Source organism: Prauserella muralis, assembly GCF_003202285.1.
Lineage (GTDB): Bacteria > Actinomycetota > Actinomycetes > Mycobacteriales > Pseudonocardiaceae > Prauserella_B > Prauserella_B muralis.
Window position 1 is genome coordinate 838,594 of the sequence record NZ_MASW01000005.1, and the last position, 56,146, is coordinate 894,739.

53 protein-coding genes (2 of these 53 running past the window's edge) are annotated in these 56,146 nt (G+C 73.0%); 25 read left to right on the top strand and 28 right to left on the bottom strand.

What is annotated here, in order from left to right:
* On the bottom strand, positions 1-428 hold the 5' portion of the coding sequence (locus tag BAY60_RS24770; protein ID WP_112283407.1) for a haloacid dehalogenase type II. Its footprint begins 283 nt before the window's first position; 428 of the gene's 711 nt are visible here — the first part of the coding sequence; it begins with the start codon at positions 426-428; its stop codon lies beyond the left edge, outside the window.
* 112 nt (positions 429-540) lie between these two features.
* Here BAY60_RS24770 and BAY60_RS24775 point away from each other — a divergent pair, with 112 nt between their 5' ends.
* The 4 genes from BAY60_RS24775 (at position 541) to BAY60_RS24790 (ending at position 3,436) form a co-directional block, all read left to right on the top strand.
* The gene (locus tag BAY60_RS24775; RefSeq protein WP_112283408.1) at positions 541-1,134 is read left to right on the top strand and encodes a CGNR zinc finger domain-containing protein; all 594 of its coding nucleotides are present in this window, start codon (positions 541-543) and stop codon (positions 1,132-1,134) included.
* A gap of 149 nt (positions 1,135-1,283) precedes the next feature.
* The gene (locus tag BAY60_RS24780; protein WP_245992785.1) at positions 1,284-2,069 is read left to right on the top strand and encodes a hypothetical protein; all 786 of its coding nucleotides are present in this window, start codon (positions 1,284-1,286) and stop codon (positions 2,067-2,069) included.
* Between the two features lie 303 nt (positions 2,070-2,372).
* Entirely contained in the window at positions 2,373-2,921 is a 549-nt protein-coding gene (locus BAY60_RS24785; protein ID WP_245992786.1) for a DUF5994 family protein, read from the top strand.
* Complete coding sequence (locus BAY60_RS24790) at positions 2,918-3,436, top strand: DUF5994 family protein (RefSeq protein ID WP_281272761.1); 519 nt, start codon at positions 2,918-2,920, stop codon at positions 3,434-3,436. Before BAY60_RS24785 ends, BAY60_RS24790 begins: the two co-directional genes overlap by 4 nt.
* A 20-nt stretch (positions 3,437-3,456) precedes the next feature.
* On the opposite strand, the gene BAY60_RS24795 is transcribed toward BAY60_RS24790, so the two are convergent.
* Entirely contained in the window at positions 3,457-4,719 is a 1,263-nt protein-coding gene (locus BAY60_RS24795) for an SGNH/GDSL hydrolase family protein (protein WP_112283410.1), read from the bottom strand.
* A 68-nt stretch (positions 4,720-4,787) separates the two neighbouring features.
* On the opposite strand from BAY60_RS24795, the gene BAY60_RS24800 reads away from it, so the two are divergent.
* Entirely contained in the window at positions 4,788-5,000 is a 213-nt protein-coding gene (locus BAY60_RS24800) for a hypothetical protein (protein ID WP_112283411.1), read from the top strand.
* Positions 5,001-5,141: 141 nt separating this feature from the next.
* On the opposite strand, the gene BAY60_RS24805 is transcribed toward BAY60_RS24800, so the two are convergent.
* Entirely contained in the window at positions 5,142-6,731 is a 1,590-nt protein-coding gene (locus BAY60_RS24805; RefSeq protein WP_245992787.1) for a hypothetical protein, read from the bottom strand.
* A gap of 295 nt (positions 6,732-7,026) precedes the next feature.
* On the opposite strand from BAY60_RS24805, the gene BAY60_RS24810 reads away from it, so the two are divergent.
* Positions 7,027-8,412: an MFS transporter gene (locus tag BAY60_RS24810; RefSeq protein WP_112283413.1), complete on the top strand. Its 1,386-nt coding sequence runs from the start codon at positions 7,027-7,029 to the stop codon at positions 8,410-8,412.
* Between the two features lie 19 nt (positions 8,413-8,431).
* On the opposite strand, the gene BAY60_RS24815 is transcribed toward BAY60_RS24810, so the two are convergent.
* Entirely contained in the window at positions 8,432-10,093 is a 1,662-nt protein-coding gene (locus BAY60_RS24815) for a PucR family transcriptional regulator (RefSeq protein WP_146771072.1), read from the bottom strand.
* A gap of 150 nt (positions 10,094-10,243) precedes the next feature.
* Here BAY60_RS24815 and BAY60_RS24820 point away from each other — a divergent pair, with 150 nt between their 5' ends.
* On the top strand, positions 10,244-10,696 hold the full coding sequence (locus tag BAY60_RS24820; protein ID WP_112283415.1) for a GlcG/HbpS family heme-binding protein: 453 nt from the start codon (positions 10,244-10,246) through the stop codon (positions 10,694-10,696).
* A 37-nt stretch (positions 10,697-10,733) separates the two neighbouring features.
* Here BAY60_RS24820 and BAY60_RS24825 read toward each other — a convergent pair whose 3' ends face one another.
* The 7 genes from BAY60_RS24825 to BAY60_RS24855 form a co-directional block, all read right to left on the bottom strand.
* Complete coding sequence (locus BAY60_RS24825; RefSeq protein WP_112283416.1) at positions 10,734-11,183, bottom strand: RidA family protein; 450 nt, start codon at positions 11,181-11,183, stop codon at positions 10,734-10,736.
* Positions 11,176-12,789, bottom strand: coding sequence for a gamma-glutamyltransferase family protein (locus BAY60_RS24830; RefSeq protein ID WP_245992788.1), 1,614 nt, complete (start codon positions 12,787-12,789; stop codon positions 11,176-11,178). The genes BAY60_RS24825 and BAY60_RS24830 overlap by 8 nt, the downstream gene beginning before the upstream one ends.
* A 6-nt stretch (positions 12,790-12,795) precedes the next feature.
* Positions 12,796-13,152 (bottom strand): Rieske (2Fe-2S) protein, encoded by a 357-nt coding sequence (locus tag BAY60_RS24835; RefSeq protein ID WP_112283417.1) that lies wholly within the window; start codon positions 13,150-13,152, stop codon positions 12,796-12,798.
* 16 nt (positions 13,153-13,168) lie between these two features.
* A complete protein-coding gene (locus tag BAY60_RS24840) occupies positions 13,169-14,605 on the bottom strand; it encodes an aldehyde dehydrogenase family protein (RefSeq protein ID WP_112283418.1) in 1,437 nt (478 codons plus the stop codon).
* Positions 14,602-15,819: an NAD(P)/FAD-dependent oxidoreductase gene (locus BAY60_RS24845; protein WP_112283419.1), complete on the bottom strand. Its 1,218-nt coding sequence runs from the start codon at positions 15,817-15,819 to the stop codon at positions 14,602-14,604. The genes BAY60_RS24840 and BAY60_RS24845 overlap by 4 nt, the downstream gene beginning before the upstream one ends.
* A 2-nt stretch (positions 15,820-15,821) precedes the next feature.
* Entirely contained in the window at positions 15,822-16,172 is a 351-nt protein-coding gene (locus BAY60_RS24850; RefSeq protein WP_112283420.1) for a Rieske (2Fe-2S) protein, read from the bottom strand.
* 65 nt (positions 16,173-16,237) lie between these two features.
* Positions 16,238-16,954, bottom strand: coding sequence for an iron-containing redox enzyme family protein (locus tag BAY60_RS24855; RefSeq protein ID WP_112283421.1), 717 nt, complete (start codon positions 16,952-16,954; stop codon positions 16,238-16,240).
* A 201-nt stretch (positions 16,955-17,155) separates the two neighbouring features.
* On the opposite strand from BAY60_RS24855, the gene BAY60_RS24860 reads away from it, so the two are divergent.
* Complete coding sequence (locus BAY60_RS24860; RefSeq protein ID WP_211330439.1) at positions 17,156-18,049, top strand: F510_1955 family glycosylhydrolase; 894 nt, start codon at positions 17,156-17,158, stop codon at positions 18,047-18,049.
* Here the strand turns inward: BAY60_RS24860 and BAY60_RS24865 are convergent.
* From BAY60_RS24865 to BAY60_RS24875, 3 genes are read right to left on the bottom strand one after another with little or no spacing between them, the layout of a single operon-like run.
* Entirely contained in the window at positions 18,042-20,252 is a 2,211-nt protein-coding gene (locus tag BAY60_RS24865; protein ID WP_112283422.1) for a xanthine dehydrogenase family protein molybdopterin-binding subunit, read from the bottom strand. The two genes, BAY60_RS24860 and BAY60_RS24865, sit on opposite strands and share 8 nt — an antisense overlap.
* Positions 20,249-21,244 carry an FAD binding domain-containing protein gene (locus tag BAY60_RS24870; RefSeq protein ID WP_112283423.1) on the bottom strand — a complete coding sequence of 332 codons (996 nt, stop codon included), beginning with the start codon at positions 21,242-21,244 and terminating at the stop codon, positions 20,249-20,251. Before BAY60_RS24870 ends, BAY60_RS24865 begins: the two co-directional genes overlap by 4 nt.
* Positions 21,241-21,729: a 2Fe-2S iron-sulfur cluster-binding protein gene (locus tag BAY60_RS24875; RefSeq protein ID WP_112283424.1), complete on the bottom strand. Its 489-nt coding sequence runs from the start codon at positions 21,727-21,729 to the stop codon at positions 21,241-21,243. Before BAY60_RS24875 ends, BAY60_RS24870 begins: the two co-directional genes overlap by 4 nt.
* A 99-nt stretch (positions 21,730-21,828) precedes the next feature.
* On the opposite strand from BAY60_RS24875, the gene BAY60_RS24880 reads away from it, so the two are divergent.
* Both BAY60_RS24880 and BAY60_RS24885 read left to right on the top strand, forming a co-directional pair.
* On the top strand, positions 21,829-22,470 hold the full coding sequence (locus BAY60_RS24880) for a TetR/AcrR family transcriptional regulator (protein WP_112283425.1): 642 nt from the start codon (positions 21,829-21,831) through the stop codon (positions 22,468-22,470).
* 107 nt (positions 22,471-22,577) lie between these two features.
* On the top strand, positions 22,578-22,895 hold the full coding sequence (locus BAY60_RS24885) for a hypothetical protein (protein ID WP_112283426.1): 318 nt from the start codon (positions 22,578-22,580) through the stop codon (positions 22,893-22,895).
* Here the strand turns inward: BAY60_RS24885 and BAY60_RS24890 are convergent.
* A complete protein-coding gene (locus BAY60_RS24890) occupies positions 22,879-23,307 on the bottom strand; it encodes a hypothetical protein (RefSeq protein ID WP_112283427.1) in 429 nt (142 codons plus the stop codon). The two genes, BAY60_RS24885 and BAY60_RS24890, sit on opposite strands and share 17 nt — an antisense overlap.
* A 106-nt stretch (positions 23,308-23,413) precedes the next feature.
* Here BAY60_RS24890 and BAY60_RS24895 point away from each other — a divergent pair, with 106 nt between their 5' ends.
* Positions 23,414-24,094 carry a response regulator transcription factor gene (locus BAY60_RS24895; RefSeq protein WP_112283428.1) on the top strand — a complete coding sequence of 227 codons (681 nt, stop codon included), beginning with the start codon at positions 23,414-23,416 and terminating at the stop codon, positions 24,092-24,094.
* On the opposite strand, the gene BAY60_RS24900 is transcribed toward BAY60_RS24895, so the two are convergent.
* From BAY60_RS24900 to BAY60_RS24915, 4 genes are read right to left on the bottom strand one after another with little or no spacing between them, the layout of a single operon-like run.
* The gene (locus tag BAY60_RS24900; RefSeq protein ID WP_112283429.1) at positions 24,082-25,764 is read right to left on the bottom strand and encodes a right-handed parallel beta-helix repeat-containing protein; all 1,683 of its coding nucleotides are present in this window, start codon (positions 25,762-25,764) and stop codon (positions 24,082-24,084) included. The genes BAY60_RS24895 and BAY60_RS24900 overlap by 13 nt on opposite strands.
* Positions 25,757-26,485 carry a helix-turn-helix transcriptional regulator gene (locus tag BAY60_RS24905; RefSeq protein ID WP_245992789.1) on the bottom strand — a complete coding sequence of 243 codons (729 nt, stop codon included), beginning with the start codon at positions 26,483-26,485 and terminating at the stop codon, positions 25,757-25,759. The genes BAY60_RS24900 and BAY60_RS24905 overlap by 8 nt, the downstream gene beginning before the upstream one ends.
* Positions 26,485-27,783 (bottom strand): hypothetical protein, encoded by a 1,299-nt coding sequence (locus BAY60_RS24910; protein WP_245992790.1) that lies wholly within the window; start codon positions 27,781-27,783, stop codon positions 26,485-26,487. Before BAY60_RS24910 ends, BAY60_RS24905 begins: the two co-directional genes overlap by 1 nt.
* Before the next feature lie 12 nt (positions 27,784-27,795).
* Entirely contained in the window at positions 27,796-28,575 is a 780-nt protein-coding gene (locus tag BAY60_RS24915; protein WP_112283431.1) for an AfsR/SARP family transcriptional regulator, read from the bottom strand.
* Between the two features lie 35 nt (positions 28,576-28,610).
* On the opposite strand from BAY60_RS24915, the gene BAY60_RS24920 reads away from it, so the two are divergent.
* From BAY60_RS24920 to BAY60_RS24945, 6 genes are all read left to right on the top strand, one after another.
* A complete protein-coding gene (locus tag BAY60_RS24920) occupies positions 28,611-29,297 on the top strand; it encodes a response regulator transcription factor (RefSeq protein ID WP_112283432.1) in 687 nt (228 codons plus the stop codon).
* Positions 29,294-30,547 carry a sensor histidine kinase gene (locus BAY60_RS24925; protein ID WP_112283433.1) on the top strand — a complete coding sequence of 418 codons (1,254 nt, stop codon included), beginning with the start codon at positions 29,294-29,296 and terminating at the stop codon, positions 30,545-30,547. Before BAY60_RS24920 ends, BAY60_RS24925 begins: the two co-directional genes overlap by 4 nt.
* Before the next feature lie 168 nt (positions 30,548-30,715).
* Complete coding sequence (locus BAY60_RS24930) at positions 30,716-32,626, top strand: fibronectin type III domain-containing protein (protein WP_245992791.1); 1,911 nt, start codon at positions 30,716-30,718, stop codon at positions 32,624-32,626.
* Positions 32,623-33,579, top strand: a complete 957-nt coding sequence (locus tag BAY60_RS24935) for an AAA family ATPase (RefSeq protein ID WP_112283435.1) — start codon at positions 32,623-32,625, stop codon at positions 33,577-33,579. Before BAY60_RS24930 ends, BAY60_RS24935 begins: the two co-directional genes overlap by 4 nt.
* Positions 33,580-33,583: 4 nt before the next feature.
* The gene (locus BAY60_RS24940; protein ID WP_112283436.1) at positions 33,584-34,726 is read left to right on the top strand and encodes a DUF58 domain-containing protein; all 1,143 of its coding nucleotides are present in this window, start codon (positions 33,584-33,586) and stop codon (positions 34,724-34,726) included.
* Complete coding sequence (locus BAY60_RS24945) at positions 34,723-36,861, top strand: transglutaminase TgpA family protein (RefSeq protein WP_112283437.1); 2,139 nt, start codon at positions 34,723-34,725, stop codon at positions 36,859-36,861. Before BAY60_RS24940 ends, BAY60_RS24945 begins: the two co-directional genes overlap by 4 nt.
* Before the next feature lie 4 nt (positions 36,862-36,865).
* Here BAY60_RS24945 and BAY60_RS24950 read toward each other — a convergent pair whose 3' ends face one another.
* Positions 36,866-38,254 carry a serine/threonine protein kinase gene (locus tag BAY60_RS24950; protein ID WP_245992792.1) on the bottom strand — a complete coding sequence of 463 codons (1,389 nt, stop codon included), beginning with the start codon at positions 38,252-38,254 and terminating at the stop codon, positions 36,866-36,868.
* Positions 38,255-38,398: 144 nt separating this feature from the next.
* Between BAY60_RS24950 and eccD the strand changes: the two genes are divergently transcribed.
* Positions 38,399-39,778 carry a type VII secretion integral membrane protein EccD gene (gene eccD / locus BAY60_RS24955; RefSeq protein WP_112283438.1) on the top strand — a complete coding sequence of 460 codons (1,380 nt, stop codon included), beginning with the start codon at positions 38,399-38,401 and terminating at the stop codon, positions 39,776-39,778.
* Between the two features lie 4 nt (positions 39,779-39,782).
* Positions 39,783-41,195: a type VII secretion protein EccB gene (eccB, locus tag BAY60_RS24960; RefSeq protein WP_112283439.1), complete on the top strand. Its 1,413-nt coding sequence runs from the start codon at positions 39,783-39,785 to the stop codon at positions 41,193-41,195.
* 22 nt (positions 41,196-41,217) lie between these two features.
* On the opposite strand, the gene mycP is transcribed toward eccB, so the two are convergent.
* From mycP to BAY60_RS24995, 7 genes are all read right to left on the bottom strand, one after another.
* Positions 41,218-42,516 (bottom strand): type VII secretion-associated serine protease mycosin, encoded by a 1,299-nt coding sequence (gene mycP, locus BAY60_RS24965; protein ID WP_112283440.1) that lies wholly within the window; start codon positions 42,514-42,516, stop codon positions 41,218-41,220.
* Positions 42,517-42,520: 4 nt separating this feature from the next.
* A complete protein-coding gene (locus BAY60_RS24970; RefSeq protein ID WP_112283441.1) occupies positions 42,521-42,859 on the bottom strand; it encodes a hypothetical protein in 339 nt (112 codons plus the stop codon).
* On the bottom strand, positions 42,859-43,239 hold the full coding sequence (locus tag BAY60_RS24975; RefSeq protein ID WP_170160533.1) for a YbaB/EbfC family nucleoid-associated protein: 381 nt from the start codon (positions 43,237-43,239) through the stop codon (positions 42,859-42,861). The genes BAY60_RS24970 and BAY60_RS24975 overlap by 1 nt, the downstream gene beginning before the upstream one ends.
* Positions 43,178-43,750: a hypothetical protein gene (locus BAY60_RS24980; RefSeq protein WP_112283443.1), complete on the bottom strand. Its 573-nt coding sequence runs from the start codon at positions 43,748-43,750 to the stop codon at positions 43,178-43,180. The genes BAY60_RS24975 and BAY60_RS24980 overlap by 62 nt, the downstream gene beginning before the upstream one ends.
* Positions 43,751-43,763: 13 nt before the next feature.
* On the bottom strand, positions 43,764-45,374 hold the full coding sequence (locus BAY60_RS24985) for a WXG100-like domain-containing protein (RefSeq protein WP_112283444.1): 1,611 nt from the start codon (positions 45,372-45,374) through the stop codon (positions 43,764-43,766).
* A 170-nt stretch (positions 45,375-45,544) separates the two neighbouring features.
* A complete protein-coding gene (locus tag BAY60_RS24990) occupies positions 45,545-45,841 on the bottom strand; it encodes a hypothetical protein (protein WP_112283445.1) in 297 nt (98 codons plus the stop codon).
* 34 nt (positions 45,842-45,875) lie between these two features.
* On the bottom strand, positions 45,876-46,427 hold the full coding sequence (locus BAY60_RS24995; protein WP_112283446.1) for a WXG100 family type VII secretion target: 552 nt from the start codon (positions 46,425-46,427) through the stop codon (positions 45,876-45,878).
* 207 nt (positions 46,428-46,634) lie between these two features.
* On the opposite strand from BAY60_RS24995, the gene eccCa reads away from it, so the two are divergent.
* From eccCa to BAY60_RS25015, 4 genes are read left to right on the top strand one after another with little or no spacing between them, the layout of a single operon-like run.
* Positions 46,635-50,609: a type VII secretion protein EccCa gene (gene eccCa, locus BAY60_RS25000; RefSeq protein ID WP_112283447.1), complete on the top strand. Its 3,975-nt coding sequence runs from the start codon at positions 46,635-46,637 to the stop codon at positions 50,607-50,609.
* Positions 50,606-50,950, top strand: coding sequence for a hypothetical protein (locus BAY60_RS25005; protein WP_245992793.1), 345 nt, complete (start codon positions 50,606-50,608; stop codon positions 50,948-50,950). The genes eccCa and BAY60_RS25005 overlap by 4 nt, the downstream gene beginning before the upstream one ends.
* 1 nt (position 50,951) lies before the next feature.
* Entirely contained in the window at positions 50,952-52,277 is a 1,326-nt protein-coding gene (locus BAY60_RS25010) for a hypothetical protein (RefSeq protein WP_112283448.1), read from the top strand.
* 47 nt (positions 52,278-52,324) lie between these two features.
* Complete coding sequence (locus BAY60_RS25015; RefSeq protein ID WP_112283449.1) at positions 52,325-52,834, top strand: hypothetical protein; 510 nt, start codon at positions 52,325-52,327, stop codon at positions 52,832-52,834.
* A gap of 53 nt (positions 52,835-52,887) precedes the next feature.
* Here BAY60_RS25015 and BAY60_RS25020 read toward each other — a convergent pair whose 3' ends face one another.
* Positions 52,888-54,147, bottom strand: a complete 1,260-nt coding sequence (locus BAY60_RS25020; RefSeq protein ID WP_112283450.1) for a hypothetical protein — start codon at positions 54,145-54,147, stop codon at positions 52,888-52,890.
* 172 nt (positions 54,148-54,319) lie between these two features.
* Between BAY60_RS25020 and BAY60_RS25025 the strand changes: the two genes are divergently transcribed.
* Positions 54,320-55,081, top strand: a complete 762-nt coding sequence (locus BAY60_RS25025; RefSeq protein WP_112283451.1) for a CPBP family intramembrane glutamic endopeptidase — start codon at positions 54,320-54,322, stop codon at positions 55,079-55,081.
* Between the two features lie 841 nt (positions 55,082-55,922).
* Positions 55,923-56,146, top strand: the beginning of a protein-coding gene (locus BAY60_RS25030; protein WP_245992794.1) for an alpha/beta fold hydrolase. Its footprint extends 574 nt past the window's final position; the window shows 224 of its 798 coding nt (coding positions 1-224); the start codon lies at positions 55,923-55,925; the stop codon falls past the right edge of the window.

The following is a 56,146-nucleotide window of genomic DNA, read 5'->3' on the forward strand; positions in this document are numbered from 1 at the left end:
TGCCAGCGCAACCCGGCGTGCGCGTTGAGTCCCAGCAGCGCCGTCCGGCTCGCGTTGGAGAGCCCGATCAGCGGAAACCGTTGCGCGAGCAGGGCAAGACCCGCCACGGTGTCGGGCCACGGCGGGAGCCGCCGCCCGGCCAGCGCCAGTGCCGTCACCGCCGCCGGGTCGCCGGCCCCGGCGGCGTCCGCGACGAGCCGCGCCGCCTCGTGGTCGAGAGCATCGCTGGCGAGGTAGCGCCGGGTGCCGTCGAGAATGCGGCGCTGCTCGGTCTCGACGTGCCGCTGCCACAGCGACAGCAGCCGCTCGACCTCGGATTCGTCGAGCGACGGGTCGAATGCGCGGATGCCCGCGCGGATCCCCGCGGGCTCGTCGACGAGAGTTCCGAGCACGTCGAACACGAGGGCGTCGATCGCTGGCTGTGCCATGGGCGAGGTCTCCTGGACGGCGTCGGGCGTGAGGGGCGGCCACCCGTGCTCGCCCCGTGAGATGTAAGGGCTAAAGTGGCACTTAGCCACGTTAACGGGAGGTTCCTCGAGGATGCAAGTCGCGCTGGACGACTACGCCTGGGCGGCGGGCGTGGCGACCGAACTGGTCAACACCACCGCCGAGGTCTGGCGCGGCGACGACCGCCTTCCCGACGTCGCCGCCCTCGTGGCGTTCGCCGACCTGCACGGCGACCGCTCCGGCTCACTGCCGGACCTTGCCCGCCGTGCCGGCAGTGCCGACCTCGCCGCGGTCCACGAACTCCGCGCCACCGTGCGCGGGCTGATCGATCACCCGGACCGCGACGCCCTCGTCGCCGGAGCCACGACGCTGACCTCACCCGCACAGGGCGCCACCCTGGTCCCCGATCCCGCTCACCGGAACCGCGCGCGCTGGGCGGTGCCGCTGCGCGAAGGGGCCACCGTCGCCGACGCTCTCTCGGTGGTCTGCGGCATCGGGATTCTCGGTGTCGTCCACACCCTCGGCGAGCAGCGGTTCCGCCCGTGTGGCGCGCCCACCTGCCGGGGCGCGTTCATCGACACCACCCGGCCCGGCAGCCGCCGCTACTGCATGCCCGGCCTGTGCGGCAACCGGGTCAACGTCGCCAACCACCGCGCCCGCCGAGCCGAACGCACCGGCACCGACTAGCGCCGTCGCCCCTGCCGCCGAGCCCGAGGGCACCTTCGGTACCTGAGGCGTGCCCACGGTGCCCTTCGGCTCGGCGTAGGCACTCCGACGAACCTAGTCACTCCGCCGAGGGTCGCGCCAGTAGGTAGTCTCAGCCTGCGGAAGAGGCGATGCGCCTGAGCCCGAACCGCGGGCCGCCGGGCGTCGCCGCCGACGACTGGGGAGGCAGCGTGCTCGGCAGGTTCAGGCGCAAACACACCGGCGCACCCGAGACGGCAACACCGGACACGGCGGCGGCCGGAGTGCCGGTCTGGCCGCTGGAGGCCTGGCATGGCAACGGGCTGCGCGCCGACGACGCGCGCTACGTCGCGCTCTGCCTGACCCCGGCGTTCCCGGAGGAGCAGGAGACACGGGAACTCCGGGATGGAGACGCGTGGGACCGGATCCTCGGCGCTGCCAAGGCCCGTGGCTCTCGATCAGCGGCCATGGCGCGGACGGTCACCGAGTTGCTCGCCGATCCTCGCTACACGGCCTTCGACGTGCTGTACAGCTGGCTGGCGCCCGCCCACGAGGGCACGGACCGTCAACTGGAGGTGATCGACGAAGGTTTGCGCGCCTGCCCGCGCAAGTACTACCTGCTGGATCTCGCCGGAACCGCGATGCTGCGACGCGGTCGAGCCGCGGAGGCGCTCTACTACTGGGCGCATTCCGTCACGAACGCCGAGTCGGTCGGCGAGGGTGAGGACGCCAGGGCCTACGACTACCTGACGGTCGTGGCGGGCGTCGTCGGCCGACGCGACGCGGCGAAGGCCTTCCACGCCCGCGCGAACCTCGCGGACGCCCCCGAGATCGTCCTCGACGACGAATACACCCAGCTGGTCCACAAGGCGTTCCGCAAGCCGGCGCCGGCCATGAGACCCGTCATCGAGACGCTGGCGCAGCAGGTCCCCGCCTAACTCCGTAGGCCGGGCTCCGAAACACCGCGATGACGGACCGGGACCTCGATGGGCCGGTCGTGGCAGGTCGCCTCGGTCAGCCGTGTGGGCAGCCGGACCTCGGCGCTGTCGTCGGCCAGCACCGTCGGTCCTGGGCACGCTGCCCCACCCTCCCCTCCGCAGGCGGAGTCATCGTCACATCGAACGCCCAGGGGGCGTAGTATCGATGATATCGAGGACATCTCGCACGGGAGCAGCCAAGCTCGCGCCGTCCTCGACGCACGCTCATGCCGGCCCCGTAGCGGCCGAGGACGGAGCATCGGCATGATGTCGAGCCCGCACACCTCCACCAACCCCTCCGTCTCGACGGTCCTGGAGCCTTCTCGGCACCCGCTGCGGTTGCAGCTGAAGGCGGAGGCACCGACCACGGGTTATGTCGACGGCGCATGGTGGCCACGCTCCCGGGACCTGGGCGTCGAATTGCCCGGGCTCCTTGCGAAGCTGACAGTCCGGCCTGGCCGGATCGAGCGGGTGACCTACAACTCGACCAGCTGGGAGCCGGCCGGTCGGCGTCTCACGTTCGAGGGCCGCGCCATCCGGTTGGAGGGCTTTCGTTCCCAGCACCCTGACACGGTGACGGTGACCGGACAGGGCAGGCAGCGCCTGACCCTGCTCGTGATCCCGCCCGGCGCCCGAGTGGAAGCCGCACAGCACGCCCTGACGACGGCGTCGAAGCGAGCCAACGTCGACAGCACCGAAGTACTTCTCGCACACAACCGCGTCGCACAGGTCGCCCCACCGGAGGGCCCCGGTCCTGAGGGCATGGACGCCGCGACGCATCGCTGGGAAATCGAGGGCGGCCGAATCCAATGAACACGCACGAACACAGGACCCCCGCGATCGCGACATCCAGCTCCCCACGACAGCCCTTGCGGTTGGCGTTGAAGCCGAAGGCGGCCCTCATGGGGACGATCGACGGCGCCTGGTGGCCGCGGTCCCGGGACGCGCTCGCCGAGTTTCCCGCCATGATCGCCGGTCTCGAGTGGCGGCTGGGACAGCCCCACCGGGTCGCGTTCAACGCGGATGCCTGGATCGCGGCGCCCCACCGCATGATGGTTGACGGTCAGGCGATCAGCTTCGAAGGGTTCCATTCGCTGGACAAGCACACCGTGCTGGTTGCCGGGCACGGCTGGCACCGGCTGGCACTGCTGGTCGTCCCACCTGAGGCACCCGAGCACGCCGCCGTGGCCGCGCTTGCTCGGGCCGCTGATCCGGCCAACACCGAATCGGCCGCGCAGATCCTCGCTTGCAGTGACATCGGTTCCGGGGTTACCGAGGTGGCCGTCCCAGCCGCGCGCGGTGATTCTCAGCCCGCACGGCGGTCCTAGGACGTCAGCCAGAACTCGGATCAGCGGAGCGCGGACGCAACCGCCTCGGCCATCGCGCGGTACCCGGCGTCGTTGGGATGGAGGTTGTCTCCGCTGTCGTAGGCGGGGTTGAGCAGATCGGCGTCACCGGGTGCGGCCATGATCCGGTCGAGGTCCACGACCGCGTCGTACTCCCCCGACGTCCGGATCCACCGGTTGAGCGCGTCGCGCACCGCCTCGCCCTCGGGGGTGTAGTAGCCGGCTCCCTTGTAGGGCAGCAGTGTCAGCCCGATGGCCCTGATGCCGTGCCGGTGCGCCTGCCGGATCAGGTCGCGGTGCCCCGCGATGAGCTGTGCCGCGGTGACCTCCGGGCCGCCGCTGAAGCACGGATCCTCGCCGGGCGGCAGCGCCCCGAAACCGATGTCGTTGATGCCCTCCAGCACCAGCACCGTGCCGACCCTCGGCTCGTCGAGCACGTCCTCGTGGAACCGGCTGGTGGCCTTCTCCCCGAGACACGGCGAGTCGGTCAGCACCCGGTTGCCGCCGATTCCGGCGTTGAGCACGCCGCGCGGCTTGCCCTGCGCGACCAGCAGTTCGGCCAGCTCGTCGGGATAGCGGTTGTTGGCGTCGACCGTCGACAGCGCGCCGTCGGTGATCGAGTCCCCGAACGCGGCGATGGCGTCGCGGCGCGGTACGGCGCCCGTCACGTCGATGCCGGCGAGGTAGTACCAGGACTCGGTGGTCTCGGTGAACGCGCCCGCGCCGAGGTCGGCCCTGTGGTCGCCGTCGGCCCGGAAGCTCGTCGCGGACGCGAACAGGTGCTGCGTCGCGGGTCCGGTCGGCGCGGCCAGATAGAGGGTGACCGCCAGCGAGTCCAGTGGCCGCACGCCGAACACGGCCGGGTCGCTCGCGACCTCGTCGCCCGGCGGCACCACCACCGAGCGAGAGCCACGGAACGTCAGGTTCCGCAGGGTGCCCGGCCGCACCGCGGCGCCGTCGGCCGCGCGGCCGATGGTCGCCCCGGTGATGGTCAGCGGGCCGGTGCCGTAGGCGTTGGACAGCCGCACCCGCGCCAAGGCTCCGCCCGTGCTGACCCTGACCACCTGGCGGACCGTGTGGTCGGCGAAGCCCTCCTCCGACCAGTTCGGGCCGAACCCGGGACTCGGCGCCATCATGGAGGCGGCCCACGTCCCGGTCCAGTGCTTCCAGGTGCCGCCCGCCTCGGCCGTCACCGGCGCGGCGAGCGTGACCGCCGCCAGCGTGGCGGCAAGGACAGTACGCAGACGACGACGTGACGATCCCATGCGGTGACCTCCCAGGCGCGCCGTCCCATCGTAGAGCAGAACGGGCGTGTGGTGGGTACGGTCGAGGCATGACGACAGCTACCCGTGGACGTTCCCTGGTGATCGGGGCGGTCATCGCCGCGGTCGCCGCGATCGGCTCCGTCTCCGCGTGTGAGGACACCGGCGACGGCGGCGGCGACCAGCAGGAGCAGCGTCAGGAGGACAACGGCGGCGGCGAGGAGGGCAACGAGGAGCAGGGCGAGCAGCAGGACGGCGACGAGGGCGGCGGCGAGGAGGGCTGAGCGGCACCCTTCGCCACGATCGACAGGTGCCGTGCGCAGGACAAAGACCGTCCACATCGGACGTTTCGGCTTGGTCGGAGGATCCGCCTCCGCCCGGCCGCATGCCGGGCGGAGGCGGATCCCGCGGCCCAGCTCCTTCGTTCAGCCGAAGAACACCACAGCCACCAGTGTCGCCGCGACCAGACCGCAGATGACCGGAAGGAAGCAGCGCCGGGCCAGGTCGAGAACGGGCACGCGCGCGAACCCGGCGACCGCGATCAGCGACGACCACGCGACCAGCGTGCCGCCGCCAGACCAGATGTTGCCCATCTGGCCGACCGCGGCGAGCGTGGCGGGGTCGATGGAGGAACTCGTACCGAGACTGCCCGCCAGCGCTCCGGTCAGGGGCAGACCCGAGAAGCCCGACCCGTCGAGCCCAGCGACCAGGCCCACCAGCAGGATGCCGAAGGCCGCGACGAACGGGCTGTCCGGGATGTGCTGCTGCGCGACCGCCACCAGGTCGAAGAGCAGCCCGTCACCGGCATCGTCCGTGCCGAGGATCTCGGCGGCGAACTCACCGTTGCCGATGAAGAAGAAGCCCGCGATCGGCAGCACCACGCCCATGGCCTTGAAAGCGAACACCAGCCCGTTGACGACGTGCGTCGCCGACGACTCCAGGAATCCCGCCCTGTCGCCGACCAGGGCCGCGAGGAACACGATGATCGCCGCGACCCCGCCGACGAGTCCCGCGGCCTGCCCGGCCTCCAGGTCAGGCACCGGGTCCGAGACCTTCGCCACGACCATATAGGCGATGAGCGACAGGTAGGCCAGCGGCACGAGCAGGGCGAAGACCGTCGCCGCCCTCGGATGGGCGGTGGACGGCGCGTCCGCGTCCTCCTGGCCCTTCGGATCGTGTCCCTCGGGTTCGCCGGGAACCAGCGTTGCCGTGCCACCACCGGGGCGGGCGGTGCCGCCACCCGTCGACGCGGCCGCGCGAGCGCGGCCGGCCCGCACCCTGCCCCAGCGCCGTCCGGTGCCGGCACTCGCGGGCGCCTCGGCAGCGTCGGAGGTGCCGGCCGTTGCGGCAGTGTCGGCGGCCGTGGCCTGCACGGCTGCGCCGCTCGCGCTCGCCGTCGCGGCCCCGCCCTCCCACTCGGCCAGCAGCCGCGGTGACGGCGTACGGATCTTGCGAACCTCCAGCGCGTAGGCGGCCAGCAAGGCCACGCCACCGACCACGAGGGAGAGCACCATCGACGTGTCGGCGACCGCATTGGCGTCGAGTCCGCCCGCCTGCGCCGAGAGGCCCGGCGCCACCCGGATCACGTAGTCCGACGACAGTGCCATGCCCTGCCCGGCACACGCGACGACGACACCGACGGCCATCGGACGCAGACCTGCCCTGATCGCCACGGGAACCAGCACCGCCCCGATCAGCGGCACAGCAGGCGTGGGCCAGAAGAACAGCGACATGAAGTAGGTGACGATCGCAAGGCCCCAGAAGGCCAGGTGACCGTTTCGCATCACCCGCCGGAACGGTGCGACCATCTTGCGGTCGGCGCCCAGCGCCTGCAGGGAATGCAGCATCGCCGTGACGAGCGCGATGATGAGAAAGATGTTGAACAGGTTGGTCGCTGCGACGAGGCTGGCGTTGAACACCGAGGTGATGCCGGTGATCAGGCTGCCGGAGAAGACGAGCGCCGTCAGGAATGTGGCGACCACGGCCGGAACGACGATGTTCTTGCGCGCGATCATTGTTGCCAGAATGACGACGACGCCTAACAGATACACCCAGTGAGCTGCGGTCAATTGCATCGGGTTTCCCTTCGGGCGGCAGTCATGCGTTAACCGAAGAGGTTCCGCGCACAACCGGTATACCGTCTACCAGTCATGTGCACAGCGCAAGGGCACAACATTGTGCACGTTGCCCTAGCTTTCGCGATGTTCACCGGAGCAGTCTGATGTGGAGCCGGCTGTAGCGGAACCGTGACACCGCGGAAACAACGCCGGTCCCTTTCCCTTTCGGACGATCCCGGAGGTTCGCTGACCCGTGACGAAGGCGACCGCGCGGCCGGCCAAAAGCGCACGAGGCGAGCAGGCCGCCGGCGCGGAGCCCGGCATCCGGGTCCTGCTCACGCTGCTGGCGGTGACGTTACTCGGCACCGTGTGCAACAACGTCGTCAACGTCGCGCTCCGGGATCTCAGCGGTGACCTCGGCGTCCCCCTGTCCTCCGGTGTGCTCGCCGTGAGCGCGTTCGTGCTCGTGCTCGCGGCCACGATGCCGGTGATGGGCTGGGTGGGAGACCGGTTCGGCCGCAAGCGCACGCTGGTGGCCGCCCAGGTGCTCTTGCTGGCCGGCGTGGCCGGCGCGGCGCTGGCACCCTCACTGCCGGTCCTGGTGGTGTCCCGGGCACTGCAGGGCCTCGGCTGCGCCGCGGCACCGCCCTGCGTGATGGGCATGCTGGCGAGCCTGTACGGACCTGCCCGCCGCAACCGCACGATGGGCCTGTGGGCGGCGGCCAACGGCATCGGCCAGGCTCTCGGACCGCCGCTGGGCGGGCTCGTGGCGGGTTCCTGGGGCTGGCGCGGCATCTTCTGGGTGCTGGTCCCGGTGAGCGCGCTGCTGGTGATGGCGCTGGCCTGGCTGGTGCCTGGCGAGGCGCCGCGCCGCGCCGGACTGCACTGGCCCGGCGCGGTGGCGTTCACGACCGCCACGGCGTTGCTGATGACCGCGGTGGCGGTCGCACCGGTCGGCGCACTGCCGGGCTGGGCCCCGGCCACTCTCGCCGGTGCGGGAGCGGCCGGGCTCGCCGTCTTCGTGCTGGTCTCGCGCCGAACCGCGGACCCGTTCGTCCCTCCCGCGCTGCTGGCCGAGCCCCGGTTCCTCCGCAGCGGAGTCGCCGCGTGCGCGCAGATGTTCTGCCTCGGCGCCACGCTGGTCGCGCTGCCGTTGCATGTCACGGGTGCGCTCGGCCGGTCGACGGCGGTCGCGGGCATTCTGGTGTTCGCGCTGCCGGCCACCATGGCGGTGCTCGCGGCCGTCGTCGGCTGGCTCACCGAACGCACCCGGCCCCGCCTCGTCCTGCGGGCGGGCCTCGTGACGCTCGTCCTCGCCCAGGCAGGGCTGGGGCTGTTCACGGCCGCCGGCACCGCCGGGCTCGGCTGGCTGGGCGCCCTGCTGGTGGTGGCCGGTGCCGGTGTCGCGCTGGTGCAGACTCCCGCCGCAGCCGGAGCCACACGCTCGACCGACGGCAGGGCGGGCTCGGCGCTGGGGGTCTTCAACACGCTCCGGTTCGGCGGCGCGACCCTCGGTACCGTGTGGGCCGGGTTTTTCTATTCACAGGATCTGCCCGCCGTGCTGTTCGGCGGGTGCGCCGTGTTCGCCCTGCTGGCATTGCTCGTCAGCTTCGCGGGACGCAACCCCGACGCCAGCTGAGCGAGCAGTCGCCGCTGCCTCAGCCTGGCCGCAGCTCACGGTCCACCGCCGCCGTCGTGGAGGCCAGCAGGTCGAGCTTGGCCGCCAGCCACAGGGCGAACTGGTGCTCGGCCTCGCGCAGGTCCAGGTGCAGGGCCCGGGACGCGCGCTCCAGCTTGTACAGCATCGTGTTCCGGTGGACGTGCAGGGCGCGGGCGGCGGCGTTGACGTTGCCACCGCACTCGATGTAGGCCACCACCGCGCGCTCCAGGTCGGCGCCCCCTGCGCTGCTGGACCGCAGCGGGCTCAGCAGGTCGTCGGCGAACGCGCGCCCGGCCGGGCTGGCGGCGAGGTCGGACAGTGTCGCGAAGACCCGCAGTTCGTGGAATCCGCAGACGTCGTCCAGTCCGAGCTGACGGCGCAGGCCGAGCGCGATCCTCGCCTCCCGGTAGCTCTCGGCGATGTGCACCGCACCGGTCACCGGCCTGCCGTAGGCGACCTGCGCCGGGGTGGCCAGCCGCTGCGTCAGCTCCTGCTCCAGAGCGGCCGCGTAGTCGGCCACCATCCGGTTGGCCGCGTCCGGCGTCGCCCGCCGGGGCAGCTCGAACCGGTAGATGACCGCGAGCACGTCGCCCACTGCCGCGGCCAGCGTCTGCGTGCCGGGCGGTGAGGAACGGGCCGCATCCCGCGCGGCGTGCGGCACCCCGCCGCCGGGATCGCCACCCGGTGACCGGAAGCCGCCCGCGACGATCACGCCATAGTGCGAGCCGGTGGGAAACCCGTAGTGCTGCGCCCGTGCGGCCAGGTCGGTCTCGGTGGCGAAGCGGCCGTGCAGCAGGGCATGCACGAAGTCTCCCCTGGCCCGCTCCTCGGCCTCGGAGATGCTGCGCACCCGCAGCATCTCGGTGCCCACGATCGTCACGGCCTGTTCCGCGACCACCCGGTGCTGCGCGAGGTCGTGCGGATGCGGCCGGGGCGCAGGCTCGACGAGCAGGACCCAGCCGTCGTGCCGCCCTCCGAGCACGATGGCGCCCACCACGCACGTGTACGCCGCGTCTGCCATGGGCAGTTCACCGACGACCGGACCGCGTCCCTCGTCCAGTGCGGCGGTGAACAGCTCGGGCGGGCCGTCGGCGAGCAGCGCGCCGACGTCGTCGGTGGTCAGGGTGGACGGCGCCGGATGCGCGAAGGCGAGGACCTGGAGGTGGCGATCCACCACGGCGACCGCGCAGTGGGAGAGCCGGGACATCTGGTGGCACAGCGCGGAGATCCCGGCACCCCGGTACAGCAGCTCGGCCAGCGCCCTGTGCACCGTGACCCCGTAGCGCAGGACGTGCGCCTCGTGGGCGAGCGCCAGTTCGGCGACGAGCCTGCCCACGTCCCGGAAGCCGGTGTGCCCGCCGACCACGACCACCGGAACGTCCCCCGTGGGCCACGGCCCGGCCCTGTCGTCGCCGGACACCACGAGCGCGGCCGGACGCCGTGCGCACAGCCGCTCCAGCTGCGTGGGGTGCAGCTGCTCGGCTCGCCCGAACACCACGACGCCGCTGAGGTCCTCATCGCCCGGGACCGCCTGATCCCACGGCAGGCACCAGGTGACGACACGATCGGCAGGCGCGTCACCACTGACGACGGCGTCCCGGAACAGGCGCTCCTGCAGCAGGCGGGACAGGGTCAGCTCGCCGGATGTCGGTTTCTCCACGGGTCCCTCCACCTGCCCCTCATGGACAGTCTGCACACGGAATCGCCGTCGCGATACGGCAGCTTGACCATTGTTGGCGGCTCGGCGCAAGGGGCAGATTGGAGGCGGATCCGGGCAGGAACGCCCGTGAGGAGCCGAGGAGGACGACACGTGCACACGGTCCACCGCATCACCCTGGACGACGCGCTGCCGATGCTGGCCGCCGCCCGCGCCAAGGCCGAGGAGATCGGCGTCAAACAGACCATCTGCGTGTGTGACGACGGCGGAAACGTCATCGCCCTGCACCGGCTGCCCGGCGCACGGCTGACCGGGGTGGAGATCGCGATCGCCAAGGCGTTCACCGCCGCCGGGCACGAGCGCGCCACCCACCGGTTCAACGAGCCGCCCGACGGTCCCGCACTGCCCGGCAACGAGGCGTTCGGGATCAGCCACATGCTGCCCGGCAAGTTCGCGATCTTCGTCGGCGGGTTCCCGATCGAGTACGAAGGGCAGATCGTCGGCGGTGTCGGTGTCAGCGGAGGCAACGGTGACCAGGACAAGGCCGTGGGTGCCGCCGCGCTCGCCGCGTTCGCCGAGCTGGTGAGCCCCGCCCCCGCCCGCTGAGACCGGGAGGCGGTGCCGGGCGCTGTCCTCGCGCCCTTCACCGCCCGTCCCGGACGAGCGCCACGGTCAGGTCCACCTCGACGGGCGCGCCCGAGGGCAGCGCGGCCACGCCGACCGCGGTGCGGGCCACGGAGCCCCGCTCGCCGAGCCAGGCCCGCAGCGTCTCCGAGGCACCATCGGCCACGGCGGAGTGGCCGGTGAAGTCGCCGGAGCAGCACAGATACACCGTCATCCGCAGGCACCGCGCGATCCGGTCCAGCCCTCCGGCCGCCTCGGCCACCGCCAGCAGGGCGTTGGACGCCGCGAGCGCCGCCGCCCGCCGCGCCGTCCGCGCGTCGACGTCTCGGCCGACGCACCCTCGCACGCGCAGCCTGCCTCCGACCCTCGGCGTCATGCCCGCGCTGAACGCCAGCCCGCCGTGGACGACGGCGGCAACGTAGTCACCCTGGGGTGGTGTCACCCGCCGTGGCGTGGCCTGCTCAGTCACCGAGCACCACCCCGTCCTGCCGGGGATCGGCGCCGCCGGCGAGACAGCCCCGTTCGTGGTCGGCCGCCAGCACCAGTGCGGACCCGCCTGCCGCCCACGGGCCGAGCCGCCGCACGACGTGGCCGCGTGCCGCCAGTCCCGCCAGCACGTCGGCGCCGAGCCGGTCCTCGCAGCGCAGCTCGGGCTCCGCGGCGAGCGCGTCGGCGTCACTGCCGGGATACACGGTGAACCGCGGCGCGGACACCGCCTGTTGCGGGTCGGCGCCATGGTCGGCCAGATGGGAGAGCACCTGCGTGTTCCACTGCACCTGCCCGTCGCCGCCGGGCGTGTTGCCCACGTACCGGAGCCTGTCCCGGCTGTCCGTGGCGAGCCAGGCGTTGAGCGTGTGCAGGGGCCTGCGGCGAGGACGCGCCTCGTTGGGATGCCCTCGGATCAGATAGGCGCCACGACCGAACCGGTTGTTCAGCACGATGCCGGTGCCCGGCACCGTCACCCCCGAGCCGAAGGTGAACGCCAGCGACTGGATGAAGCTCACCGCGCGGCCCTCGGAATCCACGGCGACGGTCGCCGTCGTGTCCCCGTCCGGACGCAGGCCGGCGGGCATCGCGTGCCGCCCGCCCGCGATGGCGGCCCTGGCGGACGCGACCTCGTCCGCCTCCAGCAGCTGCCGCCACGCGCCGGTGTCAGCGCCACAGCGGGCGAACCGGTCCGCGAACGCGTGCCGCGCCGCCGCGGCCAGCCAGTGGACCGCGTGCTCTCCGAGCGGTGGCACGTGGTGCAGCTCGCCGTCGCAGATCGCGGCCTGCTGCAGCATCATCCAGCCGGGTGTCGGAGGGGGCGTCTGGTGGACGGTGAGCCCGCGGTAGCCGCCGCTCAGGGCAGGGCCGGTCAGTGCCGTCTCGCACGCCGCCCACTCGTCACCGGAGAACGGCGCCCCCGCCCGGGTCAGCGTGGCCACCGCCCGCTCGGCGAGGTCGCCGGTGTAGAAGTCGCCGGGGTCGGCGGCGAGGGTGCGCAGGGTCGACGCGAGTTCGGGGAAGACCAGTGGCGTCCCGGTATCCGGCACCGTTCCGCCGGGCAGGAACATCCTCGCCGTACCGGGGTCCGCGCGGAGCAGGTCGGCATGGTCGGCGATGTCCAGCCGGGTCTTGGCCGTGCACGGCACGCCACGCTCGGCCGCGGCGATCGCGGGTGCCCACAGCCGCTCCAGCGGCCGGCTCGCCGCTCGGGCGTGCATCGCCAGTAGCGCGGCGACGGCCCCCGGCACGGCGACCGACAGCGCACCCCGCAGCGGGACGGCGGCACACCCGCGTTCGCGGTAGAAGCCCGGCTCCCCTCCGTCCGGGCCGAAACCGCTGCCGCCGACCGTCCACACGGTACCGTCGGGCTCGCGGGCGACCGCGAACGCATCGCCGCCGACGCCGCACTGCCCCGGCAGGCTGAGCCAGCACTGCGCCGCCATGGCCAGCGTCGCGTCGACGGCGTTGCCCCCGTCCGCGAGCACGTGGTACCCCACGGCGCTGACCGCGGGGTGGCTCGCGGCCACCAGGTGCCGGGAGCCGCGCACGGGAGGTCGGGCCGGCTCCGCCCAGGTCCGATCCCACACGGCCGGCTACCGGACGACCTTGCGGCGGCGCGGGCCACCGCTGGCGACGTCCTCCTCGGTGATGCCGACGAAGATGTCGCCATCCTCCTCGCGCACCGGGTAGGTCCGGATCGGCTCCGTGGCGGGCGGGCACACCGCGTCGCCGGTCTCCAGATCGAAGACGCTGCCGTGACACGAGCAGCCGATGCCCTCGTCGACGAGCTTGCCCGACGAGAGCAGACAGTCCAGATGGGTGCAGTAGTTCGATGTCGCGTACGCGGTGCCGCGAAGCCGGGCGACGGCGATCTCCAGCTCCCCGGCGAAGAAGCGGCGGACGTAGCCCTCCGGCACCTGACCGGAGCGGGCCACCCTGACGAATTCCATGACGTACTCCTCGGCACTAGGGGCTGACGTAGACCGTCTTCTCGGTCGTGTAGAAGTGCGACATCTGCGCTCCGGCCTGCTCCTTGGACGTCTGCGTGCTCGACGCCTTCAGGCCGCCGAAGGGCGCGTTCATGGCCATGCCCGTCGTCGGCTGGTTGACCTTCACCAGACCCGACCGCACCCGCTCGGCGAACTCGAGTGCGCGCCGCAGGTCACCGGTGACGATGCCGGTGGACAGGCCGTACGGCGTGGCGTCGGCCACCGACACCGCCTCGTCGAAGGAGTGCACCCGCAGAAACGCCAGTACGGGCCCGAACACCTCGTCCTGCGCGAGGCGCGAGTCGGGGGCGACGCCCGAGAACACCGCCGGGCGCAGGAAGTAGCCGTGCGCGGTCGCCGCGCCGCCGGGCGGCTCGCCGCCGGTGTGCAGCAGCGCGCCCTCGTCGAGCCCCAACCGGACGTAGCGGCGCACCTTGTCGTACTGCTCGCGGGTGGCCAGTGGGCCCAGCTGCACGCCCTCGGCGAGCCCGTCGCCGGGCACCAGCCGCTCGGCGCGTGCGACGACCCGCCGCAGCAGGTCGTCGTGCACGGCGTCGTGAGCGATCACCCGGCTGGTGCCCGTGCACGCCTGCCCGGTGAGGCCGAACGCACCGCGCACCACGATGTCGGCCGCACGGTCCAGATCCGCGTCGTCCAGTACCAGGACCGCGTTCTTGCCGCCCAGTTCGAGCTGCGTGCGCCTGCTTGGTCCCACGGCGGCGTGGATGCGCTCGCCCACGGCGGTCGAGCCGGTGAACGTCACTGCCGCCACGCGCGGATCGGCCACCAGTGCGGCGCCCGTGTCGGCGCCCCCGTGCACCAGCGCGAGCACGCCCGCGGGCAGTCCCGCCTCCAGCAGGGCCTCGGTGAGCCGGCGCGCCAGCACCGGCGTCACCTCGCTGGGCTTGAACACCACGCCGTTGCCCGCGGCGAGCGCGGGGCCGAGCTTGCGCGACGGGATGTTCAGCGGGAAGTTCCACGGGGTGATCGCCGCGATCACCCCGACCGGCTGGCGGGCCGTGTACACCAGGCCCGACCGCGCGGGGTAGGTGTGGCCGGTCAGCCGCAGCGCCTCGCTGGCGTAGTAGCGAAGGTTCGCCGGTGTGCGGCGGACCTCGCCGAGGGCCTCGGCGAACGTCTTGCCCTCCTCGGCCACCAGTTCCGCGGCCAGCTTCTCCGGGTCTCGTTCCAGGACCGCCGCCGCGGCGCCCAGCACCTCGGCCCTGCGTTCCGGACCGGCCGCCGCCCACTCCGGCCAGGCCTGCGCCACCGCGTCCACGGCGGCGCGGACGTCCTCGGCGCCGGAGTCCGGTGCCGTCGCGACGAGCCTGCGCGTGTCCGCGGGGTTGTGGCGCTCGGTGCGGCGGCCGCTCGCCGCACCCACCCATTCGCCACCGATGAGGTTCGCCGTCACGCCACACCCTCCGGGACGAGTTCCAGCAGGTCGGCGTCGTCGTCGCGGAGCACGTCCGCATCGACGGGTACCGCACGGGCGATGAGCTCCCTCGCACCGGCGATGTCTCCTCCGCGGTCGGCGGCGAACGCCGCCCGCACCACCCCGCCGGACAGGTAGAACGCGCAGAAGTCGAAGTCGGCCACCGAGCCACGCACGACGATCTCGTCCCAGGTGGCCGCGTGGCCCGCATACTGCAGGTTCACGTCGTACTGGTCGGACCAGAACCAGGGCGGTTCGGCGAACGCCGTTGCCCGGCCCAGCATCGTGTTCGCCGCGGCGGCGGCGAGCCGGTTGGCACTGTCGAAGTGCTCGGTGCGCACGTGCTCGCCGAGCAGCGGATGGTAGTGCCTGGCGACGTCGCCCGCGGCGAACACCGCGGGAACGGAGGTCCGCCCGCACTCGTCGACCACGATGCCGTCGGCGACGGCGATGCCCGCCCCTTCCGCGACCTCCGTGGCCGGTTCCATCCCGATGCCGACCACGACGGCATCCGCGTCGATGCGGCGACCCCGCGACGTCACCACCGTGATTCCCTGGCTGCCCTCCGCCACGGAGCTCACCGTCTCCCGCAGCCGCAGGTCGACACCGTGCGCCCGGTGCAGTGCGGCACACACGGCACCCAGGTCCGCCCCGAGCACCGTCCGGAGTGGCGTGTCCAGCGCCTCAAGGACCACCACCTCCGCACCGCGGGCCCGCGCCGTGGCGGCGACCTCCGAGCCGATGAAGCCCGCGCCCACGACGACGATCGTCGCGCCGGGCGCGAGCACGGCACGCAGCCGGTCCGCGTCCCGGCGCGTGCGCAGCGTGTGCACGCGCTCGCCGGTGACGCCGGGCAGCATCCGCGGGCGGCCGCCGGTGGCGATGAGGACCGCGTCGGCACGAACGGAACCGTCGGCCAGCCGCACGCGGCCCGCCGCGGGGTCGAGCCCGAGCACGCGCTCGCCGAGGCGCAGCCGCACGTTCTTGTCCGCGCACCACTGCTCGCTCAGCAGGGACAGCCCGCCCGCGTCACCCGTCTCCAGGTACTCCTTCGACAGCGGCGGCCGCTGGTACGGCGGATCGGCTTCCGCGCCGATGATCTCGATGTGGCCGTCGAAGCCTCTGCGGCGCAGGGTCCGTGCGGCCACCGCGGCGCACTGACCCCCGCCGACAACGACGATGTCGGAAAGCATGATCACCTCGATTCGGCTGGTGACGTCACGGCGGGGGCACCGGTGTTCCGCGTGGGGTTGACGTAGACCCGCCCGTCCTCGACGCGCACGGCGTAGGTCGGCTGGCAGAGCGGCTGCCCGTCGGCCGCACCGGTGACCGGATCGAACCGCCACTGGTGCCCTGGGCAGATAACCCGGCCATGGAGCACGGTGCCCTTGCTCAGCGACCGTTGCTTGTGGACGCAGACATCGTGCAGGGCGTACACCGCACCGTCCACGTAGAACAGTGCGACGGCCTCTCCCCCGATCTCCGCGCGCTTCTTCTTCCGCCGCGCGAGCTCGCTCACGTCGGCGAGATACACCCACTCGTCCATCGACGCCATCCCTTCGGCAGTCCGGGTGGGGCGGGCCGCGCACCACCGCGGCCCACCCTCCCCGCTCACGCTGCGGTGACGAGGTCCGGCGCGACGTAGGTGTCGTACAGCGCCTTCGTGTACGCGAACCGCATCTCCGCTCCCCAGCGCACGAACTGCAGACAGCGCTGCTGCAGCGCGGGCGTGTCGGCGTGATCGAGCACGATCTGGAATCCCCGCTCGCCATGCACCTCGTCGGAGGTGATGTGCAGTTCGAAGAACTCGATCTCGTCCTCGCTGAATCCGTAGGTCTCGCGCAGGGGCACGATCTGCTTCTTGTAGATGCTCGGCACCTGCGACTCGAGCCCGACGACGAGCGCCGCCGTGGCGACGGCGAAGTGCTCCCGCATGGAGGTCGCGTAGCACCACGCCTGCAGCCCGCGCGTGACCGCGTTGGCGTTGTCCGGGTTCTCGACGCGCTCCTTCGTCGTGCCGCACGCCTCGGCGAAGCGGATCAACAGGTCGGTGTGCCGGATGTCGGCGAGTTCCTCCTCGTACATGTTCTGCAGCAGGAAGTCCTTCGCACCCGTGTACTCGTCGGGAGTGTTGCCGTAGATGTAGCCGAGGTAGTCCGCGAACGGGCCCACGTAGTGGTAGTGGTTCTCCGCCCACCGGGCGAAATGGTGCCGCTGAAGCTCACCATCCGCCCATGCCTTGCTGAACGACGCGTTCTTGGCCTCGCGCCCCTTGATCGCGTCCTCGAGCGCCGCTCGGAAGTCCGCCCTGGAGAGAAGTTCGGTCATCCTCATCACCTTCCGGCTGTCGGTCTGCTGCCGTCACCCGAAGCTACGGACACCAGACCCAGCGCCTCCATGGACAGAGTGCACACGGGTTGCCCGTGATTGCTGTGCATGCTGTGGGGCACTCTGCCGCGAGCGGACCGGGCTACCTGCCCTATAGTCACGGACGGCAGTCAGGACCACCCTCCACAGAAATGCAGGCCAGTGACGCGACGAATCGGCACGGTGGCAGCGTCCGGCAGCGCCTCGCGGCGCCGGAGCGCACTTCTCGTGCTGCTCGCCGTTGTCGCGCTTGCCGGGTGCGGGCAGGCCGGGCAGCAGCCGTCCGCGGACCACGCCGGTGCGGAGGCCGATCTCGGCCACGTTCACGGGCTCGGTGTCGATCCCGCCGACGGCACCCTGTACGCGGCGAGCCACAACGGGCTGTTCGCGCTGCCCGAACGGGGAGAACCAGAGCTGGTCGCGGACCGGCGACAGGACACGATGGGCTTCACGATCGTCGGGCCGCGCCACTTCCTCGGCAGCGGCCACCCCGCCCCGGAGGACGACGAGCTACCCGATCACCTCGGCCTCATCGAGACCACGGACGCAGGCCGCACCTGGCGGTCCGTCTCGCTCGCGGGCGAAGCAGACTTCCACGCGCTCGAAGCCAAACACGGCCGTGTCTACGGCTACGAAAGCGGAGCCGGCAGGCTCATGGTCACCACCGACCGGCAGAACTGGGATCGCCGGGCTCGCCTGGCGCTCGCCGATTTCACCGTCCATCCGTCGAACCCCGACGTGCTGCTCGCGACCACGGAGCACGGCCCCGTGCGCAGCACCGACGGCGGGCGCACGTTCGCCCCGATGCCCGCGGCGCCGCTGCTGCTTCAGCTCGACTGGCCCACCGAGAGCATGCTGATCGGCATCGATCCGGAAGGCACCCTCCACACCAGCCGTGACGGAGGTACCTCGTGGACCGAGGGCGGGCAGGTGACCGGAACTCCGGAGGCCCTGGCAACCCACGGGCCGTCCCGGATCTACGTCGCCACGGAGACGGGCATCCACGAGTCCCGCGACGGCGGGCGGACGCTCACCCTCCGCCAGGCGCTCACGTGACCAGCTTGTCCGGAGTGATGGGCAGGTCACGGATCCGGCTGCCGGTCGCGTGGTGGATCGCGTTCGCGATCGCGGCGGCCACGCCGGTGATGCCCACCTCCCCGACACCGAGAATGCCCAGCGGCATCGTCGGATCGGGCTCGTCCAGGCAGGCGATGTCGATCGGCGGGACGTCGGCGTGCACGGGCACGTGGTAGCCGGACAGGCTGGGGTTCATGATCCGGCCCGTGCGGCGGTCGACGAGCGCCTCCTCGAACAGGGCCATGCCGATGCCCATCACGATGCCGCCGCGGAGCTGGCTGAAGGCGGTCTTGCGGTTGATCACCCTGCCGACGTCGAACGCCGCGGTCCAGCGGGACACGCGGACCTCACCGGTGTCGGCGTCGACCCGCACCTCGCAGAAGTGGGCTCCGCACGCCGCCTTGGCCCAGGTCCGCTGGTCGCGCACCACCTTCGCGAGCATCCGCGCCTGCCCGGCGAGCGCGCCGAGCCGCGTGTCCGAGCCGACCGCGGCGTCGATGAAGGGAACCCGCGCGGCCGTCAGGATCTCCGTGGGTGTCCGTCCCTGCATCCCTGTCCTGCGGGCCAGTGTCGAGAGCCTGCGGGTGAGCTTCCCGCAGGCGGCCAGCACGCTGCCCGCGACGGTCGAGGTCTGCATCGAACCACCCGCCATCACGCTCGCCGGCAGCGCCGAGTCACCGTACTCGACGCGCACGGCCTCGAACGGCACGCCGAGCGCGTCGGCCGCGATCTGGGCCTGCACCGTCGCGTTGCCCATGCCCATCTCCTGGAACCCGCAGCGCACGGTGACAGTGCCGTCCGCGGCGAGCCGCACGGTGACGTTGGCGGTGAACTGCATCGCCGGGTGATACGCCGTCGCGACGCCCATGCCGACCAGCCACCGGCCGTCGCGCGTTGAGCGCGGCTCCGGCGACCGGTTCTCCCAGCCGAAGCGCCGAGCGCCGAGCGCGTACGCCTCGCGCAGCATCCGGTGCGAGAACCGCTTCCCGTCGATGGGGTTGCGCTCGGGTTCGTTACGCATGCGGAGCTCGACCGGGTCGATGCCGAGCTCGCCCGCGAGCTCGTCGATCGCCGACTCGAGTGCGAACGACCCGATCGCGTCGCCGGGGGCGCGCATCGACGTGTTGGGCATCCAGTCCAGTGTGGTCTGGCTCTGCGCGGTGCGGATGTTCGTGGCGTCGTAGAGGTGCTGAGCGGGGGCGGTCACCTGCTCCGGCTGGCCGCCGACCCGGCTGGTCCGGGTGACCGACGTGTGCACGAGCGCGGTCAGCCTGCCGCCGGTGTCGGCGCCAAGCGCCACGCGCTGCGCCGACGGCGTGCGGGCGCCGACGGCCCGGTGGACGTCCTCGCGGGTCAGCAGCAGGCGCACCGGCCGGCCGGTCGCGCGGGCGGCGAGCACCGCGATGATCGTGCCGGGCCAGGCGAATCCCTTGCCTCCGAAGCCACCGCCGACGAACGGCGCGAGCACCCGCACCTTGGCCTCGGGCACACCGAACCGCAGCGCCAGGTGCTTGCGCAGCCAGGTGATGCTCTGGGTCGAGTCGTGGACGGTCAGCTCGTCGCCCTGCCACACCGCGGTGGTCGCGTGTGGCTCGAGCGCGTTGTGGTGGTGCTGCGGGGTCGTGTACCGGGCGTCCACTGTGACCGGAGCGACCGCGAGCGCGGCGTCCGCGTCGCCCTTCTTCGCGCTGCCCGGCATGACCGGGTTCCCCTTCTGCGCCACGGCGTTCGGCTCCTCGGCGGCGAAGTCCACCACGGCGGGAAGCCGTTCGTAGCTGACGTGTACCAGGGCCGCCGCCTCGCGGGCGGCGTGGGAGGTCTCGGCGACCACCACGGCGACGGGCTGGCCGTCCCAGTGGACCTCGTCGGTGTTGAGGTAGTTGACCTGGGTACCGGAGACGAGGGTGCTCAGGTTGGCCGGGGTCGGGCGTTTCGGCGGGTTGAGCTTCGGCGCGTTGCCATGGGTGAGCACGGTGATCACGCCGGGCACCGCGGCGGCCGCGGCGGTGTCGATCGCGGTGATCCTGCCCCGGCTGACCGTCGCGGGCACCAGCGCCGCGTGTGTCAGGCCCGGGTAGGCGTGCTCGGCCGAGAACCGGGCGCCTCCGGTGGTCTTGGCGGGCCCGTCGATCCGGTCGATCGGCTGGCCGACGAGGTGTTCACCGTCGACGGTGCGGGTCACGGCCTGCTCCCCTCGTGCGTGAGCTCCCGCAGTGTCGCCACGATCGTGCGGCGCGTGAGCTCGATCTTGAAGGCGTTGTCGCCCACGGCCTGTGCGCGGTCGAGTTCCGCGGCCGCGGCGCGGTCGAAGGTCTCCTCGGTCGCGCGAGCGCCCGTGAGCACGTGTTCGGCCTCGTTCGCCCGCCACGGCTTCGGGGCGATGCCGCCCAGCGCGAGCCGGGCCTCGGTGATCGTGTCGCCGTCCAGCCGCAGCGCGGCGGCCACGGAGACGAGCGCGAACGCGTACGATGCGCGGTCCCGGACCTTGCGGTAGCGGGAGTTCGCGGCCGCGGGCACCGGCGGCAGCTCGACGGCGGTGATCAGTTCGTCGCGTTCGAGCACGGTCTCCCGCTGGGGCGTGTCGGCGGGCAGCCGGTGCAGGTCGGTGAGCGGGATCCGGCGGGTGCCCCGTGTGCTCTCGACCTCCACGACGGCGCCGAGCGCCACGAGCGCCACGCACAGGTCCGAGGGATGCGTGGCCACGCACCGTTCACTCACGCCGAGGATTCCGGCGTCCCGGGTGAAGCCACCGAGCGCGGCGCATCCGCTGCCCGGCTCGCGCTTGTTGCACGGCGAGGCCGTGTCGTAGAAGTAGAGGCACCGCGTGCGCTGCAGCAGGTTGCCGCCGACCGTCGCCATGTTGCGCAGCTGGGCGGACGCGCCGTTGAGTACCGCCTGGGACACCACGGGGTAGCGCGTGCGCACCAGCGGATGCGCCGCGAGTGCGCTGTTGCGGACGGTGGCGCCGATCCGGAGACCACCGTCCGGCAGCTCCTCGACGCCGTTCAGGGGGAGGCGGGAGACATCGACGAGGACGTCCGGATGCTCGATGTTCTCGCGCATCAGGTCGACCAGGTTGGTGCCGCCGCCGAGAAACTTTGCGTTCGGTGTCTCCGAGACGGCGCGGACGGCTGTCGCGACATCGGGTGCGGAGACGTAGGAGAACGCTCTCATCGGGCCACCTCGCCGATCGCCTCGACGATGCCGTGGTACGCGCCGCAGCGGCACAGGTTGCCGCTCATGCGTTCCCGGATCTCCTCGTCGGTGAGCTCCTCGCCCTCGGCGGACGGTTCCCCGGTGACGGCGCTGGGCATGCCGTCCTTGTGCTCGGCGAGCATCCCGATCGCCGAGCAGATCTGGCCGGACGTGCAGTATCCGCACTGGAAGCCGTCGTGCCGCACGAAGGCCTCCTGGATGGGGTGGTCGATCCCCTCGATCGTGGTGATCTCCCGGTCGGCGTACTGCACCGCCAGCGCCAGGCACGCGTTGATCCGCTCGCCGTCGGCGAGCACGGTGCAGGCGCCGCAGGCGCCCTGGTCGCAGCCCTTCTTCGTGCCGGTGAGGCCAAGGTGCTCGCGCAGGGCGTCGAGCAGGCTGACCTGTGGCGGGATATCGAGCAGGTGGTCGGCGCCGTTGACGCGCACGCGCAGCTCGGCCATCGCGGTCCCTTCGGTTCGAGTCGTTCCCACGTTAACAGAACGGCGTTCTACTAACAACAGGACGTCGTTCTGTTAAGTCAGCCCTATACTTCCTGAGAAATGGCTCAGTCGACGTTCGTCCGGGCCCGGCGGCCCGAACACAAGCAGCAGCGCCGCGAGGCGATCCTCGCGGCGGCGCGCGAGCTTGCCGCCGAGTCGGGCGTGCGCAACGTCAGCCTCGGCGACATCGCCAGGGCCGTCGGGATCGCGAAGTCGAACGTGGTCCGCTACTTCGGCACTCGTGAGGAGATCTATCTCGAACTCGTGCTGGACTGCGGCAGGGAGTGGGCCGACGACGTCCGGCGCAGGCTGCCGGACGACGGCGTCGTCGACGCGCTGGCCAGAGCGTTCGACGAGCACCCGCTCCTGTGCGACCTGCTCAGCCACTCGGCGACGTCATTCGAGCACAACGTCTCGGTCGAGGCCGCGGCCACCTTCAAACGCACGTTGCTGGTTCAGCTGCGTGAGCTGAGCGCGGCCATCGCGGAGGCGAGCGCCGAGCTCACCGAGTCGGAGGCCCAGGAGGTCGTCACCGCGGCCGCCGGGCTGGCAACCGCGCTCTACCCTGCCGCCAACCCGCCGCCGACCCTGGTGGAGGTCTACGCGCGCAATCCCGACCTTGCCGGAGCGCACGTGGCGTTCCTGCCCGCGATGACGCGCGCGATCAGCGCGCTCGTCGCAGGTCTTCCCTCGCTGCGCTGAGCGGCCAGACCACGCCGCCCGGCTCGGCGCGCCATGCCGGCGGCGTGGTCTGGCCGCTTGCTGCCAGGCGGCCCGCATCCAGCTCGGAGGACGGCGATGCTGGGCGCATGCCGACCTCACAGCACAGCAACCGCCACAACGGCGCCGAGCGACAGCAGCCTGCCCGTGGCCGCGGGTGGCTGCTGTCGCTGGCCTCGATCCTGCTGTGGGAGGCGGTGCTCACGCTGGTCGTCCTGGTCGCCGCCGGGCCCCCCGACCCGGACGGCCTCTACTACTCGTACGGCCCCGCGCTCGTCGCGGTCGCCGTGTTCGGCACCCCGCTGACCTACCTTGTCGGCTGGCGCCGTCCCCGGCCGTTCCACCAGCTGGCGCTGTTCGCCCTGCCGGTCTTCCTGGTCTGCCTGGGACTCACCCAGTACGCGTGACCGACTCCGCCGGGGCAGGGTGCAGCCAGGCGTTGACGTCGGGGCGGAACAGGTGCGCGATCACGAGGACCGCCAGCACGATCCCGACGACGCCCTGAACGGCGCCCTGGACGACGGCGAGCAGACCGCTGAGCACCGTGAGCACCTCGAGCACCGTCACCGCGATCCTCGCCCCCGCAACACGGCGGCCCAGCAGCACGGCGCACCCGATCAGCACGACCGCGACGGCCACCGATCCGTATCCCAGCACGTACTGCAGCCCGGGTACCGAGCGGCCGTGCTCGGCATCCTCCGCCGCGAAGTACAGCAGCAGGGCCCCCATGGCCCCGTTGGACAGCACCTGAAAGCCCAGTATCCCCAGCGAGGCCTTGAGGGAGAACGGCATCCTCGGGCGCTGTGTGGTCTGTTCCATGTCACTGCCTTTCGTCGTCGTGTGTCCGGCTGAGTGCCACGGTGCTGCACCGGGGATGAGGATTTGATGACAGGCACCGGCCCTGCCGTGCGCTAACCTCCCGCACGTGCGCGTGCTGGTGGCCGAGGACGACGAGAACCTGCGGGTGGCGGTCGAGGCGGCTCTGCGCGGTTCAGGGCTCGCCGTCGACACGGCGGCCGACCTCCCGGACGCCGACGAGGCGCTCGCCGTCAACGCCTACGACTGCGTGGTCTTCGACCGGATGCTGCCCGCCGGCGACGCACTGGCCTACGTCGAGCGCCGCCGGAAGGCGGGATGGGCGGTGCCGGTGCTGTTCCTCACCGCCCGCGACACGGTGCGCGACCGCATCGCGGGGCTCGCGTGGGCCGACGACTATCTCGTCAAGCCGTTCGCCGTGCCGGAGCTCGTCGTCCGGGTGCGCAGCCTGTGCCGCCGCGGCGGCCTGCCCACGCCGCCGGTGCTGCGGTGGCGGGACCTCGAACTGGACCTCGGCCGGCACGAGGCCCGGCGCGGCGGCACGGGGCTCAGGCTGACGCGGAAGGAGTTCGCCGTGCTCGAACGGCTTGTCGCCGAGGGGGGCGGCACGGTGGGCAGGGCGGAGCTGATCGCGGCGGCCTGGGACGAGCTCGTGCCCCCCGCCTCGAACGTTCTGGACGTGCTGGTGACGCAGCTGCGGCGCAAGCTCGGGCCCCCGCCGGTGCTGCACACCGTGCGCGGCGTCGGCTACGTGCTCGGCGACCCGGCGCCGCGCGCTCAGTACGGCTGACCGCCCTCCATGGCGCCGAGCACGTCACCGACGGTGAGTCCACGCAGCTCGGCGGCGTCCGGAATCCGGCCCAGCCTGCTCAGCCTGCCGGACTGGACCTTCCTGATCGCCTCGAACAACCGCCGTGCGTCACGGGCGTTGCCGAAACCCGGCTCCGCGGAGATCCGGCCGAAGTACGCGGCGAGCGCGGGCCCGGACCGGGGATCCAGCTCGTAGTCCCCAGCGGTCACCATCCGGCCGATGATGCCGACCAGCTGGTCCGGGGTGTAGTCCTCGAACTCGACGGTCTTGGCGAAGCGCGAGGCCAGGCCCGGGTTGGCGGCGAGGAACTGACGCATCTCGGCGGTGTAGCCCGCGACGATCACCGCGATCTGCTCACGATGGTCCTCCATCAGCTTCACGAGCGTGTCGATGGCCTCCTGCCCGAAGTCGCCGCCGGAGGCCGGCTGCCGGGCCAGGGTGTAGGCCTCGTCGATGAACAGCACGCCGCCGAGCGCCTCCTCGAAGACCCCGGCGGTCTTCTCGGCGGTGTGGCCGATGTACTGGCCGACGAGATCGCGTCGCGACACCTCCCGGAACTGCCCGGCGGGCAGTACGCCGAGCTCACGCAGGAGCCTGCCGTAGGTGCGCGCGACGGTCGTCTTGCCGGTACCGGGCGCTCCGGCGAACACCAGGTGATGGCTGAGCGCGCCCGTGGCCAGCCCCGCTCGCGAGCGCCACGCGTTGACCTGGATCTCGTCGACGAGCGCACGCACCTCGGCCTTCACGCCCGGCAACCCCACCATCCCGTCCAGGTCCGCGAGCAGGCCGTCGAGTGCCACGGAACGGTTCGCGGCGGCGCCTGGCCCGGCGACGATCCTCGCCGTCGCCGACCCGGCGAGCCGGATGGCCGGCTCCGCGGTGCCGGTCACGTCGCACCCCTCGATCGTGCCCCCGCACTGTGGACCCACGTCGATGCCGACGCCGAGCGCGTCGCTGACCGACAGCCGGCGCAGCACCGGCTCACCACGGTGCGCCACCGCGATCGCCGCCTGGCCCGTCCGGAAGACCCGGCAGTTCTCCACGACCGGACGGGCGTGCTGGTAGATGTAGAAGCCGCGCTGGCCGCAGCCGCCGACCGTGCACGAGCGGATCACGGGGTCGGCCCCGAGCCCGACGATCACACCATCCGCGGCGATGTCGCTGATCGTGACGTTCTCGACGACCCCTGAGGCGCCCTCCAGCACGAGCCCGTGTTCGGCTCCGGTGATCGTGACGCCGGTGATGGACAGCGGTCCCGGCCCGCGGACCGCCACCCCCGGCCCTTGCTCCGCGCTGACCGTGCAGCCGTCGAGAGTCAGCTCCGCGTTCTCCACCTGAACGGCCGCCGCAGCGCCCGCGCGCACCGTGAGCCCGCGCACGGCCAGCGCGCCGCCACACGCCCGGAGCACGGGCACGTCGGCACCGCCGCCGTCGAGCACCACCTCCGCCCCCTCGGCCGCGCGCAGGGTGATGCTGCGGTCGAGCAGCTCGAGCGTCTCGGCGTAGGTGCCCGCCGAGATGGACACGCAGGCGCCGTCGGGCGCGCCGAGCACCGCGGCACCGACGGTGGGGTAGGCACCGTGTCTTCCCGGGTCGACGAGGACGGTGCGCGGCGTGGTCGGCTCCCTCGCCGGTGCGGCCTCAGTCATCGGCAGCCCCCTCCAGCCAGCCGCGACCGGCGGCCTTGGCTCCCGCCTGGAACCGGCTGCGGGCGCCGAGCCGGTCCATCAGGCTCGACACCATGCGCCGCACGGTGCGCACCGACACGCCGAGTGTGGCCGCCGCGGACTCGTCCGTGCAGCCGGCCGACAGCAGCGACAGCAGGTCCCGGTCCCGCCTGTCCAGTCCCGCGGGCCGTGGCCGCGGACTCGCGGCCAGCGGCACCGCCGACGGCCAGAGGCGCTCGACCAGCTCGGTGATCGTGGCGACGACGCTCGGCAGCCGGAACACGGCCACGTCGGCGACCTCGGCTGCGCCGTGCCCGTCCCGCCGTTCGGCGGGCACGATGGCGAACGCCCGGTCGACGACGAGCGCCTCGACGGGCACGGCGGGCATCGTGCGGATCTCCGCGCCGTCCTGCGCCAGCTGGGCGAGATGCCGCGAGGTACCGGCCGCGATGCGCGCGTCGTCGGGAAACAGCATCCGGTACCGGACGCCGCGCCGCAGGTTGGCGTGGTCGATCCGGCGGAAGGCCGTCACCGGGTCGCCGGGAGCGCCGCGCAGCGAACTGACGACGAGCACCTCCCGTTGCGCGGCGGCCAGTTTCGCCGTCACGCGCGCGTGCCGCGACACCGGTTGGCAGGACGCGTGCCCCTGCAGGACCGCGAGCCGTGGCGGCGCGTCGCGAAGGTCGGGCAGCGACTGGGTCATCACGAGGTCCCTCCGATCGGCAGCGTCGCGGCGACCGCCGCGGCGTGCTGGTTGTCCATCCGCTCCAGGTGGATCTCCGGCGGTCGTGTCCTCAGCAGCCGCCCTGCCGCCGCGTCGACCGCGGCGTCGGTGGTCGCGGCCACCCGGACCACCGCGGTGTGGCCCGGCAGCGTGACGGACACGGTGCAGGCGGTGCCGGGAACGGCGGCGAGCACGTGGTGCAGCAGGCGCACGCGGGCGACCGGCGATCGCGTTCCCAGACCCGACAGGCGCAGGCCCGCCTGCGCGATCGGCCCGGCACGCCAGTACCGGCGGTCCTCCCGGATCGCTGCCCTGCCCGGTCCGGTGTGGGTGAGGGCGGCGAGCGTCGCGAGGATCTCCTCCTCGGTCAGCGCCGTGAGCGGCCCGGCCGCCATGCCCGTCCTCTTCAGCCTGCGGTGCAGCTTGCGCACGGCGTTGCTCACGGCCACCAGGAGCGGGGCGTCGTCGGCGAACCGCGGGTCGCGCACCGCTCTGACGACCAGCCACGCGCGGGCCTGGTCGGCCTGCCGCGGACCGCGGTGCACGACGAGCTGGAACCGGACCGCCGGCTGTCCCGGCTCGGCGGCGTCACCGAGCCAGGACCCCGACAGCGCCAGCTCCGCGAGGGCGGCGGCACCCGTGCCTGCGGGCCGCAGCACGGTGACGAGCTCCTCGGCGCGGCTGACGACGCCCGAGGGCGTCCCGGCGAGCGTGGCGGTGCCGACGCTCGCGCCCGGCGCCAGGGTGGCGAGCAGCAGGCGGGTTCCGGCGGTGCCGGGCAGGTCCCGCTCGCGGCGGCGCAGCACGAGCAGGACCCGGAGCGCGAGCTCGTCGGAAAGCCATCTGCCGCGCACCCGCACCGCCGTGCAGCCCAGCAGTGCCACCGCCATCGGCACGAGGACGGTGGCGAGCGGCCAGGGGCCGCCGGCCGCGAGGAACACCAGCACGAGCGCGAGCTGCCAGCAGACGATGCGCAGCACCGGCAGGCCGAGCGGCTCCCGGCGGGCGGGGCGCTCGCGCGGCGGGAACGGCAGCGGCCGGCCTGCCTGGGCCTGCTGCGCGGCCGGCACCGGGATGGGCGCCGTGGCGGGTTCGCCACGGTGTCGCACGGTCGGAGCCTCGGCGGTGGCAGGCCGCGCGACCGGCTGCCGGGCCCCGGCCGCGCGCGCCGCGGCGACGGTGGCGACCGGCCGGACGGTGCCCCGCCGTGCGGACGGCGCGGCCTGCTCCCTGGCCGCGCTCGCCGCGGCGGTCCCCTGCTGTTCCCGGACTGTCATCGCCGCCTCCCCTCACGCCACCCGCGCGGCAGTCGCGGTGGTCGCGGTGGTCGCGGCTGCCGCGCCGAGCGCGTCGTCGTGGGCGGCCTGGAGCTCCCGGCCAGGGCGGACGCCGAGCTCGGTCGCCAGCACGTGCCGGGCACGGCGGAAGGCATCCAGGGCTTCGGTGTGCCTGCCCTGGGCGTGCAGCGCACGCACGAGGCAGGCCCACGCCCTCTCGCGCAGGGGATCGTCGGCGGTGAGGGCGGTCAGGGTGTGTGCCGCCTCGCCGGTGCGGCCGAGCGCGAGCTGCGCGGCACCGAGCTCCTCGCGCAGCCGGCCGCGCAGCTCGACGAGCCTGCCGGACTCCTCGGCCGCGCTCGGCACGCCGTCGTACGGGCGGCCCCGCCACAGCGCCAGCGCCGCGCTCAGCTCGCCGACGGCGGTGGCGAACTCCGCCCCGGCGACCGCCGCGTGTGCCCGTGCGGCGTGCTCGGCGACGCGGCCGGCGTCGAGCTCGCCGGGCAGCACCCGCAGCCGGTAGCGGCCGGGCGCGCTCTCGATGCGTGACCGGCCACGGTCCTCGGGCAGCAGGTGCCGCAGCTGCCACACGTAGGTCTTCAGATTGGCCCGTGCCGAGGGCGGTGCGGCAGCTTCGTGCCATGTTGCGGCTGTCAGCGTGGCCCTGGCGACCCACGCGTTAGGGTGCTGCAACAACGTCGCCAGCACGGTCGCGGCCTTGCCACGGCCGAGCCGGTGGACGTACCCGCCACGGCCGTGCACCTCCAGCGGCCCCAGAACATGGAAAAGCATGCGACCAACGATCGCGGCACGAACATGAGGATCCGATGACAGCGACGGCACGGGTGCTGGTGGTCGAGGACAACGAGGATCTGCGCGTCGCCGTCGCGGCCGAGCTGCGGGCGCAGGGCTTTCACGTCGACGAGGCCGCCGACCTGGCGGAGGCGCACGCGGCGCTCGGTCGGGCCGACCACGACTGCGCGGTGTTCGACCGTATGCTGCCCGACGGCGACGCGGTCACCTACGTGGGGCGGCGCAGGCAGGACGGCTGGGCCGTGCCCGTGCTGTTCCTCACGGCGCGCGACGCCGTCGCCGACCGGGTCGCGGGCTTCGAGCACGGAGGCGACGACTATCTGGTGAAGCCGTTCGCCGTCCCGGAGATGTCGGCCAGGGTGATCGCGCTGTGCCGCCGCGCCGGTGAGCGGCGGTCGCCCGTGCTGCGCCACGACGACCTCGAACTGGACAGCGCGCGGCGACAGGTGCGGCGCGGGGGTGCCCTGCTCACCGTGAGCGACAAGGAGTTCGCGATCCTCGAGTACCTCATGGCCCGCCCCGAGCAGGCGGTCACCCGCAGCGAGCTCATCGACCACTGCTGGGACACCAGCACCGATCCGATGTCCAACGTGGTGGACGTGGTCGTCCGCAGGTTGCGCGCGAAGCTGCGCGCGCCCGAGCTGATCCACACGGTGCGCGGCGTCGGCTACCGCTTCGGCGCGGCGCGGAGCGGCTCGTGACGACGTCGGCCGCCGCCCGGCTGCGGCGGCTGCGCTGGCTGCTCACCGTCCTGTTCACGATCCTCAACGCGGCGGGCCTCGTGGTGCTCGCGTGGCTGTTCATCGAGCAGGACCGCGAGGCGGGCGAGCTGCGGATGGACACCGAACTCAAGCAGGTCACCGCGGCGGTGCTGCGACTCGTCCAGCGCACGGGCGACACGGGAATCACCACGGGCTACATCGGCGGCGACCAGATCGACACGAGCTGCCCCGAGTTCGCCGTGCTGCCCGCGGGCGCCGGCGAGTTCGACCCGCACTTCAGCACGCGCGACTGCGTGGCCGAGGACCGGAGGTATCTCTACGGCCTCGCGCGGGACGCGGCCGCGAGCGGCAGGTTCGTCGAGGGCTACGTTCCCGGTCAGGGCGGCGAGCTCGTCCGGGTCGTCGCGCAGCCGTTCCTCAACGCGGCGGGCCAGTACGCGGGCGCGGTCGTCGCCACGAGCGATCCCAGCGCGGCACTGGCCCGGCACCGCAACGTCGTGCTGTGGGTGATCGGCGGCTGCGCCCTGCTGGTGAGCGCGCTGGCGGTGACCGGGCACGTGCTCTCCGGCCGCGCCATCCGGCCCGCGGCCGCCGCGCTGGAGCAGCAGGAGGTGCTGCTGGCCGAGACCGCGCACGACCTTCGCACACCGGTCGCGGCGCTGCGGGCGCTGGCCGAGACGGCCTGGCGCAACCCCGCGGAACGGCCGGACCTGCTACCCCGGACCGTGCGGCTCGCGGCCAGGATGGGCTCCATCATCGACGACCTGCTCGTGCGCGCGCGCCTCGCGGCTGGCGTCGAGGTGCTCGCGATGCAACCGGTCTGGCTCGACCAGCTCGTCACGGCCGTGGTGGAGGAGACGCCCGCGGAGGGCGCGCAGGTCACGGTCACCGCGACGCCGACGAAGGTCAACGCCGATCCCGGTCTGGTCCAGCGGGCGGTCGGGAACCTGCTCGGCAACGCCATCCGGTACGGCCGTCAGCCCGGCGCGCCCGCGATCGTGCACATCACCGTGGCCGGCGGGCGCGTGACGGTGGCCGACCACGGACCGGGCATCGATCCGTCGGTCGCGGAGGAGAGCTTCGACAGGTTCGCCAGCGGCGGTGGCTCGAGCGGCCTTGGCCTGTCGATCGTGCGCTGGACCGCGCAGGCACATGGCGGCTATCTGCGGGTCTACAACGCCCAGGACGGCGGCGCCATCTTCGAGCTCGCGTTCCCTCCGGTCCCCTGACGAGCCGTCCAACCTGGGCTGCCGGCCGAGCCGAAGGGCACCTTGGGTGCAACCTGTGTACCCAAGGTGCCCTTCGGCTCGGCGCCGGCGCCCGGGTTCTGGGCCGTTCCGGGGTCGCTGTCGGCGATCTCGGCCCGGGATGTACCGGCGTATCCTATGCTTGCCCCCGTGACGGGGAGCAAGCTGCGGCGCCGCCTTCCGGTGGCGCTGCTCGTGGCCGCCACCGCGGCCACGGTGACCATCGCGGTGTCCGGCGCCGTCGAGCCACCGCAGGGGCTCGATTTCGCGCAGGCGGGCCATTGGGTCGCCAGCCCGGATCTCGACGTCGTCTTCCACGTCAACGGTGGCGCCAAGACGGTCGACGCGCAGGCGCCGATGATGATCGATCCCGGTGACCGGGTCTACCAGGGCGACACCAGTGCCTACGTCGTGGGCGACTCCCGGATCAGGGAGTTCGGCAAGTCCACTCTGGAAGTCGAGCGCACCATCACCCCACCGACCGGCGAGCGCCCGGTCGGCGTCGAGACCGCGGGTGGTCCGTACCTCGTGTACCGGGAGGCCGGGACGGTGGTGCGGCTCGGCGAGCAGCCGACGACGATCCGCGCGGGACAGGGGCTCGGCAACCCGGTCGCCACGCCCGACGGCACGCTCTGGCTGCACCGTCGTGCCTCGGGAGTGCTGTGCAAGCTGGCCAGGGGTTCGGACCAGGTCTCCTGCCCCGCCGTCACCCCGCGAGGGCACAGCGGCGAGCTGACCGTCGTCGACACGCGGCCCGCGTTCGTCGACACCACGGCGGACACCGTGCACGCCGTGCTCGACGAGGACCTCGGCGAGCCCGTCAACATCGGCCTTGACGTGCCCGGCACCGCGGAGATCGGCACGGCCGACGCGGGCGGGCGCATCCCGATCCTGGACCCCGGCAAGGACGAGCTGCACCTCATCGACGCCCGCGGAGTCACCACGGCCGCACCGGCGGCGGCGCCGGTGACCGTGGACCTGCCCGACGGTGAGTACGCCAGGCCCGAGCCGAGCGGCGACTCGGTCGTCCTGCTCGATCTCGAGAGCAACTCCGTGCGCACCTACACCAGCGACGGCAAGCAGCAGGGCGTCACCCCGGTCCCGCCGGAGACCGGCGAGCCGAGGCTCACGCGCGGCGAGGACGCGCGCGTGTACGTCGACGGCGACAAGGGACGGCACGTGATGGTGGTCGAGGAGGGGGGCCGGACGAGCCAGGTTCCCCTCGTCGGCGAGGAGAGGACCGAGGCCGGAGACAAGCCGCAGGCGCCGCCACCCGAACGCGGTCGGCGAAGGCAGCAGGAGAACCCGCCCGCGCCATCGCCCTCCCGGACCGACCAGCAGGTCGTGGCACAGGAGCCGCCCGCGCGCCAGGAACCGCCCGCGCGCCAGGAGCCTCCTCCGCCACCGCCCTCGTCGCCACCACCGGCCCAGCCGGACACGCGCTCGTCTCCGCCGCCGGACCCGCCACCACCGCCGAGGCCGCTGCCCGCCAGCCCTCCGGGGGTGGCCACCAACGTCGCGGCCACGCACGAGACGGGAAGCGACACGGCGCGGATCACCTGGGGTGCCGCCAGTCCCAACGGTGCGCCCGTGACGGCCTACCACGTCTCGTGGCGGCCGGTCACCGGCACGGGAAGCCAGACGCTGGCCGGAAACGCGCGCACGGCGGTCCTTTCCGGACTGGGCAAGGGCGTCACCTACACCGTCACCGTGGTGGCGGAGAACCGTGCCGGACGGGGCCCGGCGGCAAGCACCACCGTGGTCATCCCGAACCAGGCCATCACGATCTCGCGTGGCGACCCCAGCGAGTACGACGGCTGTGGCCCGCCGTGCCACAAGATCCACGTGGAGGCCACCGGGCTGGATCCCAACACGATGTACGAATTCGAGGTCGACTCCAACCACCCGACCTGGGAGAATCCGGGCTCGGGCTGGGAAACCGACGAGAACGGCAACGCAGTGTTCGAAAACATCGACTTCGGTGAACCCGGCTACGAGGTCTGGGTCTACATCGCCGAGCTCAACCTCGTGTCCAACCGCTACCTGTGGCCGGGCGAATGAGCACACGGGCGAGCGAGGCGGGCAGGCTCATCTCGGACAACGTGCAGCAGGTCATTCGCGGTAAACCGGAACTGGTCCGGCTCGCGGTGGCCGCGTTGCTGGCCGAGGGGCACCTGCTGATCGAGGACGTGCCGGGGCTCGGCAAGACGACGCTCGCGCGGTGTCTCGCGCGCAGCATCGGGGGCGAGTGGAGCCGGATCCAGTTCACCCCCGACCTGTTGCCCGGCGACATCACCGGCGTCACCGTCTACCACCAGAAGGACGAGGAGTTCACGTTCCATCGCGGGAGCGTCTTCGCGAACATCGTGGTGGCCGACGAGGTCAACCGCGGCACTCCCAAGACGCAGTCGGCGCTGCTGGAGGTGATGTCCGAACGGCGCGTCACCGCCGACGGCGTCACGCACGACGTGCCCCGCCCGTTCCTCGTCGTCGCCACGCAGAACCCGATCGAGATGGAGGGCACCTACCGGCTGCCCGAAGCGCAGCTCGACCGGTTCCTGATGAGGCTGTCGGTAGGGTACCCGGACGTCGCGTCGGAAGTGCTGGTGATCATGAGCGACTGCGCCGGTGTCACCGCGGACGACCTGCCGACCGTGGTGGACATCGAGACGCTGCGCGGGGCCATCGAGGACGTGCGCCGCTCGCACATCGACCGTGCCGTCGTGGAGTACGCCGCCAGGCTCACCGCGGCGACCCGCGACCACGTTGCCGTGCGGTTCGGCGCCAGTCCCCGGGGCAGCATCGCGCTCGTGCGCACCGGTCAGGCGCTCGCCGCGATGGCGGGGCGCGGGTTCGTCACGCCGGACGACATCAAGGACGTCGCCAAGCCGGTGCTCGCGCACCGGTTGATCCTGACGGCGGAGGCGGAGCTGAGCCGGCGCACGCCCGGTGAGATCGTCGACGAGGTGCTCGCCGCGACACCCGCGCCCGCGGTCAACGTGGCCACCAGGTGACGCCGTGCGGCCCACCAGGCGAGGCATGGCGGTGCTCGGGCTCTGCGTGCTGCTGGTCGTGTTCGGACAGTGGGCGGGGCTTCCCCTGTTGCGGGCGCTGGGTGGCATCGCGCTCGCGGCGGTGCTGGCCGCCGTCGCGCTGACCGCGCGTCCGGTGCGCGTCACCGTGACGCGTGCGGTGTACCCGGACCGTGTCGAGCGTGGCAAGCCCGCTCTGGCCCGGCTGCGGGTGCGCAACCCGACCGCGCACCGGCAGCCGGCGTTGCTCGCCACCGACACGGCGGGCGAGGCGGAACAGACCGTGCGGATCCGCCCCTCGCCACCGCGAGCCGAGTCCACGTACCACTACGAGCTCGCGACCCCGGTCCGCGGCGAGCTCACCGTCGGGCCGCTGCTGCTGCACCGGGTCGACCCGTTCGGGCTCGCCACCAACAGGCTGCCCACCGGCGACACCGCGATCCTCAAGGTGTACCCGCGTCAGTTCCCCGCGCGTGCGCTCGTGGGCGCGCATCCCCGCCACCACCACGAGGGCGCCGCGACCGATGCGGTGCTTCGCGGTTCGGTCGACCTCCGTGACGTACGGGAGTACCAGCCGGGCGACGAGGTGCGGCACCTGCACTGGAGGGCGACCGCTCGCACGGGGCGGTTGATGGTGCGGGACCTGGCCGACCCTCAGCAGCCGCGGTTCACCGTGCTGCTCGACACCCGCCGTGGTTCGCTCGCGCCGGAGACGTTCGAGGAGGCCGTCGACGTCGCGGCCTCCCTGCTGGGTTCCTCGGCAAGGGCAGGGCAGCACACCCGGCTCGTCACCTCCTCCGGGCTCGACGTACCGACCGCGGGCGGGAGCCAGGCTACCCGCACCCTGCTCGACGAGCTGTGCGTGCTCCGGCAGAGCGGCGACGCGCGCGACCCGGTGGTGCCCGCGGCACTGGCCGCGAGCCGCGGCTTCGGCGGCTGTCTCGCGGTCGTCACCTCACCCGGGCCCGAGCTGACGTCGATGGCCTGGCTGCGGCAGCGCTACTCGTCGATCTTCGTGTTCGTGCTCGGCGGCAGCGGCCGCGAGGCGCACGCGGTGGCCGGGGCACGGATGGTCGGCGCCGACGACGCCGCACACGCCGTCCGCAGGTGGAACGAGGTGCTCGGTTGACCCGCCTCGCTCCGGTGCCCGCCGCTCTCGTGACGCTGGCGTCCGTGGTCGCCGGACTGTTGTTCGCCCCCGTGTTCGGCGTGTGGCCGCTCGTGCTCCCCCTGCTCGTGCCTGCCACGGTGTCGCTGGCGATCGCGGTGGCGGTGTCCCGCCGCGAGGCGCTGGTGCCGTGGCGGCCGGTGCTGGCACTGCTCGGCGGCCTGCTCGGCGTCGTCGAGACCATGCTGTGGTCCACGACCGTCGCCGGCCTGCCGACCGGAAGCACCGCACGCGCCCTCGGGTCCGGGATCACGGGCTCGTGGCAGCTCGCGCTGCAGTCCACGTGGCCGGCCCGTCCGGACCCCGGGCTGATGCTGTTCGTGCCGCTGCTCGTGCTGCTCGCGGGTGTGCTGGGGATGGAGCTGCTGCACCGCTGGGGAGCGTTGCCCTCACTGGCCCCGAGCTTCGCGGTTCTCGTGCTCAGCCAGTTCTACGGTGCCACCACGGGCGTGGCGGCGGTCCTGGCCGCGCTCGCCTACGCGGCCGCCGCCGGGGCGTTGCTGGTGGCCACGAGACCGGAGCGCGTGTCAACGGGGCGGCGACTGTCGTCGGGGCTGCTGTTCGCCACACCGGCCGTGGTGCTCGCCGTGATCGGCGCCCTGCTCGGCGCCCTCGTGCTGCCCGGTGACGACGCGAGGTACACGCTGCGGGACGAGCAGTTCGCCCCGCTGACGGCGAGCAGCCTGACCAATCCGCTGGATCTGCTGTCCTACCGGCTCACCCATCCCGGCGTCCCGGTGTTCACAGTGGACGGCGCCAGCGCTGTGGACCGGTGGCCGGTGGTCGTGCTCTCGGGCTTCGACGGCGTCAACTGGACCCCGGGATCGGCGTATCGCAGGCTCGGCTCGGCCCTGGCGCCCAGCCCCGACGTCACGGTCGAGGTCGAGCGGCGGACGGCCCGGATCAGCGGCGCCCGCCTCGACGGTCCCTGGCTGCCGAGCCAGCCGTCGCCCGCTGCGGTCGGCGGGATCCGCCCGCTCGTGGAGGAACGGCAGGGCTCGCTGCTCGCCCCCGACGCGCCACGGCCCGCCTCGTACACACTGAGCTGGTGGGAGCCCCAGGTGCACCGCGACGACCTCGTGAACGCCGCCATCGACCGCGACGTCGCCGCCGGGACACTCGGTGGCGTCGGGCAGGTTCCGGACGGCATCGCCGAGCTGGCCGACCGGGCGGTGCCCGCGAGGCCGACCTTCCGGACCGCCGTCGCACTGGCGGACTTCCTGCGCACGGAGTACCGGCTGGCGACGGGGCAGAACCTGCCCACCGGGCATTCCTGGGCGCAGCTGCGGGAGTTCCTGCTCGACAGCAAGCGCGGCACCAGCGAGCAGTTCGCCGCCGCCTATGTCGCGCTGGCCAGGATGAAGGGCATTCCGGCACGGCTCGTCGTCGGGTTCCGCACACCGGCCGACCGCGACGGCGGGCGGTACACGGTCCGCAACGGCGACGCGCTGGCGTGGCCGGAGGTCGCCGTCGAGGGTGTCGGCTGGGTGCCGCTCGACCCGAGCGGTTCGGCCGGCGCGGCCGGTGGAGTGCCCGCTCGGGGGCTGGCGGCGGCCACCGAGGAGGTGCGCAGGTCGTTGCCCGACCGGGACGAGCTCCGCGATGCCCCTGTCGCGCCCGAGCCGACGCCGCCGGGCTCCGATTCCGGCGATGGCTGGCCGGTCCCGTGGTGGGTGCTGCTCGCGGTACCGGCGGCGGCGGTGCTGGCCTGGCTGACCGGAGTACCGCTCGCCAAGGCTCTGCGGGCACGCGGGCGCAGGCGGAGGCCGGGCGCGGCGACCGTGATCGGCGCCTGGGAGGAGGCGCGGGACGCGTTGCGCGCCCACGGGGTCCCGGTGTCGCCGGGCATGACCGTGCGGGACCTGACGACGGTGGCCGTGGCCGCCCAGCCGCTCGGCGACGAGGCCACCCACGGGCTGCGGTCGCTGGGCGCCGCGGTGGACGTCGCGCTGTGGTCCGGAACCGAGCCCGGACCGGAAAGCGGGACGCAGGCGTGGGCCGCGGTCCGCGCGGTGCGCAAGGGACTCGCGCGGCGAGGTCTGCGGGCGCGGATCCGCGCCGCGGTGAACCCCGCTCCCCTGCGGCCCCCGCGGTGAGCGCCTACTCGCTGCAGGTCGCGTTGTGGATGGGCTTCGACTGGCTCGTGTAGACGCCCGCGCTGTTCGCGCCCTGAACCTGGAAGCAGTAACCCTTGACGGGATCGACCTCGATCCGGTACTCGGTCGCCCGCTGCACGAAGATGGTGCGCCGCTGCTGCCCCTCGGCCGCGACGACGATCGCGTAGTCGAGGGGCTCGCTGCTGCTCCACGACAGCTCGACGTAGTTGCCCTTGTCGACGGGGTCGGCGAGCTCGATCTGCACGGGCGGGACACCGGGCGCGGCCGGTGCGCTCTGCTCGGGAACCTCGGCAGCCCCGCGCACGTCCAGCTGAGCCGGCTGGTTCAGCAGCAGCACGACCACGGCGACGGCGAGCACCGCCAGCGCCCCGGTCGCGGCGAGGACGAGACCCGCCCTCGGTTTGCCGCGGGGCCGGTCGCCCGGTCCGTACTCGACGAGCAGGTGGCCGCGCGGTGGGCCGGGCGGCGCCGGAGCGGGGGGCGGCGCGGCGGCCACGGGAATCGGCTGCGTCGGCGCGGAATCCGCCACCGCGCCACCGAAATCGTCGAACGCCGGCTCGGCCCGTGCGGGCCCTGTCATGGCGCCGATCCTGGCTGCCACCGTCGCGGCATCCAGAGGCCGCGCGTCGGGGTTCTTCGCCAGCAGTGCCGCGACGAGCTGCCCGAGCCCGGCAGGCAGATCGGGCCGTTGCAGCGGGACCACCTCGCCGCTGAGTGTCCGGAGCAGCTGGTCGTCCGCCTGCTCCCCGGGCCGCCCCTGGTGCGGGGAGGCGCCCGAGAGCGCGAAATACAGCACCGCGCCCAGCCCGTAGAGGTCGGTCCGCTCGTCGCGGGTGCCGTCGCGCACCGTCTCCGGTGCGAGAAAGCCGGCGGCACCGGTGACGTCGCCCGCGAACGCGTGGCGCAGCGCGAGCCCGAAATCGGCGAGCACCGGCTCCCCTGACGGGCGGAACAGGACGTTGCCCGGGGTGACGCCTCCGTGCATGATGCCGGCCCCGTGCGCGGCCGCGAGCGCGCTCGCCAGCCCACTGCCCAGGGCCAGAGCGTCGTCGATCGTGAGGGGACCGAACGACGCGACCAGCTCCGGCAGCGACTGCGCGCACAGCTCCATCCGGAGCGCGCAGCGGCCGTCGGGCAGCTCCTCGACGCCGTCGGCGACGAGGACATGGGCCCGGGTGCGCACGTCGGCGAGGCCGCGCAGCTCGGCGTCGAGCTCACCGCGGGTTCGCCGGTCGATACCCCCGGGAAAGACCTTCAGGGCGAACGCCGTACCGCTGTGCGCATCGACGCCCGCGAACACCGTGGCGACCGGGCCGTCGCCAAGGGGAACCAGTTCGTCGCTTCCGGAGAGCATCGTCATCGCGCTGGTCATTGTGGCGTCATCCCGTCGTGTCCGCTAGCTGCCGTCCCGGTTCCGCCGCCGTCCTCGCGCCGCGATCGTAAGCAGTGCTCAGGTGCAGAGCGGGCATCACGGCCGTTTGCTGCCACCACCCGAGGCTTCGAAGGGGCACGACGGATGACCACCACACTCGTCAGGGTGACGATCGACGCGCCCGCCCGGCGGCTCGACCTCGCGTTGCCGGAGCGGTCGACCGTGGCCGAGCTGCTGCCGGGCCTGTTGCGGCGTGCGGGCGAGAACCTGCCCGACGACGGCGTGACCGACGGCGGCTGGCTGCTGCGCCGCGCCGACGGCACCGCGCTCGAACTCGGCACGACACTGGCCGCCTGCGGGCTCCGCGACGGTGAGGTGCTGCACCTCGTGCCGCGGCGCCTGCACTGGCCGGAGCTCGAGTACGACGACCTCGCCGACACGATCGCCCAGGGCAGCGGCCGCACGGGCCGCCTCTGGGGCCCGGCGCACACGCGCGCCGCGGGACTCGCGGCGGGCGGGTTCGCCACCCTGCTGGCGTTGCTGGCGATCGTGCGGGCGGGACCGCCCTGGGCCACGGCGGCGTGGGTCGCACTCGGCACCGGCCTGCTGCTCCTGCTGGCGGGCACCGTCCTGGCGAGAGCGCTCGGCGACGCGGGCGCCGGTGCCGTCGTCGCGGCGCAGGCGTTGCCGTTCTCGTTCGCCGGTGGCGCCCTGCTGCTCGGGGCGGGCCCGCAGCAGGCCGGGTTCGGAGCCCCGCACCTGCTCGCGGGCTGTTCGGCGCTGCTGATCGCGTCCGTGCTGGGGTATGTGGGCGTGGTCGACCGCGCCGAACTGTTCCTCGCGGGCAGCACCGCGGGTGGCGTCGGAGCGCTCGGGGCGTGGCTGGCGACGCTGGACGCACTGGACGGCGTGGACGGCGCCGCCGTGGCGGCCACGGTGGTGCTGCTGTTCTCTCCTCTGCTCGGTCCGCTGTCGATCCGGCTGGGCAGGGTGCCGATGCCGGTGCTCCCGCGCACGACCGCCGACCTGGTCCGCGACGATCCGCAGCCACCGCGCCGCGCGGTCTACGCCGCGGTGCTGCGCGCCGACCAGCTCTTGACCGGCATGATCGCCGGGTCTGCCACGGTCGCCGTGGTGTGCCTGCTCGTCGTCGCACGGGAGTCGAGCACGTCGGTGATCGTGCTGCTGTCGGTGCTGTCGGCGGGTTTCTGCCTGCGCGCCCGCCTCTATCCGGCCCTGCGGCACCGGGCGCCGCTGTTGTTCACCGGGGTGTTCTGCGCGGGCGCGCTCGCGGCGGGGCCGGGGATGAGCGCCGCCGGGACCCTGCTGGCCGTGACCGCACCCGCCTTGCTGCTCGCCGGCGGGCTCGCCGTCGCGGCCGGGCTCCGGCACAGCGGGAGTGCCCCGAGTCCCTTCCTCGGCCGGTACGCGGAACTGCTGGAGGTGGCGATCGTGCTGGCCTGCGTGCCGGTGCTGTGCGCGGTGCTCGGCCTGTACGGAATCATGCGCGGGCTCGGAGGGTGACGCCGTGTCGTCGAAACGCGATCTGCTGCAGGCGCACCAGTTTCTCGCCCAGCGCACCACCTCGGCACTGGTCACCCGCGACCCGGATCCGGAACAGCCGCCGTTTCGCAGGCCCGGTGGGGCGGCGCTCGGCAGCATCGTGCTCGCCGTGCTCGCGCTGGCCGGGTTCGCGGTGTTCGGACTGGTCAACCCGGGCGGCAACTCGGCCTGGCGCGACCGGCCCTCGGTCATCGTCGCGAAGGAGACCGGGGCGCGATACGTCTACCTCGGCGGGACACTGCATCCCGTGCCGAACTACGTCTCGGCGCTGCTGGCGCTGGGTGAGCATGCCGAGACGGTGTCGGTGTCGAGCGACTCGCTGCTGGGCGTGCCGCGCGGAGCGAGGATCGGGATCCCGGACGCGCCCGACGCGCTGCCCGGCAGGGACAAGCTGCTCACCGGCGGCTGGAGTCTCTGCTCCCGCCCCGTGCCCGACGAGACCGGGCAGAGCACGGTGGCGTCGGTCCTGCTGGTCGGCGAGGGCGCGCGCGGCGGCAGGCCGGTGGGTGAGACCGCCGTGCACGTCGAGGTTCCCGGCACCGGGGAGCAGTACCTGATCTCCGGCGGCTACCGGCACCGCATCGACCATCCGGGCCCGGTGGCCGTCGGGCTCTCGCTGCAGTCCGAGCCCACGGTGCGCGCCAGCATGCCGCTGGTGGACCTGCTCCCGGCAGGCGAGCCGATCTCTCCCATCCGGCTCGCGGGCACGGGCTCGCGATCGACCGCGGTGCCGGGCCGCGACGACCTCCGGGTGGGGCAGCTGCTCGTCGTCGAGACGTCGGGAGGCACCGAGCACTACCTCGCGGACGCCGACCGCCTGCGGCCGATCTCCCCGTTGCAGTACGACCTGCAGCGCGCCGATCCGCGGACCAGGAAGGCCTACCGCGATGGTGTGCCGTCCGGCATCCCGCTGAGTCCGGCCGCGGTCGCCGGCGCTCGCGTGACACCTGCCGGCGACACCGGTCCGGCGGCGGCGCCCCGCGTCCGGCCGCGGTTCGCCGGCGGGGACACGCTCTGCGCGACCTACGAGCCGGGGTCGGCGACGCCGGCGCTCCACGTCGACCCCCGGCTGCCCCAGACCGAGGCTCTGGCGACCGCGGGCCGCACGGCTCGTGGCATGCCGATGGCGGACGCGATCCACGTCGAGCCCGGCCGGGCCGCGGTGGTCGAGGCGATGCCGAGCGCGGACGCCCAGGCCGGCACCGTCGTACTGGTCACCGATCAGGGCGAGGCATTCCCGCTGGCGGGCCGGGAGGTGCTGGACATGCTCGGCTACGGCGAGGTGCGTCCCGTCCGCCTGCCTGCGGCGATCGTGGCCAGGGTGCCGATGGGCAGCGGGCTCGACCCGGCGGCGGTGTTCGTCGCGGGCCGGCGGTGAGCAGCCGTTCCCCGGTCTCGGGTCACGGCCGCTCGGCAGGAGGCGGGGGAACGACGAACAGCTCGTCGGGCAGCTCGTCGCGCACCGGCCCGCGTGCCGGGAGCACGGCGCGACGGGGCTGCCAGCGGGACCGGCGCCCGCGGAGCAGGACCAAGGCCACGGCCGCTCCCAGCACCGCGACCGCGAGGGTCACGACGGCCGCCACCCGGGAGGCCGAGATGCTGCCGTCCCACCACGCGGAGGCTCGCGCCTGCGCCGGGTCGGTCGCAGGCCGCTCGACCGGGGACGGCGGGGACGGCGGGGCGCCGACGAGACCGTCGGCCACCGCGCGATACGGATTGACCAGCCCTGCGCCGTAGGCCTCGCTGTCCAGGCCGCCGGGAGCAGGCGTCGCCGTGGCGAGAATCCGCTGCACCACCTGCTCCGCCGACAGCTCCGGCCGCGCCGATCGCACCAGCGCGGCCGTCGCCGCGACGAACGGCGCCGCGAAGCTCGTGCCGTCCTGATACCGGTGCCCGCCCGCACGGGCGGCCGCGAGCACTCGCCCACCCGGTGCGACGATGTCCACCTGGGGACCGATCTGAGAACTCGGCAGGCGGGTTCCGGTCACGTCGACCGCGCCCACCCCGAGCACACCGTCGTAGCCCGCGGGATAGGTCGCCGGGCCGGGCACCTGGCCCTGCTGGGCGTTGCCCACGGCGGCGACCACGACCACGTCCCTGCTCTGGGCGTGCCGGACGGCGTCACGCACGAAGCGGTTGTCGAGGCTGCCCGCGACGGACAGGTTGATGACGTCGGCGCCGTGGTCGGCCGCGTACCAGATGCCACGGGCGAGCACCTCCGGGTCGATGGCCTGCGCCGTGCCCTCACCGGTGGCGTCGCGCTCGCTGACGCGCACCGGCAGGATCGTGGCATCGGGGGCAAGCCCGGCGAAGCCGATGCCCTCGGCGGGCCGCGCGGCGATGATGCTGGCGACGGCCGTGCCGTGCGAGACGCAGTCGAAGCTGCCCGGCAGGTCGCCGACGAGGAAGAAGTCCTGGCCGCGCAACACCTTCCCGGGTTCGCGCAGCTGCGGATGGTCACTGTCCACGCCGGAGTCCACGACCGCGACGACGACGCCGCTGCCCGTGGCCTGCCGTCGCACTGCCTGCGCGCCGAGTGTTCGCTGCGCCCACGGCAGCTCGCGGACGACGGGGCTCGCCGGGCTGGGGTTGTCGCACGCGCCCGGTGGTGGCGCCGCCGCGGCGGCACCCGGGCCGGCCACGGAGCCGGCGACGGCCGCCGCGAGCGCGGCGGCCGTCGCGGTGCTGAGCCTGCGCATGGCCCTACCCGGCGGTCTCGTGGCCGTCCGTGCCGGTCAGCCGGGTGAGCGCGCCGCTGCCCGTGGCGTCGGCGGCCCGGTAGTCGGCGACGCAGCAGAGCGCGTCGTCACACAGCGTCCGGTACGCGGCGGGAATGCCGTCAGCCCTGGTGGTCAGCCGCTCCGCGAGCGGCCGGTACCGCTCCAGGAACGCCTGCGCGATGAGGTCGCCGCCGATTCCCGCCTCGCTGGCCCGCAGCGCGTGTTTACGCTTCTCCCAGGCGCCTGCGAAGTCCTCGCCCGCGGCGCGCAGCCGGTTGAGGTTCGCCGTCACCGCGTCCGGGTCCATGTCGTAGCCGGCCATCACCGTTCTCCCTCGATCTTCGTGCCGAGCTGGTGCAGGAACGCATCGGTGTGCACGTCGGTGCCTGCGCGCTTCGCGGTGGGCGGCAGGTAGGCACGGGTGAGTTCGAACAGCTCGTCGTGCGACTGCGCGACAGCGTCGGCGATGGTGTCCACAATGGCCCGCGCGAGCGCCCGGGAATCCTTCGTGCGGTAGATCCGGGGATCCAGGTAGAGGTCGCTGAGTTCACCACGGCCCACGACCGTGGCGCTGATCAGGCCGTCCGGGGAGTCCGCCGTCACCTCGATGTCGGCGATCCTGGCCCGGATCTCGAGGAGATCATCGCGCAGCTTCTCGTATCCCGCCCTCCGCGTGGCGGCGTCGATCATCGGCCCTGCCATCACTGTCCCTTCCTTCCCTGCTCTCCAGCGGTTTCCGCCTCACGGCCCGGTCCGAGTCGAGGGCGGACAGCATCTGTGCGAAGTCGGCCGCGATCTCGTCGGCCTGGTCGAGCGTCGCGGTCGACGTAGCCCGCAACACCGGCGTTCCGGTGGGTGAGGCGCTCTCCACGAGAGCGACGTACTCCTCCGCACGGACGAGCCGCTGTGACTCCTGGGCGGTCGCACCGCTCAGGCGGAGCACCTGTCTCAGCCGTGGCCCCCGAGGCCCTTGCCAGCCGCGGCGATCGGTCACGACCGCGGCCGGCTGGGCCGCCGCGGCGTTGTCGGCGAGCTCGGCCAGCGCCGTGCCCGGTCGCACCACCAGGCACTCGACCACCACGGTGGCGGTGAAACCCGAGCCATGTGTGTCGAGTTTGAGCGCGAGGAAGGCGACGTCGAGGTTCAGCTCGCCCGGTGACAGCGGCTGCCAGCCGGCGGGCAGGGAGAGCTCGAGCGATCCGGGTGATGGCATTGTTTCCCTTTCCTCAGCCGAAGGCCCCGCGCCGCACGGAGTCCAGGCTCTGCAGGATCTCGTTCACGTCGACCTGAACGTCGAAGCCGAGCCCGCCGCCGACGATCGGCGACGCGCTCACCTTGCCGTTGAGATCCAGCGTCCCGTTCTCCCAGCTCGGGTCGAATTCCACGTCGATGCCAGGCCCGAGCCGGGCTTCCGGCGTGATGGACGCCGACAGCGGCCCAGCGTCGATCAGGGGGATCTCGTCGAGATTCGCCTTGATGCCGCCCTGTGTCTCCACCTTGACGAGGGGGTCCTCCGAGCCCGGCCGGTTCAGCTGACCGGAGCCGTCGACGCCGAGGGAGTAGTCGCCCTGCACCGCACCACCGAAGGCCTCCCACCTGCCGTGGTCGGCGTGCGCGTGCCCGTCGACACTGCCGATCGTGTCACCGCCGGGCCCCGTCGGTGGCGAGACACCGGCGTCCGGGCCTTCCGGCTTGATCGTCAGTAGCCACCTGCCCGCGTCCTGCACGGCCTCCCCCGTTCCGTTGACGAGCCTTCTGAGCTCGTCCATCACGGGGTTGTCGTCACGGGGATCCAGCGGGCCCCAGTCGAAGTTGCCGTCGGCGGCCTGCGTTGCGCCGTCCCGGGAGCTCTCGGCCGTCCCGAGTGCCGGTGCCGCCTGCCGGACGTTCTCCGCCGCAGTCGCATACCGTTGCTGGTTCTCGGCGGCTGCCTGGTGGGCGAGGTGCTGGCGAGCGAGGTCGTGTTCCCCCGCCGACGACAACATGGTCTGTGCTTTCGCGTCTTCGGCCTCGTACTGAGCGGTGGTCGCCTGGCCGTCTGCCCTCGCGCTGTCGATCTCCGCGGCGCTCGTCCGCGCGTACTGGCTCATCGCCCGCGCGTCGGCCGCGATCTCGTCTGCCTCGGCCACCGACTCCGCCGAACGCGTGCGCGCCTGCTCGCCTCCCGCGTCAGGCCAGTCCTCGGTGGTGACGTGCGCGAAGCGGTCGGCCTCGTCACGTGCGGGCTGCAGGTCGTCGCCCACACCCGCCGTCGAGTCGGCGATCTCGTGCAGCTTGTCCGGCGGGTGCGGTGGCGTGGCGATCGAGTCGACGAGGGAGCTGAACTCGCTCTTCCCGCCTTCCTGACCTTCTGCCGGTGCTTCCTGTGCGGGGGCCTCGGCGTTGTGGTACTGAGGCCCGGCATCGTCCCGTGGCGTCTCGGAGTCGCTCGGTGAGCCGGGTTCGTCCCCTCCGGCATCGGCCGCGCCTTCGGTGGCCGCCGCATCCTCGGTGGCCGCGTCCTCGGTGGCCGCGGTACCTTCGGAGGCTGCGGTGTCCTCAGTGGCCGCGGCGTCCTCGGTGCCTTCGCCGGCCGCGGCGTCCTCGGTGCCTTCACCGGCCGCGGTGTCCTCGGGACCCTCGGCCGGGCTTTCGGCAGCCGGCTCGGCCTCGGCGCCTTCGGCGGCACCAGGGTCCTCGCCCGCGTTGGCAGCGGCCGCATCCGCGGGCTCGGCGCCTTCGGTGCCCCCGCCACCCTCCGGCGCGCCGGATCCGGCGCTCGACGGTTCTGCGGGTGCCGGCTCGGGGGCCGGCGCCGGGGCACCTGCGGACCCGCCTTCACCTGCCTGCTCGGTCATGGTCGATGCTCCTTGGACGGCGAACCGGTCTGTTTACCGCGATCCAGTCTCGCGAACGCGAGACGCGAGCAACGGGCGTTGGCCTGTTCCGGTCATCCGGAAGGACCGGCACGCCACAGAAAAATGTCCCGGTGCACTCGCGCGCACCGGGACATCGTCGGCGTGTGCCGTCACATACCCGAACCGAGCCGCCCGCAGGAACGCTGCACCGCGGCCATGTTCTCGTGGTTACAGGTCTGCACGCCCTGGTTCATCGCCTGCATCAGCTCCTGCCCGGCGGCCATCACCTGCTGGCAGGCCTTGCTGATCTCGGCGAACTGGCCACCCGCCTGGTCGAGCCAGTCGGCCTGCGTCATCCCCGAGGCCTGGCCCCAGGAGTCGATCGACTGCTGAACACCGTTGACGCAGCCGTTCATGTTGGCCGACAGGGCGTCGAGCGCGCCGAACATCGCGAGCTTACGCGTCATGGCTCACTCCTTTCCGTTGTCTCCTTGGTCCTGATCAGAGGGCACGCAGCAGTCCGGCGAACGCGTAGGTCCCGGCGGACGAGTCGCCGCCGTCGCCGTCACCGCCGTCACCGCCGCTGTCGTCGTCCTCGTCCCCGCTGTCGCCGCCTCCATCGGAGTCGCCGTCGCCGAAGCCGAGGTCGGACAGGTCCCCGTCGCCGAGGCCGAAGCCCGAGTCACCGCCGCCGAGGCCGAGATCCGACCCGAGACCGCCGCCGAAGCCGAACCCGCCGAACCCGCCGCCCCCGAACGCGCCGTCACCGATGCCGGCGAAGCCCGCGGCACCCTGCTGGTCGACATCGATGTAGTCGTTCATGGCGAACCTGGTGTCCTGGCCCAGCTTCTCGAGCTTCTGACACAGGTTGCGAATCGCCATGTCCCACTTCTTGTGCGCCACCAGCAGCGCCTGCGACTGCTCCATGTTCCACTGCGCGGGAATCACGGAGTTCACTTCGCCCTCGAGCCGGCCGCGGTGCCCTTCGATCTCCTGAACGACCACCGCTGCCATCTGCACCACGCGGGCGAGTGTGTCTGTGTTGGCGTCCATCAGACCGCCACCAACGAACACAGTCTTCTCCTTTCCGTTCGTACGGCTTGCGCCGTCCCGTGCCCGCGACACCGGCGGACATGTGCCGAGCTAACCGTGTCCGCGCCGAGAACAGGCTCGTGCGGCACGTTCCTGCCACGCACCCGCGGGCGACGGCGACGGCGCAGAAAATCACCGGGGTCGGAACTCACGCGAAGGGCATGGTTGATGGGCGCCGTCGTCGTACGCAGGCCGGTTCGCAGGCCCGCACCGGAAACCCCGGCGGGCGAGCTGATCCTGGACTCTCCGCCCGAGATCCCGCGTCCGGGAGGCAGGCAGTGGACGCAGCTGCTCATGGTGATCCCGATGATCGCCATGATGGCCGCGATGATGCTGCTGTTCTCGGGGAGTTTCGGCGGCAGCTCCAGCGTGCTGCGGCTGGTGGTCATGGGCCTGTTCGGCGTCGGCATGCTCGGCATGCTCGGCATCGCACTGCTCAACTCGTCCGGGCCGGGCAAGCGGGAGATGGGACAGCACCGGCGGGACTACCTCCGGCAGCTCGGGCAGCACCGCCTGCGGCTGACCCGCGCCATCCACCGGCAGCGGGACGCCCTGGTCTACCTGCACCCGGAACCGGCGAGCCTGCTCTGCCTCGTGGCGAGCCACCGGCTGTGGGAACGCAGGCCCTCCGACGCCGACTTCGGGGTCGCACGGATCGGCGTCGGACCACAGCGCCCGGCGATCACGCTCGTCCCGCCCGAGGCCAAGCCACTGGAGCGGCTGGAGCCGCTGTCCGCACTGGCACTGCGCCGTTTCCTCACGACGTACACGGCCGTTCCCGGACTGCCGCTGGCCATGGCCGTCAACGGGTTCAGCCGCGTCTACGTCCGCGGCGACCACACCCGCGGACTGGCGCTCGTGCGCGCGGTGCTCTGCCAGCTCGCGTCGTTGCAGACTCCCGACGACCTCCGCGTCGCGGCCTGCCCGGGCCCGGTCGCGCACGCGCGGTGGGACTGGCTGAAGTGGCTGCCGCACGCGCTGCACCCGGAACGGACGGACGCCGCGGGACCGCTGCGGCTCGTCGCGCCCTCGATCGTCTCGATCGAGGCGATGATCGACGACCTGCTCGGCAACCGCGGGCGATTCGATCCCTCGGCGGACCGCCGCGACACGCTGCCGCACATCGTGGTGGTCGTGGACGGCGGTTCGACCGGCGGCTCCGACAGCGTGCTGACCGAGGGCGGGCGCGAGGGGGTCACGGTGATCGACGTCGGGGGAACGCCGCCGCGTGCGCTCGACCCCGCCACGATCGTGCTGCACGTCGGCGAGGACGGCGCGCTCGCCAGCGAGACCATCGAGGGCGCTGTGGAGCTCGGCTGGGCCGACGCCCTCGACCTGCCCGCGGCGGAGGGCATCGCCCGGCAGCTGGCACCGCTGCGGGCGAGCGCGGACAGGCGCGGTGACGCGCCGATGAGCACCACCCTGGACCTGGCCGAGTTGCTCGACATCGGCGAGGTCCGCGCGTTCGACCCGGCGGCCACCTGGGTGCCGCGGCCGACCAGGGACCGGCTGCGGATCCGGTTCGGCGTCCGCACCGACGGGACGCCCGTGGAACTGGACCTCAAAGAGTCCGCTCTGGACGGTATGGGACCGCACGGCCTGCTCATCGGGGCGACGGGATCCGGCAAGAGCGAGCTGCTGAGGACGATCGTGCTCGCACTCGCCGTGTCGCATCCGCCGAGTTCGCTGAACTTCGCGCTGGTCGACTTCAAGGGCGGCGCCACCTTCGCGACACTGGACGAGCTGCCGCACACCAGCGCCGTCATCACCAACCTCGCCGACGAGCTCCACCTCGTGGACCGCATGACCGACGCGATCAACGGCGAGCTGCTGCGCAGGCAGGAACTGCTGCGCGCGGCGGGCAACTACTCCTCGTTGCGCGACTACGAGCGGGCCAGGGCGACCGGCGCGCCGCTTCCGGAGGTGCCCACACTCCTGGTGATCTGCGACGAGTTCAGCGAGTTGCTGTCCGCCAAGCCCGACTTCATCGACATGTTCGTCCAGATCGGCCGGGTGGGCCGCTCGCTGGGCGTGCATCTGCTGCTGGCCAGCCAGCGCCTCGACGAGGGCCGCCTGCGGGGTCTGGAGACACATCTGTCGTATCGCATCGGCCTGCGCACGTTCTCGGAGCTGGAAAGCAGAACGGTGCTCGGCGTCGGCGACGCCTTCACGCTGCCCCGGGCGCCGGGCCACGGGTTTCTCAAGTGCGACAACGATGCGCTGATCCGCTTCCGCTCCGCCTACGTCTCGGGCGCGCTGCGCACACCAGAGCCGGGACTGGCGGGCACCGGCGACGACGGCGCACGCGATCTGCTCGCCTACTCGACGCGGTACCTCCCGCCCGCGCTCGACACCGGCGACACCGACGGCGATCCGCCCGCCGAGGAGACGGCCGTCGGCGAGAGCCTGCTCGACGTCCTCGTCGAGCGCATGCGCGGCCACGGCACACCGGCCCACCAGGTCTGGCTGCCACCACTGGGTACGTCACCGACGCTCGACCAGCTGGTGCCCACGCTCGTGCACAGCGACGACCGGGGCTTCTCCTCGGCACACGAGGGGCTGGCGGGCCGCCTGCGCCCGATCGTCGGTGTGGTCGACCGGCCGCTGGAGCAGCGCCGCGACCCGCTGGTGCTCGACCTGTCCGGGTCGGCCGGTCATGTGCTCGTGATCGGCGGCCCGCAGTCGGGCAAGAGCACCGCCTTGCGGACGATCATCACCAGCCTCGCGCTGACCCACACGCCCCGCGAGGTGCAGTTCTACTGCCTCGACTTCGGCGGCGGGACGCTCAACTCCGTGCGCGACCTGCCCCACGTCGGCGGGGTCGCGGGCAGGCAGAACGCCGCGGCGGTGCGCAGGACGATCGCCGAGATCCGGGGCCTGATCGCGCGGCGGGAACGCGCGTTCGCCGAGCACGACATCGACGGGATGGCGGCCTACCGGCGGCTGCGGAGGGAGCGGGAAGGCGGCGACGCCTGGGGCGACGTGTTTCTCGTCGTCGACGGATGGGCGACCTTGCGGACGGAGTTCGAGGAGCTGGAGGCCGCGGTCGCCGACATCGCCGCTCGCGGCCTTTCCTACGGCGTCCACGTGGTGGTGACGGCGGCCAGGGCGTTCGACCTGCGGATGAACATCAGGGACCTGTTCGGCAGCAAGCTCGAACTGCACATCGGCGACCCGGTGGACAGCATGGTCGACCGGGCTTCGGCGATCAAGGTCCCCGAGGACGCCCCGGGGCGCGGAGTCACGATGACCAAGCACCAGCTGCTCGTGGCACTGCCGCGGGTGGACGGCGTGCGCGCTGCGGACGACCTGGCCGACGGACTGCGCGAGCTGGTGCGCACCGTGTCGTCGGCGTGGCCGGGACCGGCCGCTCCGGCCGTGCGCCTGCTGCCGGCCACAGTGCCGTACGCCGAGCTGGCCGGAGCCCACGACGCCGCGGCACACCGGCTCGCCGTGGGAATCGCCGAGCAGGACCTCGCACCCGTGCGGCTGGAGTTCGGGTCGGAGCCGCACCTGGTGCTCCTCGGCGACACCGAGTCGGGCAAGACGGCGTTCCTGCGTTCACTGGCCCGCGCCATCACCGGCGCCTACGAACCCCGCCACGCGAGGATGATCGTGATCGATCACCGCCGTGGCCTGCTCGGCGACGTCGAGTCGGAGCACCTCATCGGCTACGGCACCGACCGGGACTCGACGTCGGTGCTGATGCGGCAGGTCGCCGAGGAGATGACGGTGCGGCTACCGGGCAAGAAGGTCACTGCCGAGCAGTTGCGCGACCGGAGCTGGTGGCAGGGCCCGGAGCTGTTCGTCCTGATCGACGACTACGACCTCGTGGCCGGACAGCTGGAGAATCCGTTCCTGCCCCTCGTCGATCTCCTGCCGCAGGGCCGTGACATCGGGCTGCATGTGGTGCTGGCCCGCCGCACGGGCGGCGCGAGCCGGGCCCTGTTCGAGCCGTTCATCTCGCGGTTGCGCGACCTCGGCTCGCCGGGCCTGCTGCTGTCCGGCGACAAGGACGAGGGACCGCTGTGGGGCGGGCTCAAGCCCGAGGTGCTCCCGCCCGGCCGGGCGTGGCTGACCGGCAGGCGGCACGCGCCGCAGCTGGTGCAGCTGGCCTGGGTGCCCAGGAACGACCACCGATGATCGGAGAATCCATGTGCGAGGCACGGCACGCGATGCACGGAGACCCGGAGGCCATGCGGCGCTTCGCCGAGCGGCTCGCCGGAATCAGCGCGCCCGGGGCGATCGCCCCGCCGCCGCAGGCGCAGATGTGTGAGGGCGGTTCCCAGGCCTGCTCGGCGTTCACGGCCGCCGACATGCTCGCCACGCTGCGGCTCGCCGGCTTTCTCGCCGAGACCGGTGAGGCGATCGAGACACTGCGCGCGGCCGCGGCGGTGGCGGCCGAGGACTACCTGGCCACCGACCAGGCCGGGGCGCAGGCCGTCACGGGCGCGGTGGCCGCCGTCGTCGTCGTGGAGGACTGACGTGGACGACAGCGACTACGCACGTCTTCCCGCCATGGTCCAGTACGCCGTGGGTGACGTGGAGGCGCACCAGCACCTTCCCCGGGTCGAACGCGCGAGCCGGATGTGGCGAGACGTCGCGGAGGAGCTGAGCACGCTGGCGGACTCGCTGCGGCGCGAACTCGACTGCCTGCGAGCGACCTGGCACGACGCGACCGGTGCCGAGCTCGTCCGCCAGGCCACGCGGTGCCACGCCGCGGTCGAGGAGGTGCTCTCCAGAATCCTGCGCCACCGGCCGTGGCTGGCCCTCGACGACCTCGCCAGGCAGTTGCTGCTGACCCGCGCCCGGCTCACCGGCACCGCGGAACAGACCGGCGCGCAGGCGCGCAGCGACGCTGCCGAGCAGTTGCGGGAGCTGGACCGCTACTTCCTGGCCGCCGCGGAGGCGGTCTCCGGTGCGGCGGGCGAACCCGGGCCCTCCGCCGGTACCCGTGCCGTCCCTCCGGGCTCCGCCGGGGAGGCGTGCTGCGCGGAGCCCGCCGGAGCCCTGCCGACGCTCGCCGGGTCCGCCGGGCCGGGCGGGTTGCCGTCGGTGCCGCTGGGCCCGGGCTCCGGTTCGCCGTTGCCGCCGGGCAGCCTCGCCATGCCGGGTCTGGTCGCGGTTCCGCCCGGCTTCCCGGGCGCCCGGCCCCGCCCCAACCGGTCCCCTGCTGCCGCGGGCTCGCCGCCAGGGCCCGTGGGCGCGGCGTTCGATCCGAGCACCCTCGTCGGGGGACGGCTCGGCCCGGGTGGGCCAGGCCCCGGTGGGCTCGGCCCGGGCAGCGCGCCGGCCGGCTCGCCGCCCGGTGCGGCGGCGACCCCGGAGGTCCCGCCACGGATCGAGCAGGCCGCGCGGCCGGTGCCGTTGTCGGCTCCGCAGTCCGCGCCGGACGCGCCGCCGGCACCCGCCGGCCCTGGCACGAGCAGCCCGGGTTCGGCGGCGGCCACCGGCTCCGGCCGGATGGTCCCGCCCATGATGATGCTGCCGATGGCCCCGGCGGGCGGCCGGGCGACCGGTGGCCGCTCCGGACCGGCCCGGTCGCTGGAGGACACCGAGCGTCCCGCGAAGAAGCCGGTGGCGGCACCGGGCGTCCCTGCGCGGCTCCGTGGCAGGTCGGCACTGGGCGATCCCGCGGCGAGCGGTGTCCGCCCCATCGTGACCTCCGGCGCACGGCCCAGCTCGCCGCCACCGGCCGAACAGCAGGCGCTCGACCGTGAGGTCTGGCAGGTCGAGAACCGGGGCGGCACCTCGCCCCTGCAGCCGCAGCCCGTCGAGGCACCGCCGCGGGTCCGCCGTCGGCGGCCGTGACCCGCCCTCCCCCCGCCGCCGACCACCGGTCCGAACACGAGGTACCCATGCGCGCACAGACGATCGCCCCGCTGGCCGCCGCGCTGGCGCTCGTGCTGGCAGGTTGCTCCCAGCACAGCGACGAGCCGGGCACACGCCACCGCACCGCGCCGCAGGCGAGTCCGTCCCCGGCTGCCACCACGACGGCGGCCCCGAGCACGGACCACACGCGCTTCGTCTGCCGGACCGTGGACGCCGCGGCGTTCGATCAGCTCCTTGCCGCGAGCCTGGCCGTCGCCGGCGACACGAAGGGCCCGGCGTTACGGGCCGGTGTCGCGGCGAGCTACCGGGATTTCGCGGACCGGCTGGCCCAGGCGGCGCCGCTCGCTCCCGCGACGCTGCGGTCTGCGTTGACGCGGTGGGCGTCCACCAGCATCGACGTGGCGCGGTTCGTCACGGAGAACCAGCCCCGGCCGGGCCTTGTCGTCGACTTCGGCCCCGCGGAACCACGGTGGAACGCCGCACGCGAGGCCGCCGAGAAGATCTGCGGGCATCCACTCCCGCGACTCGACGACTGACCGGCGGTGCGCTCGCCGCCGAGGAGCGGGTCGGCACCGCCGGCGCCGCCGGGCTAGGTTGTCGAGACGTCCAGGACCGCCGCCGTCTCGGTCGTCGCCGTCACCGAGAAGACGACAGTCGTGTCACCCGTTCCGAAACGCCCGGTCCCGGCTCCGCTGAGCCGGATCAGACCGCTGCCGTTGACGATCCACACGGTGCCCTCACTCACCGCGGTCGTGAAGCGGTTTCCCCGGACGGTGACGTCGACCGGCGCGGACACCGTGATCTGGCAGCCGCCATCCTGGCAGGCCGCGACCTTCCGGCCGTCCCGCGCGGGCGGCAGTGTCGTGGTCGGGGGCGCCGACGACGGCGCATCGCGTGGCTCGCACCGTGGCGCGAGGGCGTAGGCATCGGCCAGTGCCGGGTGCCTGCGGGCGAGGTCCGGCAGGCCGGGCCCGGCAGGCACCGCGGCGGCGACGGTGCGCGCCGCCTGCCTCGCCCGTGCCCGGAGCTGTTGGAGGCCGATGTCGTGCGGGGACAGCATCGGCGCTTCCCTCGGCAGCCGCGCCCTGGCCTTCCGCAGGCCGGACAGCAGCTCCGACCGGTAGGCGTCGGCCTCGGCGATCCGGGTCCGGGGCAGGCCCACGAGTGGTTCGGTGAGCGACTCCACGTCGGAGGCGACAGCGGAGAGGTAGTTCGCCAGCTCCATGCTCTCGAACGGCGCGAAGCGCGGATCCTTGAGCAGCTCGTCGCCGGGCTCCGGCAGCTCCGCGATCGACTGCGTCGTCGCGCACAGGGTGTCCGCCCAGCGGACCAGGTCGCGGGTCGCGTTCGTGGCGAGCGCGGGCGGCCGCGGCAGCGGGCCGCAGGCGGGAGCCAGCTGGTAGGACGCCCGCAACGCCCGGGAACCGGCGGCGAGCCGGGCCAGCGCGGGCCGCTGCCTGCCGACGCGGTCGACGAGCGCCGTGACCCGGGCCGCGGGCAGCTGGTCGCGCGCGTCACCCTCCGGCAGCTGGTCGGTGAGCCGCTCGAGGTTCCGCGTCAGGCCCGTGACGTAGGCGTCGGCCTGCCGGATGCCGGAGGGTTCGAGCCCGTCGAGCGCTGCCAGCACGCTGTTCACCTGTGTGGCGACCTGCGTGGCGTAGTAGGAGGATCCGGCGTGGGAGCGCAGTTCGTCGACCACCTTCACGTTGGCGCAGACGGCGTCCGACCACGCGACGAGGGTCCTGCTCGGCGGCCGGTCCTGCGGGGTGCGGGGCGGTTGCTCGGTCGCTGAGCAGCCCGCGACGAGGAGGAGGCCGACGAGGAGCGCGGCAGCCGGGCGCGTTGGCATCAGGTGTCCTTTCGGGTCTTCCGGTGGCGCCGACCGTAGCCAGGTCACCGCGGGCCGTCGCGGGTCGTGACACGAACCTGCCACGTCGCATCCGGGGCCGATCGGGCTGCGGGTGCGTCGGCGGCGGCTCTGCCGGGAACCCGTCGGCTACCGTCGAGGTGGGAGGCAGCCCATGCGGAGTTCGTTGTTCGCCCACCGCCCGGCCGCACCGGCTGGAGGCAGGCGAGCGGGATGGTTGCTGCTCCTGGTCTTCCTCGTCGCGGAGGCGGTGTGGCTGGCGGCCTCGGTGCTGGTCCTGGTGCCGTTCGCCGTGGCCGATCCCGCCCTTGCCGACCGGCAACGGCTGACGATCTGGCCACTCGTGACGCTCCTGGTCGTTCCGACGTTGCTCGCCGCGCTGGTGGCGGTGGGCGGCACCGCGCTGCTGGGCGGCGGGTCCCGGCAGCACCGTGTGCGCCGGGAGCTGGCACTGCACTGGGACTGGCGCGACATCCGGGCCGGTCTGCTCATCGGGCTGGGCGGGCTGCTGATCACCGTGCCCGCGGCGGCGCTGTGGGCGACCTGGGCGGGCAGCGACGCGAACTCGGCGGTCGGCGAGGCGTTCGAGGGCAGGCAGCTCGCCCCGGCCGCTGCGGTGGTCGTGTTCCTGGCCGTGTGGCTGCTGGCGCCGCTCGGCGAGGAGGTCCTCTATCGCGGTGTGCTGTGGCGGGCCATGGAACACTGGCGATGGAACCGCTGGCTCGTCTTCGCCGTCACGACCGTGGTGTTCTCGGTGGCGCACCTGGAGCTGCTGCGTACGCCGCTGCTGCTCGTGATCTCGATCCCGGTCGGGCTCGCCCGGCTGTTCACCGGCAACGTCCTCGCCAGCGTGGTCGCCCATCAGACGAACAACTTCCTGCCCGCGGTGGGCCTTCTCCTGGCGACGACCGGCTAGCGGCCTCGACCGCGGGACCTCCCGCGCTACGCCGCCCGGGGGATCTCGCCCGCCCTGGTCCGCGCCTGGCGGCGACGCCGCGCCCGGCGCACAGCCCAGGCGGTCACGACGCCGGCCTCGCGGCCACCACAAGGCAACCGGCCGCTACCGGCCGAAGGGGCCCCTGCCCTCCGACCTGCCGCCGTTCACCCCGGACGCCGGAAAAGGTCTGGAGAACGCCCTGTCCGAGGCGCTGGCGCGGCGCGACCAGCACATCGGTGTCGAGCGCCTGGCGCTCAGCCCACCGGGCACCGGTGGGATGGTGCCGCCGACCCCGTCCGCGCTCGGCACGGCGGCCCCGGCACTACGCACCGCGATCCTCCACCGATACCAGCAGGCTGACTGACCTCAGCGGCGCCCACCGAGTGACGGCAGGAGCGCCCGGTCGTCAGCAATGCGCCAGCGCACGGATCACCTGACCCGGCACGTCGTTGGATCGGGCCCTCGCACCGGGGCGTCCTTGCTGCTCGCGGCGCGCCCCTGCCTCGGCGGACACGCAGGCGAAGTTGGCCTGGCGTCACGTCCAGTCGCTCTGTTACCGTCACTGTCCGAACAGTGGTTCGGATATACCTTTCATCTGTTCGGCAGAATGTGCGGCAATGACGGCGAGACATCTGCGGAGGCGACCATGGCTGATCGGAAACCGTCCGGCCTGACCAGGCGAGGGCTGTTGAGGCGGGCGGGCGTTGTCACCTCCGCCGCCGCGACCGCGGCGCTGGTGCCCCAGACAGCCTCGGCAGAGTCCGCGGAACGACGACGCCTCGGTACACCGGTCCCGGAGCCGATTCCCCCGCAGGTGCCCGTGAAGGAAGGCACCGTGGAGGTCCCCGGAGGGCACCTCTGGTACTGGGACACCGGGGGCGAAGGCCCTCCCGTCGTCCTGGTCCATGCGGCCTCCGGCAGCGCCGAAAGCTGGCCCTACCAGCAGCCGGTGCTGGCCAGGGCGGGCTACCGGGTCATCGCCTACTCCCGGCGAGGGCATTACGGATCCTCGGCCTTCTCCGACGGCGACGCGCCGGTGGGGGC

What these genes read in the sequence shown, in the direction of transcription:
- BAY60_RS24905 (WP_245992789.1), bottom strand. Translation starts at nt 26,485, where the DNA reads ATGACCCAGTCGCTGCCCGACCTTCGCGACGCGCCGCCACGGCTCGCG.
- BAY60_RS24805 (WP_245992787.1), bottom strand. Translation starts at nt 6,731, where the DNA reads ATGATCGCGCGCAAGAACATCGTCGTTCCGGCCGTGGTCGCCACATTC.
- BAY60_RS25020 (WP_112283450.1), bottom strand. Translation starts at nt 54,147, where the DNA reads ATGCCAACGCGCCCGGCTGCCGCGCTCCTCGTCGGCCTCCTCCTCGTC.
- BAY60_RS24910 (WP_245992790.1), bottom strand. Translation starts at nt 27,783, where the DNA reads ATGACAGTCCGGGAACAGCAGGGGACCGCCGCGGCGAGCGCGGCCAGG.
- BAY60_RS24835 (WP_112283417.1), bottom strand. Translation starts at nt 13,152, where the DNA reads ATGGAATTCGTCAGGGTGGCCCGCTCCGGTCAGGTGCCGGAGGGCTAC.
- BAY60_RS24980 (WP_112283443.1), bottom strand. Translation starts at nt 43,750, where the DNA reads ATGCCATCACCCGGATCGCTCGAGCTCTCCCTGCCCGCCGGCTGGCAG.
- BAY60_RS24970 (WP_112283441.1), bottom strand. Translation starts at nt 42,859, where the DNA reads ATGGCCGGCTACGACATGGACCCGGACGCGGTGACGGCGAACCTCAAC.
- BAY60_RS25005 (WP_245992793.1), top strand. Translation starts at nt 50,606, where the DNA reads ATGATCGGAGAATCCATGTGCGAGGCACGGCACGCGATGCACGGAGAC.
- eccCa (WP_112283447.1), top strand. Translation starts at nt 46,635, where the DNA reads ATGGGCGCCGTCGTCGTACGCAGGCCGGTTCGCAGGCCCGCACCGGAA.
- BAY60_RS24850 (WP_112283420.1), bottom strand. Translation starts at nt 16,172, where the DNA reads ATGGACGAGTGGGTGTATCTCGCCGACGTGAGCGAGCTCGCGCGGCGG.
- BAY60_RS24950 (WP_245992792.1), bottom strand. Translation starts at nt 38,254, where the DNA reads ATGACCAGCGCGATGACGATGCTCTCCGGAAGCGACGAACTGGTTCCC.
- BAY60_RS24790 (WP_281272761.1), top strand. Translation starts at nt 2,918, where the DNA reads ATGAACACGCACGAACACAGGACCCCCGCGATCGCGACATCCAGCTCC.
- BAY60_RS24995 (WP_112283446.1), bottom strand. Translation starts at nt 46,427, where the DNA reads ATGGACGCCAACACAGACACACTCGCCCGCGTGGTGCAGATGGCAGCG.
- BAY60_RS24900 (WP_112283429.1), bottom strand. Translation starts at nt 25,764, where the DNA reads ATGACTGAGGCCGCACCGGCGAGGGAGCCGACCACGCCGCGCACCGTC.
- mycP (WP_112283440.1), bottom strand. Translation starts at nt 42,516, where the DNA reads ATGCGCAGGCTCAGCACCGCGACGGCCGCCGCGCTCGCGGCGGCCGTC.
- BAY60_RS24985 (WP_112283444.1), bottom strand. Translation starts at nt 45,374, where the DNA reads ATGACCGAGCAGGCAGGTGAAGGCGGGTCCGCAGGTGCCCCGGCGCCG.
- BAY60_RS24915 (WP_112283431.1), bottom strand. Translation starts at nt 28,575, where the DNA reads ATGCTTTTCCATGTTCTGGGGCCGCTGGAGGTGCACGGCCGTGGCGGG.
- BAY60_RS24885 (WP_112283426.1), top strand. Translation starts at nt 22,578, where the DNA reads ATGCCGACCTCACAGCACAGCAACCGCCACAACGGCGCCGAGCGACAG.
- BAY60_RS24800 (WP_112283411.1), top strand. Translation starts at nt 4,788, where the DNA reads ATGACGACAGCTACCCGTGGACGTTCCCTGGTGATCGGGGCGGTCATC.
- BAY60_RS24775 (WP_112283408.1), top strand. Translation starts at nt 541, where the DNA reads ATGCAAGTCGCGCTGGACGACTACGCCTGGGCGGCGGGCGTGGCGACC.
- BAY60_RS24845 (WP_112283419.1), bottom strand. Translation starts at nt 15,819, where the DNA reads ATGCTTTCCGACATCGTCGTTGTCGGCGGGGGTCAGTGCGCCGCGGTG.
- BAY60_RS24935 (WP_112283435.1), top strand. Translation starts at nt 32,623, where the DNA reads ATGAGCACACGGGCGAGCGAGGCGGGCAGGCTCATCTCGGACAACGTG.
- BAY60_RS24880 (WP_112283425.1), top strand. Translation starts at nt 21,829, where the DNA reads ATGGCTCAGTCGACGTTCGTCCGGGCCCGGCGGCCCGAACACAAGCAG.
- BAY60_RS24870 (WP_112283423.1), bottom strand. Translation starts at nt 21,244, where the DNA reads ATGAGAGCGTTCTCCTACGTCTCCGCACCCGATGTCGCGACAGCCGTC.
- BAY60_RS24785 (WP_245992786.1), top strand. Translation starts at nt 2,373, where the DNA reads ATGATGTCGAGCCCGCACACCTCCACCAACCCCTCCGTCTCGACGGTC.
- BAY60_RS24890 (WP_112283427.1), bottom strand. Translation starts at nt 23,307, where the DNA reads ATGGAACAGACCACACAGCGCCCGAGGATGCCGTTCTCCCTCAAGGCC.
- BAY60_RS25015 (WP_112283449.1), top strand. Translation starts at nt 52,325, where the DNA reads ATGCGCGCACAGACGATCGCCCCGCTGGCCGCCGCGCTGGCGCTCGTG.
- BAY60_RS24975 (WP_170160533.1), bottom strand. Translation starts at nt 43,239, where the DNA reads ATGGCAGGGCCGATGATCGACGCCGCCACGCGGAGGGCGGGATACGAG.
- BAY60_RS24875 (WP_112283424.1), bottom strand. Translation starts at nt 21,729, where the DNA reads ATGGCCGAGCTGCGCGTGCGCGTCAACGGCGCCGACCACCTGCTCGAT.
- BAY60_RS24780 (WP_245992785.1), top strand. Translation starts at nt 1,284, where the DNA reads ATGCGCCTGAGCCCGAACCGCGGGCCGCCGGGCGTCGCCGCCGACGAC.
- BAY60_RS24920 (WP_112283432.1), top strand. Translation starts at nt 28,611, where the DNA reads ATGACAGCGACGGCACGGGTGCTGGTGGTCGAGGACAACGAGGATCTG.
- BAY60_RS24795 (WP_112283410.1), bottom strand. Translation starts at nt 4,719, where the DNA reads ATGGGATCGTCACGTCGTCGTCTGCGTACTGTCCTTGCCGCCACGCTG.
- BAY60_RS25025 (WP_112283451.1), top strand. Translation starts at nt 54,320, where the DNA reads ATGCGGAGTTCGTTGTTCGCCCACCGCCCGGCCGCACCGGCTGGAGGC.
- eccD (WP_112283438.1), top strand. Translation starts at nt 38,399, where the DNA reads ATGACCACCACACTCGTCAGGGTGACGATCGACGCGCCCGCCCGGCGG.
- BAY60_RS24855 (WP_112283421.1), bottom strand. Translation starts at nt 16,954, where the DNA reads ATGACCGAACTTCTCTCCAGGGCGGACTTCCGAGCGGCGCTCGAGGAC.
- BAY60_RS24990 (WP_112283445.1), bottom strand. Translation starts at nt 45,841, where the DNA reads ATGACGCGTAAGCTCGCGATGTTCGGCGCGCTCGACGCCCTGTCGGCC.